Below are 57,671 nucleotides of genomic sequence, written 5' to 3'. Positions count from 1 at the left end.
TGGCGCTGGCGGCGGTCACGACACTGTCCGTCCTGCCGGCGGCCACGGTATCGGCTGCGTCCGAGCGGGCAACGATCACATTCGCTTATTGCTATGACGGAAACGGGAACACCATCCGTTATCAGCAGACAGTTTCCCACAACGGGATTACCTGCGGTCATGCGGGAGAGGCCAGAACCCGGATTTATGCAGACGGGGAGAACGCCTACTGTATCGAGCCGGGAATCTCCCTGCATACCGGGAACACATTGGAGAAGGACGCTTCTGTGGCGTGGAACAACTTAGGGAAAGAGAAACAGGACGCTGTGAACCTTGCCCTTTTGTATGGCGCACAGGGCAGCATGGGCAGTCTGTCCGGCACGGAAGATGAGAAAGTCCTTGCGACACAGATGGTCATCTGGGAGATCGTAACCGGGTGCAGGAATGCCACCGCTCCCTATGCCCGGACAGACGCCAAATTCTATAACAGTCTTTGCGTAGGCGGGGCAAACAGCGGTGTGGCAGCGGCTTATAACCAGATTGTTTCCGGCATGGTCAGCCACGGAACCATTCCCAGTTTTGCGTCCGGCAGTACAGACAGCACTCCGCAGGAACTGAAATGGGACGGAAACCAATATATGCTGAAACTGACAGACACCAATGGAGTCCTGTCGAAATTCAATTTCACATCATCCAACAGTGATGTAAAAGTCAGCACATCCGGAAACACACTGACCATCACATCCAGTAAAGCGATTGCCGGGAACGTGCAGTTGTCCGCAACCAAGAAGATCCCCACAGTGAGCAGCAGCGCAAAGCTGATTGCCTATGGCGATCCGTCTTTACAGGACGTGGTTACAGGCGTGGAGAATACAGCAGCGGTGCAGGCATATCTGAATGTGAAGATTCCTTATGGCCACGTTCAGATTGTGAAAACATCGGAGGACGGTGTGGTGGCTGGATTAAAATTCCAGATCACGGGCAACGGGATTGATCAGACCGTGACAACCGGGAAGGACGGAACGATCAAAGTGGAGAACCTTCAGCCGGGAACTTACACGGTAACAGAGCTGACAGAGAACCGATATGAACCGCAGAAAGCGAAGACTGTGGAGGTCAAAGGCGGGGAAACCGCTACCGTGGACTTTTCCAATATCCTCAAGCGTGGGGATTTGAAAGTGACCAAGACTTCTGAGGATGGTCTGGTGGAAGGCATGAAGTTCCATCTCTACGGAACCTCTCTTTCCGGTATTCCGGTGGACGAGTATGCGGTTACGGACAGCACAGGTGTTGCTACATTTTCTAATATTCTGATCTCCGGCGATACGCCCTATACGCTGGAGGAAGTGGAGACAGCAGACCGCTATGTGGTTCCGGCGGCCCAGAACGTGACCGTCAACTGGAACGAAGTGACGAATGCCACTGTCCATAACGTACTGAAAAAGTTCCGGGTAACGGTCACAAAGACAGACCGGGAGACAGGAATCCCGCAGGGAGACGCTACGCTGGCAGGCGCAGTGTACGGGATTTATGACGGGGATACACTGATTGACACTTACACCACGGACAGCAATGGCAGTTTTACTACGAAATATTATGTGTGCGGGGATAACTGGACAATCCGGGAGATCAGCCCGTCCGAAGGGTATCTGCTGGACGAGACTTCCTACCATGTGGGAGCAGAGGCAACTCTTTATACCGTGGAGCTGAACGATACTTCCAATGACGTGAATGAGCAGGTCATCAAGGGAAGGATTTCTATCATCAAGCACACGGATGACGGAAGTACGCAGATCGAAACACCGGAGGAAGGCGCAGAGTTCCAGGTGTATTTAAAGAGCGCAGGCAGCTATGACAGCGCAAAGGACAGCGAGCGGGATACGCTGGTGTGTGATGAGAACGGATATGCCGAGACGAAAGACCTGCCTTATGGCATTTATACGGTACACCAGACAAAAGGCTGGGAAGGCCGGGAGATGATCGGAGACTTTGATGTGTATATCAGCAGTGACGGAGAAGTTTACCGCTACCTCATCAACAACCGCCTGTTTGAATCCTATATCAAAGTAGTCAAGAAAGACGCAGAAACGGGAAACACCATCCCCCTTGCGGGAGCCGGGTTCCAGATCTATGACGAATCCGGGAACCTTGTGACCATGCAGTATACCTATCCGGAAGTCACAAAGCTGGATACTTTCTATACCGGAAGTGACGGTTATCTGATTACACCGGAGGTACTGCCTTATGGAAATTACACATTAGTGGAGGTACAGGCTCCTTACGGGTATGTACTGGACAGTACGCCGGTTCCATTTACAGTATCGGAGGAACAGTCCGGGCAGGACAGTGGAGTGACCGTGATCACGGTGGAAAAAGAGGATATGCCGCAGAAAGGCAAGATCCTTGTGACAAAAACCGGCGAGGAGTTCTCCTCTGTGCAGGTGTCTGGAGACGGTGTGGTGGACAAAGACGGGAACCTTGCGGAAGGCGAGAACATTTACACGCCTGTTTATGCAGTAACCGGGCAGGCCGGGGCGGTATATGAAGTGATCGCCGCCGAGGACATTGTGACACCGGACGGAACTGTGCGGGCAAACGCCGGGGATGTAGTGGATACCATTACCACAGATGAGGAAGGCAAGGCAGAGACAAAAGAACTGTATCTGGGGAAATACCAGATCGTGGAAAAGACAGCGCCGGAAGGTCTGGTGCTGAATACAGAAACCCATGAGGCGGAGCTGACATATGCCGGACAGGAAGTATCTGTAACAGAGGCGGACACCGCTTTCTATAATGAGCGGCAGAAAGTGACGGTTGATCTTACAAAGACACTGGAACAGGATGAAATCTTTGGGATCGGAAGTGCAGGAGAGATCCAGAACGTGGCCTTTGGCCTGTATGCTGCAGAGGATCTGACAGCAGCGGACGGTTCCATGATTCCGGCGGACGGTCTGATCGAGATCGTGTTCTGCAGTACAGAGGGAACCGCCGCATTTCAGACAGACCTGCCTTTTGGCAAGTATTATGTGAAAGAAGTTGCCACTGACCAGCATTATCTTCTGTCAGAAGAAACCTATCTTGTGGACTTTACCTACCAGGGGCAGGATACCGCTGTTGTCCATATTTCCGCAAATGAGGGAAATGCCATTGAGAATGAACTGATCCGGGGAAAGATCTCCGGACGGAAAGTAGACACGGACGGAGAGGCACTGGAAGGCGCAACGATTGGCCTGTTTTCCGCAGGTGCAGAAGAATTTACGGAAGATACTGCCTTAATGGTAACTACTTCTGATGAGGACGGAGCCTTTGCATTTGAGGATGTACCCTTTGGCAGATGGATCGTCCGGGAGATCGCAAGCCCGGAAGGATATGTGCTGAATGAGGCACTCCACTATGTAGCGGTTACGGAAGATGAGGAAGTGATCGAGGTGGAGCTGATCAACAAACTCATTGAGGGCAGTGTCCGTCTGACAAAAGTGGACGCAGAATATCCGGCGAACAAGCTGACGGGCGCTGTATTTGAGTTGTATGCAGATACGGACAAAGACCAGAAACTGACCGAAAAGGATGAACTTGTGGGAGAAATCCCGAAAATCTCAGAGGGCATTTACCAGACGGACGGTCTGCTCTACGGAGGATATTTTGTGAAAGAAAAGACTGCCCCGGAAGGCTTCAAGCTGGATGAGAACGCTTATTACTTTGAGATCAGTGAGGACGGAAAGATCGTAGATGTGGAAAATGAGGCAGGCGTTGGCTTTATCAACCAGCCGATTACCGGAAAACTGGAACTGACCAAGACAGACGTTGCAGACGGGAAACCTCTTCCAAATGCCGGATTCCGTATTAAGGACGAGGATGGGAATATCGTTGCCACAGGCGTAACAGATGAGAACGGGATCGCCATCTTTACCCTGCGGTATGGAAAATACACCTATCAGGAGTATAATGCGCCGGAAGGCTATGAGATTGATGAGTCCGAATACGCCTTTGAGATCAAGGAGGACGGACAGATCGTAAAGGCCACTATGACGAATGAAAAGATCCCGGAGGAACTGATCACGACACCGAAGACCGGAGATGACAGCAGGCCGGGCCTGTGGATCGGGTTATCTGTCCTGTCCGGAGCGGGCGTGACAGCCTTTGGAATTCTGACGGCAATGAAAATGAGAAAAAAGAAAGGGGAAAATAAGGCATGAACGCAAAGATGTGGATCACGGTCATTTTAGTGGCATTTATCGCAGGAGCCTTGATCTGGCTGAATCTGCGGAACCGGAAGAAATAGACAGAACGTGACAGGAGGCGGCGGTAAGCCGCCTCTTTACATACCGGACGAAAGGAGGAAAAGCCATTGATACAGAAATTTAATACCGGGATTGCCAGACGGTATGGGATAGCCGCAGCTTTGCTTGCGGAGGCAATCTGGACGGAAATAAAAGAGAATGAATTTCATGGACGCTGCCGGTATGACGGGGAAACCTGGATGTGTTGCAGCCGGAAAATGTTTCTGATCCGTATGCCCTATCTGACAAAACATATGGTCAGCACGGGCCTTGCAAGGCTGAAACGGGCAGGTGTCCTCATAAAAGGCGAGTGGAACAAAGGACAGTCTGACCGGACGGGCTGGTATACGTTTACGCCTTATGGGAGGAAGGTCATGGAAGAAAGCGAGGATGAGGACTATGCGTGAGAAAGAGCAGAAACAAAAGATAGAAAAAGTGTCTCTGTCACGGGAGGTGCGCTGATGGAAAAACGGGTAAATCAGGGATATGAAATTGTTCAGTCCATTGAGGTGGGAACATCGGAGTTTGTTTTAGGCGTCAGCCAGTATCATCCGGAACAGTTTGTGACATGGAAATGCAGTGGAAAGACGGATTATTACTGGGGGCATTATACTGACAGCCTGCTGAAAGCAACCAAAGATCTGTGTGAGAGGGCTTTGGAAGAAATCGCATATCTGGAACAGCGGGAGCAGCGCAAAGGAACAAAAAGGGAAATACAGAAAACAGAACAGGAAAGGTAGGTGTGGAAGTTGGCACAGATCAACCATAAGGCTGTCCGCGCTCTCTCAAAGCTGATGGAGGCGGGATTTGACAATGAAAAAGCAGTTTTAAATATGACAATGGATGATATTTTGTCTCTGCCAGGGATCACAGTGGCAGAAATCGGGATGATTAATGAGATCCAGAAAGCAGTAAAAGCCGGAAAGTTCATAACATTTTTGGGGGCGGGGAGATATGAGCAGTGAAAAAATGATCTGCTTTACGGACGGCGGGGGAAACCCGCTTTTTTCCCTTCCGGACAGTTCTTTTCTGCGTCTGGAGTATGACAACGGGGATTGCTCCTGCGCTTTCTGCCGCTATCACAGTGAGGAACAGGTGGAAATAGACGGGAAGTGCAGAAATATCCGCCAGTTTGCAAGGCAGATGGAAAAGAATGGGATTCATTATCGGCCCATGAGTGAGACAAAACGGAAAGGAGGCAGGGATGTATGGCAAAGAAGAAATATGATCTGATCACAGACCTTTATACAGAGACTGTAAAAGAAGTAACTGCCAGTCCGGAAAACTGGCTGTCTTTCCTGCGCTCTGCCTGCAGGAACTTCCGGCTGCCTTTTGATGACCAGATTCTAATCTATGCACAGCGCCCGGAGGCGTCCGCAGTGTTGCCTATGAAAGTCTGGAATGAGAAGTTTGGGCGGTGGGTAAAGCGGGATTCCAAAGGAATCGCAGTTTTTGACAAGGACAGCCCGAAACTGAGATTGAAATACTATTATGACGTTTCAGATACGCAGGAAGGACGTTACCGCCGTCTGCTCCGGCCAGTGCCATTGTGGGAAGTGCCGGAAGAATATCAGCCGGATGTGAGGGAAACCCTTGCCAATGCCTTTGGCGTGGACGAAACAGTGACAGGATTTGCGGAAACCATACTGGAGGCGGCAAAGATTGCGGCAGAAGATAACATTGCGGATTATCTGCCGGATCTGCTCTCAGAACGAAAGAACAGCTATCTGGAAGAGGTGGACGAGTACAACGTGGAGGTGGAGGCCCGCCAGCTTTTATCGGCCAGTGTTGCTTATATGGTCATGGTACGGTGCGGCGTGGATACCGACCTGTATCTGGATACAGAGGACTTCCGGAATATCACGGACTTTAATACGCCGGAAATGGTCAACCTGTTTGGTGTTGCGGCCAGTGATGTGGCGGAAATGGCATTCTCCGAGATTTCCGATACTGTCAATAAGCTGAGAAAGGCAGAGAGAAAGAATAGTCGCACCTTTGCCGGGAAAGAGACAGGCCGATATAATGAAAGCGAAAACAGAGAACAGATTACAGAAAGGGGCATTACACATGAGAGCGATCACATACAGCAGACAGGGCGATTATCTTCTTCCGGATTTGACCGTGCCGGACGAACCGGAAGTACACCGTGGGAAGTACGCTTTCCTCCGTCAGACTTATCTGAAAAATTACCGGTACGGGATGTATCTGAACCTGCTGACAAAAGGAGAACTGAACCGCCATCTGAACGAAGTGCAGCGAGAGGCACAGGAGCGGATGGAAGTTCTGACCGGGCAGATGAAAGCAGCCTGGGGCGTGACAGAGGAACTGAAAGCGAAAGACCAGATGGCGTGGGTACAGCAGATGAACAACATCCGGCAGGCAGCGGAAGAGATCGTGATGAAGGAGCTGATCTACAGCTAACCGGACAAGAACCACAGCCGGAAGAGGAAAGGCAGAACCCAACTGCAGAGCCACAGCCAACGGTGGCAGAACAACAGTCATTATTAGAAGAACTGGCAGGAGAGGAATCTCCTGCTTTTTCTATGCCACAGGAAATCATTGACCATACCCTGCAGTCCGGTTCTTCCTTTGAACATGGCAAATACAGAATTTACTCCTATTTTCTGCAAGAACACAGCAATAAGGAAAAAGCAGAATTTTTAAAGCAGGAATATGGCATGGGAGGATCTGTAACTGATTATTTAGGAGAAAGATTTCACCAGGATACAAATGCGAAAGGTTATACCATCCAGTGGAAGAATTATGAGACTACTTTGAAATGGACGGCGGTTGCAAAGAGGATTGATGAGCTGATCGCTGTCGGACGGTATATGACAGAGAAGGAACTGGAGTATATTCCGGAGTATGAAAAAACTACTTTGACAGGTAACATTTACGACTTTTTTTATAATCAGCCGGAAACGTTTTTACGTCCATATCCGTATGGCTCAGATTATCATAGAGCGATAAACCAAATCCGCCCGCAGCTTGATGATCCCAAACAAGTAAAAGAAATCCTTTCCATGATGGAAGAGGTTCTTGCGGGAACCGCAGATTACGATCAGCGATACCCGTCCATGCAACAGGTGTATAAAGATCTTACGGATTACCGGGACGGAGTATTCCGTTTGTTTACTCCCATACCAGCCGAAAGAGAAAACACGCAGGCTCCCCCGGAGCCTGTTCCGGCACAGAGCCGGGAGGAGGTTCTGGCAGGACGTCTCAATGCATTTTACCAGGCGTATGACTGGTATGAATACCAGGATACAATTGAGGCAGGAGAGACACAGGAGGATGTTCTGCGCCAGTTGCAGGAACAGTTGGCCGATCCCCAGTCCGTGCAGGAAATTTACAGCTATCTGATCAGTGTCCGGGAAGGGATGGACACGGAGGATGAAAATTATTCCGAAGTGTCGGAACTGATAGCCGGGATTGCGGCCTTGCCTGCCATGAAGCCGCCTTATGACCTGCAGGTGGATACGATTGTCACAATAGGCACAAAAGAATATTCCATTGACTTTATTTCCGATGAGATGGTGGTTCTGCGTGACCAGATGTATCCGCTTTTCACAGAGGAAATGCCGAGGAAGGTGTTTGACCGCCGGGTACGGGAAAATCCGGCGAATGACCATCTGAAGGCGGGCAGGAAACCGTCAGAGGAACCAGCCGAAAAAGACAAGGAGGAACCGGCTCCCGCACAGGAAATGGCGCAGGAGCAGGAGGACGGATTTACCGGAATAAAACCGGAGGACAATCCTTTTGAAAAGGAACCGGAAGAACTTCTGGAGGATCTGGCCCCGGCATGGACACAGAAGAAACCTGCCGGGAGGGTAAGAGGGTTTGATCCGCACCTGGAGATTCCCCAGGAGAGCCGCAGCCAGTATCGGATCACGGATGAGCATTTAGGGGAGGGAACTGAAAAAGAAAAGTTCCGTGCCAACATCATGGCAATCCAGCTATTGAAGAAGTGTGAGGAAGAAAACCGCTTTGCCACGCCGGAAGAACAGGAAATCCTTGCCGGATATGTTGGATGGGGCGGGCTGTCTGACGCTTTTGACGAGACGAAATTTTCCTGGTCAACGGAATATCTGGAATTAAAGACCGTTCTGACGGAGGAGGAATATGCCGCTGCGAGACAGTCCACGCTGACCGCCTTTTATACGCCGCCGGTGGTGGTCAGTGCCATGTATCAGGCTTTGGAGAACATGGGGATGAAATCCGGGAACATTCTGGAGCCAAGCTGCGGAACAGGAAATTTTATCGGACGGAAGCCGGAGAGCCTGTCCGACTGCAGGGTTTATGGTGTGGAAATTGACAGCATTTCCGCCAGGATTGCACAGCAGCTTTACCAGAAATCCACTATCGTTGCCCAGGGATTTGAGAACGCAGATCTGCCAGACAGTTTTTTTGACGTGGTCATAGGAAATGTACCTTTTGGAAGTTATAAGGTACTGGACAGGAAATATGATAAGTATAACTTTCTGATCCACGACTATTTTATCGCAAAATCTATCGATAAGACGAGGCCGAAGGGTGTGCTTGCATTGATCACGTCCAACGGGATCAGCGGCGGGACAATGGATAAGCGGGATGACCGGGTGCGGAGATATATCGCCCAGCGGTGCGACCTGTTAGGGGCGATCCGTCTGCCCAATAACGCTTTTCTTGCCAATGCCGGGACAGAGATTAACACGGATATTCTCTTTTTCCAGAAGCGGGAGACGCCGAGAGACTTAAATGTGAATCTGCCGGACTGGGTGGAAGTGGAGCGCCTCTATGAAAATGATCATGTAAATGAACAGGGCGAGAGCCGACACCGGGTGGTCAGTATCAATCCCTATTTTCAGCAGCACCCGGAAATGGTACTGGGCGAGCAGGAGATTGTGTCCGGGCCTTATGGCCCACAGTTGATCTGCAAACCTTATCCGGACAGGGATTTAAAGGAACTTCTGGAGCAGGCAGTAGAAAACCTTGAGGCGGAGATCACGGAATATGAGGTGGAGGAGCTGGTGGAGGAAGAGGATCATTCGATACCGGCTGATCCGTCTGTGGCGAACTTTTCCTATACGGTTTATGACGGGAAGATCTATTACCGGGAAAACAGCCGCATGAAACCGGTGGAACTGTCCGTGACAGCACAGAACCGTGTGAAAGGAATGATTGCCATCCGGGATTGTACCAGAGAGCTGATCGCTTATCAGACCGAAGGGTATCCGGATGAAGAAATCGAAGAACAGCAGAAAAAGCTGAACCATCTGTATGATTTGTTCCAGAGAAAATATGGCCTGCTGAACTCCAGGGCGAACAGTATGGTGTTTTCTGATGACAGCAGTTATCCCCTTCTCTGTTCTCTTGAGATTGTAGCAGAGGACGGAACGCTGGAACGGAAGGCGGATATGTTCACAAAACGAACCATAAAGCCTCACGAAACGGTAACGGAAGTGGATACCGCAAGTGAGGCCTTATCGTTGGCTCTTTCCGAAAAAGCCTGCGTGGATATGGAGTATCTGTGTTCTCTGACCGGGAAAAGCGCCCAGGAAGTGGAACAGGAATTACAGGGCGTGATCTTCCGTCTGCCGGAGTCTGAGGATCTGGAACATCCCCGGTTTGTATCCGAGGATGAATACCTTTCCGGCAACGTGCGCCAGAAACTGCGGGAGGCGAAACGGGCGGCGGAGATTTCCGAGGTGTACCGGAGCAATGTGGAGGCACTGGAAAAAGTACAGCCAAAGGATCTGACCGCTTCTGAGATCAGTGTACGACTGGGAGCCACATGGATACCGGAGTCGGATATTGCCAGCTTTATGTTTGAACTTTTGCAGACGCCGAATTATTCCCAGTGGAAGATCAAAGTCCATTTCTCCCGGCATACCGGGGAATGGAATATCGAAGGGAAGAGCATTGACCGGGGAAATCCCCGTGCCAATAATACCTATGGCACGAACCGGGTAAATGCTTATAAGATCATAGAGGATACGCTAAATCTGCGGGATACCCGTGTGTTTGATTATGTGGAGGACGAGGAAGGCAAGAGAAAGCCGGTTGTGAATAAAAAGGAAACCGCCATTGCACAGGGAAAACAGGACTTAATTAAGCAGGCATTCCAGGAATGGATCTGGAAAGATCCGGAGCGCAGACAGAGGCTGACCGCAGATTATAATGAACGGTTCAACGCTATCCGGCCACGGGAGTATGACGGGAGCCACCTGCATTTTTATGGCATGAACCCGGAGATTTCTCTGCGGAAACACCAGAAGGACGGAGTGGCCAGGATCATCTATGGCGGGAATACTCTGCTGGCCTATGTGGTAGGGGCAGGAAAAACCTATACAATGGTAGCGGCGGCTATGGAATGTAAACGGCTTGGGCTGTGTAATAAATCTATGGTCGTGGTGCCGAACCACATCATCGAGCAGTTTGCCGCTGAATGGCTGCAACTCTATCCGGCGGCCAATATTCTGGTGGCAACAAAAAAGGATTTTGAGAAGAAAAACAGGAAAAAGTTCTGTGGGAGAATCGCTACCAGCGATATAGACGCCGTGATCATCGGGCATTCCCAGTTCGAGAAGATCCCATTAAGTGTGGAGCGGCAGGAGCGTATGCTGGAGGAGGAGATTGAGGAAATCATGGAGGGAATTGCTGAGGCAAAGAAGATCCAGGGGAGCCGATTCACAATCAAGCAGATGGAGCGGACAAAGAAATCACTGGAAACACGTCTGAAAAGACTCCATGACCAGAGCCGGAAGGATGATATGATTACCTTTGAGGAACTGGGCGTTGACCGTCTGTTTGTGGATGAAGCGGATAATTATAAGAACCTCTACCTGACCACCAAGATGAGAAATGTAGGCGGGATCGCACAGACCGAGGCACAGAAATCGTCGGATATGTATATGAAGTGCCGCTATCTGGATGAGATCACGGGAGGGAAAGGCGTGATCTTTTCCACTGGAACCCCGGTCAGCAATTCTATGGTGGAACTTTACACTATGCAGCGCTATCTCCAGTATGGCACTCTAGTAGAGAAGAATTTACAGCACTTTGACGCATGGGCGTCCACCTTTGGAGAAACTGTGACCGCACTGGAGATTGCGCCGGAGGGGAACGGATACCGCCTAAAGACACGGTTTGCCCGGTTCTATAACCTGCCGGAACTTTTGCAAATGTTCCGGGAGGTGGCGGACATCCAGACAGCAGATATGCTGAATCTTCCGGTGCCGGAGGCAGAGTACCGGGTAGTAAAGGTGGAGGCTACCGATTTACAGCGGGATATGGTGGAGGAACTGGGAAACCGGGCGGAAAAGGTACGGAACCACCAAGTAAACCCAAGAGAAGATAACATGCTCAAGATTACCAATGACGGAAGGAAACTGGCTCTTGACCAGAGGCTTGCGAACCCGCTACTGCCGGATGATCCGGGAAGTAAAATCAACGCCTGTGTGGAGGAGATCTATCGTCACTGGGAGGAAGGAAAGGATAAAAAGCTGACACAGTTGGTATTCTGCGATCAGTCCACACCGAAAACAGACGGTACATTCAGTGTGTATAACGACATCCGGGATAAGCTGATTGCGAGGGGAATCCCGCCGGAGGAGATTGCCTTTATCCATGACGCCAATACGGATGTGCGGAAAAAAACACTCTTTTCCAAGGTAAGGCGTGGGGCTGTCCGTATCCTTATGGGAAGTACGTTTAAAATGGGAGCCGGAACGAATGTGCAGAATCGGATCATAGCCAGCCACGATCTGGACTGCCCCTGGCGTCCCCGTGATCTGGAGCAGAGGGCAGGAAGAACCATTCGGCAGGGCAATCAAAACTCGAAAGTGGAGATCATCCGGTATGTGACAGAGGGAACTTTTGACGCTTATCTCTATCAGACTATTGAGAACAAGCAGAAATATATCAGCCAGATCATGACATCCAAAAACCCGGCCCGGAGCGTGGAGGACATAGATGAAGTGGCTTTGTCCTATGCGGAGATCAAGGCTCTGGCCACAGGAAACCCTTATATTAAGGAAAAGATGGATCTGGATATACAGGTATCCAAGTTACAGCTTTTAAAGCAGAGCTTTCTGAACCAGAAATATGAAATGGAGGATCAAGTGGCAAAACATCTTCCGGTACGGATCAGAGAGCAGGAGACATGGATCATACAGTATGAGTCAGACCTTGCCCAGGTCAAGGCGCACACGCCGCCGGATCGGGAAACCTTTCCGGTCATGCAGATCGGGGATCATTCTTACACAGAGAAAAAGGAGGCAGGACAGGCGATCATTGACGCCTGCAAAGCCATGAAATCCCCGGAGCCTGTGCCGCTGGGGGCCTATCGTGGACTTTCGATGGAGCTGTCCTATTCCTCTTCCAGCAAGGAATTTGTCATTGCTTTACATGGGAAAGGCACTTATAAAGTACCACTGGGAACAGATATTCATGGAAATATCACAAGATTGGATAACAAGATCAATGAACTGCCGGACAACCTCTCACGCTGCCGGGAAGTTCTTGAAACCGTAAAATCTCAGTTGGAAACTGCAAAGGTGGAGGCACAAAAGGAGTTTCCGCAGGAAAAGGAACTGGCAGAAAAGGTGGCAAGACTGGGCGAACTGAACGCTCTTCTGGATATGGACAAGAAAGAACACATCGTTATGGAAGAAGAACCGGAAGAAGAGGAGATCAAACCGGAGCGGGAAAAAGCTGCCTGGGTGCGGTAAGAAATGCGGTATCGGGGAACTGATACCGTAATACATAGCCTTATTTACAAATGTGCAAACAATGAAAACGCACAATCGCCGGTGGTCAGAACTTCTGGTATAGTGGGCGGGAAAGGAGGAAAAGAAGGCTATGAAGATAGAGGATGTGGATATTTACAATCTGCCGATCTGGGCCTGCGCTGTGGTGGACGAGATTGATGAAACTTGCAGAAAGCGTTTGAAAGCGTCTCCGGAATACAGCCGGATTTTAAAAGAGAGTGATGAACTGCTGTTTAAATATCCGTTTATCTCTAAGTTGATTGACCGGGATAAGATCGAAGAACCGATAAAACTTTCCGTGAAAAAGGCAAAGGCACTGTCAAAATTCCTTGCGCTGGACGCAGACCGGGAGGATTATGAACGGATACAGCTTTATCTTATGGGCTGCCAACATACCATAAAGGTATTACAGCTACTGGAGATTTTATAGAAAATAAAGGTCTGGATTGTTGAAAAGAATAAAAATGGATATAGTAATAAGTATAGAAAATGCTGGCTGGCAGAAAGGATAGATATATTGGAAAAGACAGAATTTTGCAATCTTGTAAAACGGATTAAAGAAAATTTTATGGAAATTGATAGCGATATAATGGTAGATTTAAAAAAACAGGACGTGAGATATGCTGATATGTGTTATGAATTAGGCGAAATGGAGGAAAAATATCCATTCATTCTGGAAGTTACGGAGGGAAACGGAGCCATCAGCCTGACAGCAGAGGAGCATGAAGTTGTAAGAAAATATATGAGCATGATGTTCCAAAAAGAGACAATAGAACGCTGTCAAATATATTTCCGGGGGCATACAGATGGGTATGCGTATCTAAAAAAAATCGGGGCAGTTTGAATTTTGATGAAGAATAAAGAAGAATTTACATAGTCGGATGGTTTTCAAAGAAAGAAGATCATCCGGCTATTTTTATGCCTGGATATAAGAAATGAGTTATGGAATATCCAATCACGGGCAGGAAAGGAGATGAAATTTATGCCTTATGTTGCGCCGGAAGTAGTGCAGAGAGTGAAACAGATCGACCTTCTGACTTATCTGAAAACCTATGAACCTTATGAGCTGGTGCATTTCTCCGGGAATGTTTATACCACCAGATCCCACGACAGTTTGAAGATTTCCAACGGAAAATGGATGTGGTGGAGCCGGGGGATCGGGGGCAGGAGCGCACTGGATTATCTGATTAAAGTGAGAGGATATGATTTTGTGCAGGCGGTACAGATTATAGCGGAGCAGGCGGCGATCCAATCGCCTGTTTCCGTACCAGCCGAAAAGAAAACAGAGAAAAAGCTGATCTTGCCAAAACCTTACCGCTATCAGACGTATGCAGTTTCTTACCTGCAGAACCGTGGAATTGACGGGGAGATTGTTCGATTCTGTTTGAAAACCCAGCGACTTTATGAGAGTGAGAACTACCACAACGTGGTTTTTGTGGGAATGGATCAGAGCGGAACACCCCGTTATGCGGCTCTGCGTGGAATCGGTTCAGACTTTCTCGGAGAGGCGTCCGGGAGTGACAAAAATTATTCCTTCTGTATCCCGGCAGAGGGAAAATGCCGGGCAGTTCATCTGTTTGAGTCGGCCATTGACCTATTATCTTATGCCACGGAGCAAAAGCTGGATGGAAATAACTGGAGAGAGGAACACTTGTTATCTCTTGCGGGCGTGTATCAGCCAGCCAAAGAAATCGAGAAAAGCAAGGTGCCGGCGGCGCTGACACGCTTTCTAAGAGAACATCCGGAGGTGAATACGGTGGTATTTCATTTGGATAATGACCGGACGGGAAGAGTTGCGACACAGGCCATCCGAACAGTTCTTCCGAAGAAATATCAGACTAAAGATGAGCCGCCAAAGCAGGGAAAAGACTGTAATGACAGCCTCTGTATCCGGCTGGGAATCCGGCAGACAAAGCGGGAAAAGCGGCACAGGGAAAGAAATTTTGAACGATAGAAAGAGAGGATTTTGTGGAGAGAAACAGTCATGATAAGTGTTCCTTGTCGGTAGGTAATGATCCGCCGGAGGCGGAAACGGAGCGCAGGTGGAGTGTGATACACAATACCAGCAAGCAACGCCTTTGGATTGCCAGAACTTCTCTGGCAACCCTCCGGCAGCTTGTCAGGGAAACATCCCTGAAACCCTTTGAGAAGAAATGGAGGTAAGGATGAAGATGATCCAGTTTATTTGCGGAACAATGGTGGGCGGTATGATCGGTGTGGCTATGATGTGTCTTATGCAGATTAATCGTCTGTACAGACATGATCGGGAGGTGGACGAATGATACGCATGGAAATGACCAGAACAGAAAAAGACGCTGCAGAAAGTAGATTGAAAAAATATCAGCAGACATTGACAGGAAAGGGGGATGGACAGCATGAGCAGCACGGTAGCAGTGAAGGCGTTCGCAGAGGGCGTGACACAGCAGATTAAAGATTATCTGCCAGAAGAATATCAGAACATGCAATGTGAGATTTCAGAACAGCAGAAGAATAATGGCGTAATGTTGACAGGAATTGTTTTCAATATGCCAGGACAGCATATCGCTCCGGTTGTCTATATGGAGCCTTTTTATGACCAGGTTCGTAAGGGAGAGCCGGTGGATCGGATCATGAATCGTATCGCCGATGTATGCAGACAGTCATTGTCTGTGCGGGAGCTGCCGGAAAGTCTGGATTTTACGGACTATGATTCTGTGAAGGATTATTTAACTGTGCAGGTCATCAATACAAAAGCGAATCAGCGGATGTTATCCAAAGTTCCGCATAAGCAAATGGAAGACCTATCTGTAATCTGCCGGATTGAATTCCCTTCGCCCGCCGGGGAGGGAGTTGGGAGTGTCAAAGTAACCCATGAAATGCTGAGTCAGTGGGGAGTACGCCCGGAGGAAGTTTACCAGAAGGCGGTGGAAAATTCAGTCAAGGGAAGTCCGGCTGTACTGATGAGCATGGATGATCTGATGATGGAAATGAGTGGACTTCCCTTTGAGGCCCAAAATCTGTTTCAGTTAAAAGAAGGGGAGGAGTTCCCTAGAGAGGGCATGTACGTTCTGAGTAACCCGATGAGATTAAATGGAGCCTCTGTTCTTGCGTATCCAAATCTGCAGGAGCAGTTGGAGTCCGTATTCCCACAGGGCTGTTATCTCCTTCCCTCGTCTCTGCATGAGATGATTATCATTCCTAAAGATCTCGGTATAACACCGAAAGAAATGGGAGAGATGGTGCGTGACGTGAATCAGAAAGAAGTAGCCCGTGATGAAATCTTGTCAGACCGGGTATATGAGTTTGACAAAGAGAAACGACAGTTGCGTCAGATACCGGAATCCATGGAAAAAGCAAAGGAGATGGAGCGATGAGAAAACGAAATGTGGCGATCCTGTTCCGACTAAACCGGAAAGAGGCGGAGGCGCTGGATAAGAAAGTGAAGAAGAGCGGACTGAGTCGTGAGGCGTATCTCCGCCATCTGATCAGCGGTGTGGTTCCGAGAGACGCTCCGCCACCGGACTATTATTCCATGATGAGGGAACTCCACCGGATCGGGAATAACTTAAATCAGATTGCACAGAAAGCCCACACTCTAAATGTGCTGGATGTGCAGCGATATGACCGGGATATGCGGATGTTTGAGGATACCATAAAGAAGATTACGGAGGCAGTGATCCTGCCGGAACCGATGAAAAATGAAAACCGGAGGGGAGTGTAAGGTGGCTACCACATCCATCTGGAGTGTGAAAGGTTGGCTGGGGAAAGTCGTGATCTATGTAGAGAACCCGGAAAAGACCACCGCTCCGGAGATCGCAAAACTTCCGGGATATAAAAAAGAAGAGGCGGTACAGAGTGAGGAGAAAATGCAGAGCCTTTCTGATGTGATCGCCTATGCAGTCAACGAGGAAAAGACCAGACGGAAAGGGAAGAAGGGAGAGGAGGAGATTACCAGTGAGACGGAACCGGTTATGCAGCAGTATGTTTCCGGTATCAACTGTACGCCCGCCACCGCACGTAATGAAATGATGGCGGTTAAAAAGCGGTATGGAAAGGATGAAGGGATTATGGCATTTCATGGGTATCAGTCCTTTGCTCCGGGAGAGTGTACCCCGGCATTGGCCCATGAGATCGGTGTCCGCCTGGCACAAGAGCTGTGGGGCGAGCGTTTCCAGGTGTTGGTTGCCACTCATCTGGACAAGGCCCATCATCTTCACAACCACTTTGTGGTCAATTCTGTTTCCTATACTGATGGGAAACGGTATCACAGAACCAATCAAGACTACCGGGATATGCGGTCTGTCTCTGACCGCCTTTGCCGGGAGTATGGCCTGTCTGTGATCGAACATCCGCAGCCGGGAAAGTCCAGGCATTATGGCGAGTGGCGGGCAGAGCAGGAAGGGAAGCCCACTTACCACAGTATTGTCCGGGACGATGTGGATGAGGCAATTTTACAGGCGAGAACGGAAAAACAGTTTTTCCATATCTTAAAGGCGAAAGGTTATTCCATTAAGTTTGGGAAAGACATCACGATCCGTCCGGAAGGGCGGGAGCGAGGGCTGAAACTGGAACGGAATTTTGGAGAGGACTATTCTCTGGAGTCGATCCGGAGAAGAATACTGGAGGAAAAACCGTCTGCTATCCCGCAGGAAGAACGACTGCCGGAGAAAAAGCGGTATGTGGTGCATGTGAGGGGAAACCTGCCGAAGAGAAAAATCGGAGGACTGCGGGGACTGTACCTGCACTACTGCTTCCTTTTAGGAATCCTGCCGAAAAAGCGCCCTTCCGTGTCCTCGAAACAACTTCATTTTCTCCTGCGGGAAGATCTGGCGAAACTGGAACAGATCTCCAGAGAGACAAGGCTGCTTTGCCGATGTCACATTGACACGGACGAGCAGCTATTTTCTTATAAAGGATCTTTGCAGGAACAGATGACGCAGTTATCTAAGGAACGCCAGAGGCTACGGTATCAGTGCCGCAGTATCCGGGAGGAGGAACGTCTGGCGGAAGTAAAAGCAGAAATTTCCGGACTGACTGCCCGAATCGGGGAACTCCGAGAGGAGGTGGTGCTTTGTGACGGGATTGCCGCACGTTCCGGTTTGATCCGGCAGAAAATACAGATTGTGCGGCAGGAAAAGAAACAGGGAAAGGAGGAAGTAAGCCATGAACACATCAGGCGAAGCCGCTGATCAGGTAGTAAGGATGTCACTGGAAGTAGGTGAGGCTGCCCTAAAGCTCACAGGAGTCGGAGCGAAACAGCTTGCAGTGCTTCTGTATGCGATAATGAAAGAACAGAAAAAGACCAAAGGGCGGGCAAGGCTGGAAACCCTTGTCCGCTCCGGCAAACCGCTGACTGTGTATCCTGTGAAAGAAAACGATTTGAAACAGTTTGTCGCAAGAGCAAAACGATATGGGATCCTATACTGTGCGGTGCGGAATCCGAGAGGGAGTAAGGATGGGATGGTCGATGTGGTGGTCAAAGAGGAGGACGCTCCCCGGATTAATCGGATCGTGGAGCGGTTCAAGTTTGCTTCTGTTTCGGAAGCAGCAGAAATTAAGGATGAGATTGAAAAGAGCAGAGCGGATAAATCCAAGGGGAAGAGTCGGGAGACGTCCTCCGGAAAAACACGACCGGATACCGGAAAGACAAATCAGAAAGAGGAACATCTGCAGGAGCAGAAGGTGGTATCTGGGAAATCTCCAGAAGTTCCACGGCAGGAACATCCGGAAAAATCACAAGAGGATCGGATCATGGACGAATTGTTTGGGGAGCCAGTAAAAAAAGAGGGAAAACAGCAAAACCCCTCTTTGGCAAAGACAGAGAAATCCCGTCTGTCCGAGCCTATCTCCGTGAGGCCAGACAAAACCGCCGAGGGTACTTCTAAGCTGTATACCCCATCCGTACCGAAAAAGCCGTCTGTACGGAAAGAACTTAATGAGATAAAGGCAGCGAGGAAGAAAGAGGCGGAAGGTAAGGCACAGGAAACGGTTTCAAAAGAGAAGCCCAGCCGGACAAGGCAGACGCAGCATACACAGCCGCAGAACCGGAAAAAACAGAGAAAATCGAAAGAGAGGTAGAGAGTATGGAGAACAACTTTGATTCCATGTTGAATGTATCGGCAGTGCCACAGGACGATAAAAAGGCTGCTTTTATTGCAGAAAGCAAGAATAACCGGAGCCGCTGCTATGAGCTGTCCGAACTGATCACAAATGAAGTGGCTGCTGACAGCGGGAAATTTCAGCAGTATCTGGATGTACAGGCACGGTTTGACCGTTATACCGCTAACAATGCCCTGCTCATATTAGCCCAGAGGCCGGACGCAGAACGCCTTGGAGATTATGGTTACTGGAGAGAACAGGGAGTATTCGTGAAACGTGCAGAGCGGCAGAATCCGGTTCTGATCATGGAACCGGGAAAGGAATATGAGCGGGAGGACGGGAGTATCGGCACTTATTATAATGCGAAAAAACTGTATGATATTTCCCAGACTACCATGAGTGAGCGTCCGCAGCCGCAGACAGCAATGGATGAGAGGCTTTTGATCCGGGCGCTGATCAACAATCCTCCGGCCAGTATTGTGACAGCGGAGCCGGATCAAATGCCGGAGGATAAAGGGGCAATCTTTGAACCGGAGGAAAACTGTATCTATGTGCGGAAAGGCATGAACGCACAGGAGATCTTCCAGTGTCTGACGCCGGAACTGGCACTTGCCGGGTTTGCGGACGGAGATCCGGAGTATGATCGGAACGAGGACGCTTTCCATGCCTATTGTGCGTCCTATATGCTCTGCAAAAAGTATGGGATCGACACGCAGGCATATGATTTCAGTTATGCTCCGGCATTTCTGGAGGGAATGGAGCCGCAGGAAGTGCGGGCCGAACTGTCAAAGGCCCGTGAAGCTGCCAATACCATTTCTTCCCGTATGGCAAAAGTGTTTGAGCAGAACCGCATGAATCAGAGACAGCAGGAACAGACAGGCCAGAACCGGGAAGAAGGAAAACGCCAGGAAAACAGGCCGGACCGGGAAGGAGGCCAGGACCGGATGTATGGGCCGGACCGGGAATCCGGACAGCCACGGGGAAACTGGCAGCGCCGGGAGAGCGTGCAGGAGCGATAGGAGGTGTGAACGTTGAGTGAGGACAGAGTTACTCTGGAACTGGATAAATATGAATGCGGTGTGATCTTCCATTCGCTGAAAGACAAACGGAACCAGATGTTAAAGGAGGAACGGCCCACGGACGCAGTGGATGACGTTCTTCTAAAAGTGATCGCAAAGCTGGAGGTGCCGCCGGAGAAAACACGAAGGGGGCACAGACATCATGAAGAGCGGTAACAGGCAAAGTACATGGATCTTTGCTGCCTTCGGTATTATGCCGGTGGTCTGGTTTGCCCTGTTGACAGCGCCTTATTTGTCCGGTGGTCTTATGGGAATCCTAAAAGGTCTGCCGGAGGCCATGAATCATCCGTTTTCCATTGAAATCTGCAAGGACAGTGTAAAAACTGTCCTTCTTTTTCTGCTTGCCTATGGACTGGGGATCGGGATTTACCTGTCCACCCGGAGAAAGTATCGGAGAGGAGAGGAACATGGTTCCGCTGTGTGGGGAAATCCGCAGGAGATCAATAAGAAGTATTGTGCCAAGCGGTTTGAGGACAATAAAATCATGACTAAAAATGTTCGAATCAGTTATGACATGCGGAAACACCGGAGGAATATGCTGACTTTAGTGATCGGAGGCGCAGGAGCGGGAAAAACCCGCTTCTATGGTAAAGTAAATTTATGCCAGGCGAACACTTCTTTCGTGGTGTTGGATCCAAAAGGAGAAAATCTCCGGGATACCGGATATTTACTGGAGGCGAAAGGATATGACGTCCGTGTATTGGATTTGATCAATATGGAGAAAAGCTACTGTTACAATCCTTTTGGCTATCTGAAGGATGACAATGATGTGCAGAGGCTTGTGACGAACCTGTTTAAAGCGACCACGCCAAAGGGGAGCCAGAGCAACGATCCTTTCTGGGATACAGCGGCTTCCATGCTTCTTCTGGCGCTTATCTTCTATCTGAAATACGAGGCACCGGAAGAGGAGCAGAACTTCCCGATGGTCATGGAACTTCTGCGGGCCGGGGAAGTGCGGGAGGATAATGACGAATATCAATCTCCTCTGGACGAGCTGTTTGAACGTCTGGAAATGCGGGAGCCGGAGCATATCGCAGTGAAGTATTATAAGGATTACCACTCAGGAAGTGCGAAAACGCTGAAATCCATTCAGATCACACTGGCGGCCAGACTGGAGAAGTTCAATCTGTCGAGCCTTGCGGCACTGACCGCCACGGACGATTTAGATCTTCCTTCCCTGGGAGAGAAGAAAGTGGCACTTTTTGCGCTGATCCCGGACAATGACACCAGCTATAACTTTCTGGTGTCGATTTTATATACCCAGTTATTCCAACAGCTTTTCTATCTGGCAGACCACAAATATGGCGGCAGGCTGCCTGTCCACGTTCATTTTCTGATGGATGAGTTCGCAAACGTCAGCCTGCCCGATGACTTTGACAAGATTCTTTCTGTCATGCGATCCAGAGAGGTCAGTGTATCCATTATCCTGCAAAATCTGGCACAGTTAAAGGCATTATTTGAAAAGCAGTGGGAAAGTATCGTGGGCAACTGCGATGAATTTTTATATTTAGGAGGCAATGAACAGGGAACCCACAAGTATGTCAGTGAACTGCTGGGAAAAGCCACCATAGATACAAACACCTACGGAAAGTCCACTGGACACTCCGGGAACTATTCCACCAACTATCAGATCACAGGCCGGGAACTGATGACACCGGATGAAGTGCGTATGCTGGACAACCGCTACGCACTTCTTTTTATCCGGGGAGAACGCCCGGTTATGGACGAGAAATTTGATATTTTAAAACACCCGAACATTGCTCTGACCACGGACGGGAAGGGAAAACCCTACCTGCACGGAGAAGTGACGCAGGCAGTGGCGAGCATTACGTTGGGAGACAGTCTGGAGGGCGAGATCACGGAGGCCCCGCCAGACACAGAAGGCTATGAACTCTTATCCGATGAGGATTTAGAGGAAATATTCAGTAAGAATGAGGAGGACTCAGACAATGAAACAGAGAGATGAGAAAAAAGAAACCCGGAAACTTCCCATGAGCCGCAGAGGAAAGCGGTTCATGGTCATCTATGCGGCGCTGGTACTGATGATGACAGTGGGAGCCACAACTGCATTTGCGGCGGATGATCCTTTGACCGTAATCAATAATCTATCCGAATTTATCTTTGGACTGATCCGTGCCATTGGAATGATCCTGCTGGGATTTGGTATTGTGCAGATCGGCCTGTCATTAAAATCCCATGATCCTTCACAGAGAGCGAATGGATTTTTGACGCTGGCTGGAGGTGTGATCATCACGTTTGCAAGGGAAATCTTAACACTGATTACGGGGTAATGAAAATGAAAACGTGTGAATGCTATATCCATTCATTGAAAACAGACGGGAAAAACGTGCTTGCAAAGGCAGCTATTCTGGAACGTCTGGGGGAGAATGATTATCTGGCGGAGTACAACGGTGTGAAATGCCATGCGATATTCAACCCTATTGTGGGAAGATATTATGTGGATGATGTTTACGGTGTAATCCGAAACAAACCGCCGGAACGGGACAGCAGATAATCAGAAACCGGGCAGAGGGGCAGGCCGGAAACGGTCTGTCCTGTTTCTGCCGGAAAGGAGGAATGTGTTTTGAGTGATAACTGGGTGGTTCAGAACCTTCAGAACGCCCTGGACACATGGAACAGCAAACTGGCGGAAATCTGGCAGATCATTACCCAGTCTCCGGAAAATTTCAAAGGGGGAGACATCTGGAACGTGATCGTCAGTATCCACGGTGCGCTGCAGGCAATCGGATACGCCCTTCTGGTTTTGTTTTTCGTAGTAGGCGTAGTAAAGACTTGCGGAAGTTTTACGGAAGTGAAAAAGCCGGAACACGCACTGAAACTGTTCATCCGGTTTGCGTTGGCGAAAGGCGTGGTCACTTACGGGCTGGAACTGATGATGGCACTGTTTCAGATTGTGCAAGGCATAGTCAGCACCATCATGGACGCTGCCGGATTTGGGAGCGCACAGGAGACGGTACTGCCACAGGAGATTATTACCGCAGTGGAGGACTGCGGATTTTTTGAGAGTATTCCTTTGTGGGCGGTCACACTGATCGGAGGCCTGTTTGTCACGGTCTTGAGTTTTATTATGATCATGAGTGTGTACGGGCGGTTTTTCCGGCTGTATCTCTATACCGCAATAGCTCCGGTTCCCCTGTCTACCTTTGCCGGGGAGCCAACACAGAACGTGGGAAAGAGCTTTTTAAAATCCTATGCGGCAGTGTGTCTGGAGGGAGCCATTATCGTACTGGCCTGCATTATCTTCTCCGTGTTTGCGTCATCCCCGCCAGTGGTTGATCCGGAGGCAGCGGCAGTCACAATGGTGTGGAGCTATATAGCGGAACTGATCTTTAACATGCTGGTTCTGGTAGGCGCTGTGAAGATGGCAGACCGTGTGGTACGGGAGATGATGGGGCTGTAAGAAAGGAGGAGAGCCGATGGCAGTCAACAGAGAAAAAATATGGCGGGCAGCTAACCGTGCTTTGAAACGGGAAGAGTTCTACCAGGAAAACAGGGAGTGGGGAGAGACAGATAATTATGATCTGATGTATGTACTTGCAAAAGGAAAGCACCCGAATCCAGATCAGATTATTGCGGTTGCGGGTATGCAATGTATTTGTTATCAGTTTTATCCCTATACACGAGATGAGCCCTGTGAGCTTTGGGGCTTTAATTACGAACGGGATCTGTTTAAACTTTTGGAATCCGGCTATGAAATCGTTGGCATGAGTATGGATTGTCATTTTGATGTGTGGAGTACCATTGAAGCATGGCAGGATGAAATCGAGACAGAGAAAGGTATGCAGAAATATCTGAAATATTGCAGGCAGAACCGTATAACGAAAGAAAAGATCGAAACAGAGACAGGGCTTTCAGGTATGATGGATGTAATGACTCTCTATCATCCGGAACGGGTGCCGAAAGAACCGGAGAGATGAAATCCGGCTGTGGCTGGAGGATAAGAAAAAGACACGGAGCCCCGTGCCTTTAGTCTATCACCTCGTTGGTATCTTTGTACCGCATGTTCCCGGTACTGTCAAAGTATACGGTGTCCATAGCGATTCCGTTGTTTCTGGCCCGCTTGATCTGCCAGCTCATATCTTCTTCCAGCGCCTTATAATATCTCCGGTCACGGATAGCATTTCTTAAGGAAAACAGCCAGCTTATGACGGAGAGGGCGAGCAGTCCATAAAGGATTGCAAAAGCAAGCGTCTCATGGGCTGCGGCCCACGGGTTCAGAACCGTGGCAGTCAGAAGGAAATACAGCAATGGCAGAGTCAGCCTTAATTTTCCCGCCAGACGGAAGATCAGAGATAAAAAGAGCAGGACAACAGAGATACCGAGAGAGATAAAAACAGTGTATGGCATATCGAAGCCCCCTTTGCAGTTTTTTCTTTGAGTATAACAGGAAGAGTAGGGGGAGACAAATGTGCGATTGAGAAATTTTCAGACAAAGGAGGTCATCATTTGGAGATTAAGATCAACCGGGAAATCCGGGAATATACGGAGGCCATGTATTTTGGCCTGTCACTCCGCCAGTTTATCTGTGCGGTTCTGGCCTGCGGCGTTGCTGTGGGCCTTTATTTTTTGCTCCGTCCGCATATGGGAATGGAAACAGTCAGTTGGGTGTGCATGTTGGGAGCAGCGCCCTTTGCGGCCATTGGCTTTATCAAATACCACGGAATGACCGCAGAGAAATTTTTGTGGGTGTGGATCAAGAGCGAGATCCTCATGCCGAAATATTTGGTATTCCATCCGGAAAATTTGTATTACGAACTGGCAAAGGACGAGATCAGAAAGCAGGAAAAGGAGGCGATGGGAAAGCATGTTAAGAACACTAAAAACCGTCATGCGGCAGGACAAGGAGAAGTTTAAAATCCCGAAGAGCGTACAGCAGGCAATCCCGATCCAGACCATCTGGAAAGACGGGATCTTTCTGGTAGGGAAAAACAAGTATGCGAAGACGTATCGGTTTACGGACATCAACTTTGAGGTGGCGTCCGAGGAAGATAAGAAATCCATGTTTCTGGATTACACAAGTATTCTGAACTTTTTTGACTGCGGAGCCACGACCAAGCTGACGATCATTATCCGCAGACTGAACAAGGAGGAGCTGAAAGAGGCTGTCTTTATCCCCATGCAGGAGGACGGACTGGACAAGTACCGGAAGGAAGTCAACGACATGCTCATGGAAAAGACCGTGGGAGCCAATGGTATGATCCGGGAATTGTATGTGACGATTTCCGTGTACCGGAAGAACGTGGAGGACGCAAGGAACTATTTTCTGCGTACCGGAAACGGGCTGATCTCTCATTTCAGCAACCTGGGTTCTAAGTGCGAGGAACTGGACGCACAGGAAAAACTTCATGTGCTGCACAGTTTCTACCGAGCCGGAGAGGAAAGTCATTTCTCTTTTGATATGAAAACATCCGCAAAACTGGGCCACAGCTTTAAAGACTATATCTGTCCGGACACGATGGAGTTTGAGAAAGACTATTTCAAAGTAGGGGAACGGTATGGCCGGGTGCTGTATCTGAAAGACTATGCCTCTTATATCTCAGACACAATGGTATCGGAGTTTGCCGACATCAACCAGAACATGATGATCAGCATTGATATTATTCCGATCCCCACGGACGAGGCGGTCAATGAGGCTCAGAACCGTCTGCTGGGTGTGGAGACGAATATCACGAACTGGCAGAGGCGGCAGAACGCCAACCAGAACTTTTCCGCTACAGTTCCCTATGATATGGAATTGCAGAAGGAGGAAAGCCGGGAATTTCTGCGGGATCTGACTACAAGGGATCAGCGGATGATGGTAGCTGTCGTGACTTTAATGCACATGGCCGGAGATAAGAAACAGTTGGACGCAGATACCAGCACGATCCTGTCCGTGGCCAGAAATAAGATGTGTCAGATGGCAGTGCTGAAATTTCAGCAGATGGACGGAATGAATACTGCACTCCCGATTGGAGTGAGAAAGATTGACAGCATGAGGACGCTGACCACAGAAAGTTTAGGCAGTCTGATCCCCTTCCGGACACAGGAAGTCATGGACAAAGGCGGGATCTATTGCGGGATCAATGCGATCTCCCACAATCTGATCTTGGTAAACCGTGGACTTTTGCTCAATCCGTCCGCTTTTATCTTAGGCGTACCCGGAAGTGGCAAATCCATGTTGACAAAATTATTTGTACTGTTAATTATTCTCACAACGTCAAAAGATCAAGTGCTGATCTACGATCCGGAAGGAGAATATGAACCTCTGGTGCAGGCGCTGGGCGGCGTGAGCCTGCCGATCTGCGCCGGAAGTGATATTCATTTAAATGCTATGGATATGGTAAAAGGCTATGGCGATAAAAACCCGATTGTGGATAAATCCCAGTTTGTCCTCTCCCTGTATGAGCGGATCACGGATGACCGCTATATTATCGGGCCGAAGGAAAAGAGTATCCTTGACCGCTGCGTGGAGCGTGTTTACTCCAAAAAACGCCAGTACGAAATCCCGACCTTTTTCACGCTGCGCCGGGTACTGCAGGAGCAGGATGAGCCGGAGGCAAAAGATCTGGCTCTGATGTTGGAACTGTTCACGGACGGTACGCTGAACAACTTTTCCCATCCCACCAACATTGAAACGGAAAACCGTCTGATCAGTTTTAATACACGGGGCATGGTGGAAGATATGAAAGACCTGGGGCAGCTTGTGATCACTGACCACATGATCAACCGGGTATCCCAGAACTGGGAGAACGGTGTGAGAACCCATATCTTTCTGGATGAGTTCCACACGCTGTTACAGCATAAGTACAGCGCAAACTTTTTCGACAGCGCTTACCGGCGGTTCCGTAAGAGAAACGCATGGACGACCAGTCTGACGCAGAACGTGGAGTATGTGCTGGATTCACTGACCGCAAGGACAATGCTCTCCAACTCGGAATTTATTGTCATGCTGAATCAGTCCGCTTCTGACCGGGAGCAGTTGGCGGAGCTTCTCCATATTTCCGGGGAACAGATGAAGTATATTACAAATGCCAGAGCCGGAAATGGCCTTGCGAGGATCGGCAGCGCCCTGGTTCCGTTCTATAATCAGATGAGTAAAAATTCTGAGATCTACAAGCTGATGTCCACAAAACCAGAGGATTTTGAGAAAACGTGGGGCAGTCCGGGAGACGGTATTCCAGAGTTATAATACAATCATTTTTAGCAGTCTGTGAGGAAAGAAATTTCCCGCAGGCTGTTTGTATATGGAGGGATCATATGAAAACAATTCGATTTGAATCAAAGGAACACGAAAATTTCTTTTATTCCATGCTCAAGAGAACCGGGAACACAGACAGTTATCATCAGGCGTTTTTCTATTGCGTGGGGATTTCCGATACCACCAGAAGAAACGTGGAGCGGATTTTTGACTTTAAACAGGGGCATATCAAACCAGCGGCCCTGCATGAAGGATGGCAGACAGGCGGTTCCATCCGTCTGACAAGGCTTGCCTTCAATCTCTGGAACGGCTACACAGAGAAGGGAGACGAGCAGATGTCCACTCCGTATGAGATTTTTGACTGCGGGTATGCACCTTACTTTTTTGAGGCGATCCGGTTGAAATATCCGGATTACTGCCGGGAACTGCCTGCCATGAAACCGCAGAACGCACAGAGAGAACGATAGGAGGGGGCACAGATGGAGACAGCAAGACAGACGGCTTTGATGGAACAGCCGGAGATCGTGGAACTGTTCCGGGTATTGGAAGGAAATGGGCTTAAAAAGGAGCAGAAAGAAGTGGAATCCCTTGTAAAGTATCTGGATGGAATGGAATCCCAGTTTGGACAGGTGCTTGAGGAATTGCGGGATGTGAAGGAACAGTTATCCCAGATCCAGGACGGAGGCGTGAAAGCGTCCGTCCTGCGGATCGCTGAACAGGCACAGGGTAAAGTGCAGGAAGTTGGAGGACAGTTCCATACGGTGCGGAAAAATCTAATCCAGTCCGCAAAAAGTGCTTTGCAGACGTTTAAAGAGAAAGGAAAGGACGCTCTGCAAAAAGCAGTATCAGCCATGAAGATCCCGTCCGTTCTTGCCCGGATACAGGAAAGACTTCACGGAGCGATGGAGAGTATGAACCGGCAGGCGGATAAAATGGAAGTCTTAAGCGGGGAACTCCACGCTGCAGGCGGCCATATCAAAAACGTGGGCAGGATTTTCCGAGGGAAAGAACGGGAGAAAGTAGAACCACAGGCCACAGACAGGGGGATTACAGCAAAAATCCGCAAGTCATTTTTGACGATCAGCGGCAGGCTTTCCAGCATGGAGCAGACCACGGGCAATGTGAGGAAACGTCTGGAACAGTTCGTGCAGAAGGAGGAAAAGAAACCATCCGTGAAAGGGGAATTGAAAAAATTGAAAGAGGAGAAGAAAATGGTTCCACAGTTGCCGGTTCCGGTCAAACAGCAGGCAAGAGAATAAGGAGGAGAATTGCAGAATGAAACATCAGAAGATCAAAGGGAAATGGTATCTGGCAGGACTGGCGGTATGCGTCCTGCTTTTTGGCGTGTCGCTGTTTCAAGTGATCAGCCATTATGCGGGCGCACAGAAAGCGGAGAAAGAATTTACCGAACTGGCACAGATCGTGGAGCAGACAGAGGATACGCCGGAGGAAGAACCGGCAGGAGAGGAGCAGGAAGTCGTCTCTCCTTTAGAGCGGTATGCCGAGCTGTTTGCCATGAATAATGATATGGCCGGATGGATCCGGATTGAGGATACGCAGATTAACTATCCGGTCATGTATACGCCGGACAACCCGGACTATTATCTGAAACACAATTTTTACAAGGAGTCCAGCGCCTATGGTGTTCCCTATATCGCAGAGCATTGTGATCCGATGGAACCCAGCGACAACGTGATCATCTACGGACACCACATGAACAACGGTTCCATGTTCGCCGGACTGATGAACTATGAGGGCCGGGATTTCTATGAGCAGCATAAAATTGTCCATTTTGATACACTGACGGAAACTGCCGAATACGAAGTGATCGCAGTATTCAAGACCACGGTATATGATGATACCGGATTCAAGTTCTATCTCTTTTCTCATGCAGAGACGGAGAAAGAGTTCACGGACTATGTGGAGCAGTGCAGGGAGCTTGCCCTTTATGATACGGGAGTGACCGCCACATATGGAGACAAGCTGCTTACTCTGTCCACCTGCGAATATTCCAATACCAATGGAAGGCTTGTGGTTGTGGCTAAGAAGATCTGAAAATCCCATATCCGAAAGGAGGGCAGGCGATGGGAAGAACGATCAAAACTCGCCACGTCCAGAAGGATATTAAAGTATTGGATAAAACAGTGACAGCGGCGGAGCATATGAAAGGGGCCTATATCCGGACAAGAGACAGTGCAGAGCAGACACAGGTCAAGGAACAGGGAAATCCCGTAGGCTATGCCGAAGATCAGGTCATGGAAAAAGGGGAGAGAGCCGCCCGTGGAACGGTTCAACAGGCGGAAAAACAGGGGAAGAAAGTAATCCATGTTGTCCGGGAGCGGGGCAGGGCAGAAAAAGAGGCAGAGGCTTTTCAAGAGAAAAACGGAGATCCTTCCGCCTCTTCTTTTTCGTCCGGTACAGAAAAGACTTACCAGCCGAAAGAACAGATAAAAAACCGGACAGGAGCGCAGACCGGGCGGACAGCCGGAGGAAGAGAGACTGGAAAGAAAGGAGCGCAAATCCGGGAACTTCCAAAGCAGACGGTCAAGACGATTGACCGGGGAGAGAAAACAATCAAAACAGCTCATGCTTCTATAAAAACTTCCGGGAAAGCCGCAGTGAAAGGCACGGGCAGGACAATCAAAACAGCGCAGAGAACGGGATACACAGCAGTCCGGACTACGGAGGTTACTGCCAGAGCTGCAGGCCAGGGAGCGAGAGCAGCGGTTCTGACTACTCAGAGGACAGCGGTTGTAGCAAGACAGGCGGCGATTGCCGCAGCGCAGGCCGCAAAAGCAGCGGCGAAAGCTGTGTCAGTCGCTGTGAAAGCTGTCATTGCGTCAACGAAGGCGCTTGTCTCAGCTATCCTTGCAGGGGGCTGGATCGTGGTGTTGATCCTGCTGATCGTCATCCTGTTTGGAGCATTATTCAGCATGGTGGGAGGAAGTAATTCTAGTACCGTTACACCTGTCAGTGCAGAGGTGGAGGCATATGAGCCACTGATCCGGCAGTATGCCAGACAGTATGGAATTGAGGAATATGTAGAACTGATCAAAGCGGTTATGATGCAGGAGAGCGGCGGACAGGGAACCGATCCCATGCAGGCGTCCGAGTGCGGGTATAATACCCGTTATCCAAATACGCCAAACGGGATCACAGATCCGGAGTATTCTATTGATGTTGGTATCCAGAACCTTGCGGCCTGTCTGCGGGAGGCAGGCGTGGAAAGTCCGGTGGATATGAACAATATTAAACTGGCACTGCAGGGATATAATTATGGAAACGGGTATATCTCATGGGCGAAAGAGAATTATGGAGGATATACCTATGCCAATGCGGTGGAGTTTTCCACGATGATGGCAGAGCGGAACGGGTGGAGCGGTTACGGGGATACGGAGTATGTATCCCACGTACTGCGATACTACGTGTTTGGACGTATCCCTACGGGAACCGGGAGCCAGGCGATTGTGCAGGTGGCGCTGACGCAGGAAGGCAATGGGGGAGATATCTACTGGAGCTGGTATGGATTTTCCAACAGAGAGGAATGGTGTGCCTGCTTTGTAAGCTGGTGTGCTGATCAGTGCGGATATATCGAGGCAGGTGTGATACCAAAGTTTTCTTTATGTTCTGCAGGTATGGAATGGTTTGAGAGCCAGGGCCAGTTCATGGATGGCAGCTATGTTCCTGCCACTGGGGATCTTGTATTCTTTGACTGGGGAAATGACGGGAGTATCGACCATGTAGGGATTGTGGAAAGCGTGGTAGACGGAACCATTTATACAATAGAAGGAAACAGTGGGGATAAAGTGGCCAGACGGAGTTACCCGATAGGTTATGAGCAGATTGAAGGATATGGAGTGCCTGCCTATTGATCTAAAATGGCAAAAGAAAAACAGAGGTTAATCCTCTGCTGTTTCTTTTGCTTTACATAGGCTTTCTGCTGTCGCTTTAATAACCAACAGATCTCTGTCATCCAGAGTATCTAGAACAGAATCTAATTGCCTGCGGATAGAACTTTTGGATATAGGTTCTGTGTCAAAAATAAAATGATCCAGAGAAACATGGAAAATTTTACACAAATATAAAAGTAGAGGGACACTGGGAAGCTGGTTTTCTCTTTCAATCGCCTGAATTTGGCGGACAGAATAATCAACAGTTTCAGCTATGCTCTCTCTGGTAATACGTTTTTCAACCCGTGCTTTTTCAATTGCCTTGCCAATGGGAGCAAAATTTATTCCATAGTGGTTTTCTCTAAATAGTTTTTTATCGTCCACTTTTCACCACCTCATTTTCCATAATTCTATAAGTTATTTTACGGAAATTACATCTCCTATAAAAGAAAGTAACATCTCTTAATACAGGAGATTTAATATCTTGTTTAGAGAAAATATAATGCTTATATAGTGAAATATAAGAGATACTGTTTAAGGTTTTTGATATACGCTGGAAATAGAATTGGCTGCTTTTAAGTTGAGTATGTTACAGTGTAATGTAGAGAGAAATAAGTAATAAAAAATAAGTAAACTTGACGGATTATAGACATTTCCCTATTATAATGCCAAAGAGGTGATAATTATGGGTTATACAATTATGATTATAGATGATGAGCAAATGATACTGGATATGCTTTGCGATCAATTTGAACTAGAAAATTACCGGGTAATTACAGCGAAGAATAGTGAAGAAGCCCTACATAAACTGGCTCAACAGCCCGATATTATCTTGTTGGATATTAATATGCCCGGCATGAATGGACTTGATTTGTGTCGAGCTATCCGGGATCATGTAACCTGTCCGATTTTATTTTTGACGGCACGTATTGAAGAGGCAGACCGTGTGGCAGGGCTACAGGCCGGAGGTGATGATTATATTATGAAACCTTTCAGTTTGGCGGAACTAACAGCACGAGTAGAAGCACATCTGCGTCGTGAAAGCCGTATCCAGCAAAAAATCAGTGTACGGGTTTTTGATGACATTATGGTGGATTACGCAGCAAGAGCTATTTTGCGAAAAGATAAGATAATCGAACTCTCTAAAGTTGAGTTTGATATTGTGGAATTACTTTCTCTACATCCCGGTCAAGTCTTTAGCCGTGAAGTGATTTATGAACGAGTCCGTGGCTTTGAAGGTAATGCTGATAATGCAGTAGTAAAAGAACATATCCGCCGTATTCGGAACAAGATTGGAACACAGTATATTGAAACTGTTTGGGGGTGCGGATATAAATGGATAAAATAAAAAAATGGTTACGTTCCATGCCACTTCGCAAAGCTTTTATCTCTCTTGTACTTGTTATGGCAGTATTTGTTGCAGGACTTTCAGCATTGACTATTTTTACCAGCGTTAAAATACAAAATAAGATTTTGGCAAGTGTGACAGATTATCAAATCACATCCCCTCAGCAGAGTGAGGACGAATATAACTGGATTATTGCAGATGATGAGCAAATTGTTCCCGGAGAAAATGGACAGTTAGTGATATTATCCACTGAATATCAAATTGCCAATTTAAACAATGTTCAGCGTGTAGCTTATTATGTGGCAAAGGCAGCTATGATTATTGTACCTACTTTACTTTTTGTTCTTGGTACAATTTTCTGCGCATGGATGTTCTACTCAGTGAAAATAAAGCGGCCACTGTTTCTGCTCTTGCAAAGTGCTGACCGTATTTCTCAAAATGATTTGGATTTTTGTATGGAGTATCCGGCCACCGATGAAATGGGAGAACTTTGCAGGGCAATGAATATAATGCGTGAGGCCCTGCTAAAGAGCAACAAGGAAACATGGAGCATGATGGAGGAGAGGCGCAAATTAAGTGCATCTATTGCTCATGATTTACGGACCCCGATCACTGTTATGAAAGGTTATACAGAATATTTGTCACGTAACGTTCCGTTAGGGCGCATAAGTGAAAAGAAATTGCTGAACACAATACACAATCTTTCTCTCGCAACGGATCGGCTGGAGCAATATGTAAACGAGATACGGGAAGTGCAGGCTCTGGATATTCTTCCTGTGAAACCAATTGCCTGTTCGTTGAGAAAATTTTTTGAGGAACAGAAAGATGAATATATTATTTTAGCGCAGCGGAATCATCTCCATTTTTCTATGAATATTGAAAAAATTCCCGAATATCAGGTTATGCTGGATGTGATTTTGGCACACCGCATGATTGATAATGTAATTACCAATGCGATACGTTTTGCTCGTCATCAGATTGTTATGGAGGCTGATTGGAAGAAGAACTTGCTCACTATACGAATATATGATGATGGTGCTGGATTTTCAGAAGAAGCACTCTGCTCTGCGGCTACACCTTTTTTTAAAGAAAATACGGAAAATGATCATTTTGGATTAGGTCTTTCCATTTGTAATACACTTTGTCACAAACTTGGCGGTGAATTGCAGTTAAGTAACATGGGTGGGGCTTGCGTTCAAATGAAAATAAGTGCAGAAAAAATTTAAATTGATTGACCAAACATAGACTTTTTTTCTTTATGCTCTCCTTATCAACATAAGTAAGGAGAGTTTTTTATGCGTAAATTTCTTTTTCTTTTTTTGACTTTTTCCTGTTTGCTGACAGGATGCAGTACATCTCAGACAAAGGAACAGTCTACAGATGACACAGAAAATTTAGACGCTTATTTTGAAGAAGAACCAGCAGATAATGAAGTTGGATCTGCTGAGTTTGGTTTTCAGGACGCAATGGATGCAGTCTATGAGTATCAAGGAGAACCGTTAGAAATTCCATTTTCTATTACTGGAGCGTCTGCTGGTATGACTACAGAGATTGGAGTGCTTTTGTTTGTGGACGGCGTGGCGCAACCCTACTCAGCAGTTTATGAGAACGGTACAGTGCTAGAAGAAAATTATATGCAGGTTTTTAATCTGGATTATGAGCAGCAAGAGAATTTTGACATGGTATTTCAGCCCGTGACAGGTGCGGTTGGAGAATCAGTTCCTATTATGGCTGTTACCATTTTGAAGCCGAGTTTTGTGGCAGAAGGAACAGATAATCCACGATACGGATTTTATCATCAAGAGTCTGCTACCACTTCTCGCTATATTTCTTTTGAGACAGATCCACCTAAGCAGACTTTAAAAGTTGCGGATACAAACTATTCTGTAACGGATGTGCCACAGGACGTATTAGATACTTTGAAAGCATGGAACGCTATAGATACTTTGGACACAACGGCAACCTTGTCTCTGGGAGTGGAAGACGACAATTACATTCAGACTGACGGTAAAACGGCAACAGTTAAGGTGCAGCTTTATGGTGGCCCGGAGGCGGACTTTAATATTACTTTATTCGTTAATCATCATCCAGTTGAACTTAACGGAACAGACTACCTTTCTGTGCGTACAGTGAAAAATGAGATGGTAGAGGCTACATTTCAAATTGATACTTCAGAATTAGGAAAACTAAATACGATTTATGCTATTGCCGTTACCCCGGAAAACATTGAAATAAATAATCCTATTAAAACACAATCTGTTCTTTTGGTTAACGAGGAGGCTGAATGAGGTATGAGAAGAATAAAGATTTTACTTACTCTAATAATTAGTTTATCTCTGTTTACTGCCTGCAGTAATAATGAAACAGAAAAAAGTATGAGTAATCAGTTAAGTGATAACGCTAAAGCTTCGCAGGAGACTGATAGCGAATCATTGAATCAGAGTACAGATGACCGTAACGATTTTCTATCCCCGGAATATGATTACGATGCTAACAAACTGAATTTAACTGACTTATCTACCGGGACAGTAATTGCTTCTCACTCTTTTGAAAATGCGCAGACAGTATTGCTGACGGACAGAACCAGTCAAGGATATATTGTAATGCTGTCCAGTCCAACGGCGGCAGATGTAAAGAAAACGGACGGTATTACAATAATTTCGGGCAATGATTCTGCGGAAACATTGAGTTACTGGTTATTTGACGAGAAACTTAATCTGATAGAACAATATGAATTATCTGATGAGACTCTTGTCAATGGAATAATGGGACAAGTCTTTTCTGTCGCACCTGATGGGAAAACTCTTATATATGCGGAGGGTTCCAGCTTATATCAATATACTTTTGCTACTCAGAAGCAGGAGAAAATATCTGTTTCTATGAATGAAGAGGTTTATTATGAGGCAATTGGATACAGCGATAGTGGTAATTATCTTGCGTTTTATGGAAGTATTACGGGCCAGGAAAAGGATACGGCATATGGCAGTGTGGATTTGAAGAATGATACTGCCGCTGTTTTTACAGCCAGTGACTTTTCTGGTTCTGCTCTTACTGTGAATGGAGAGTATGCGGCTGTTTCTGACACTGTTTTGCCTGATAGTATGGGCGGTCCGGCAAAAACTGGTTCTATTCTCTTTATAGATTTAGGGCAGCAACAGGGAAAAGAGATACGAGTGGAGAGTGGCGAAGAAAGCGGTCTGGCTGCAGTATCTAAAGATGGTCAGTACATTGTAACTTGTGCTGGTGGTGACAGTCCAAGCGGTTTTGTGCGGAGTTATAAGGTCAGTGATGGTACAAAAGTGGCAGAACAGAATTATACGATGGACACAAATTGTAAACCATATGAAATTTTAGTAATTGGTCATTCTGCTTATGCCGCTTTGGGAACGGATAACGGTAATACCCTTTCACAAGCGGTAGATATTTCGTGAGGTATACTTTATGAAACTGGAACTTCAAAATATTACAAAATATTACGGAAAATACCCGGCACTTAAAAATGTTTCTGCCATTTTGACAGAGGGAGTATACGGCTTGCTGGGACCGAATGGAGCCGGGAAGACAACACTTATTAACATTTTAATTGGAATCTTATCTGCCAATGGCGGAACGATTTGTTTGGATGGAAAAAATACTGCTAAAATGGGAAGGAGCTACTTTGATAAAATTGGATATATGCCTCAGTATCCGCAATTTTATGCAAATTTTACAGTACGGGAATTTTTAACATATATGTGTCAGCTTAAGGGCGTAGATAAGGCTAATGAGAGTATTGGCTCAGCACTGAAGTTTGTCAATTTAGAAGAACATTACAGCAGAAAAATTGGATCGCTGTCTGGCGGAATGCGCCAACGGCTGGGAATCGCACAAGCAATTTTAAATAATCCGAAGTTATTGGTGTTGGATGAACCTACGGCGGGGCTTGATCCTGGGGAGCGTATTCGGTTTCGTAATCTTATTTCACGTCTGGCAAATGAACGGATAATTCTTTTGGCTACTCATATCGTTTCCGACGTAGAATACATTGCCAAAGAAATTTTGCTGCTGCAGAAAGGAACACTTGTCATGCAGGGAACACCTAGTGAACTAGAGAAGAGTATCAAAGGAAAGGTATGGGAAATATTTGCCAACGAGAAGGATATGGCCTTAATGGTAGATACTTATTGTGTAAGTAATATTAAACAACAGGGAACGTCATATTTACTCCGGGTTGTGAATAATGACAAGCCGTTTGAAAATGCGAAGCCGGTTGCTCCAAACTTAGATGATTTATTTTTGTATACATTTTTTCAGTCTAGTGAGGGACAAGTATGAATTTTTTCTATTTGGAAGCCAGAAAAAATATTCTGCGACGTTATACGATAATTGCGCTGATACTGTTTTTATGCCTAAATACAGTCAAAATCATTACAGATTACAAATCTGGAGAGATTAAACCTGTAGCGGCTAATACAAGCGGTATGCAGGCGGGATACAATGAAATTTATGAGAAAGTTAAGGGTGAAATTACAGAAAAAACGGTTAGCTTTGTAACGTCTGAATATCAAAGACTGGATAAACTAACGGCAGATGGAACATACAGCCGTAAACCGCAGGAAGGAACTTACAGTGGATATATTTTTGGAGACTATTACTTATTCCATAGTTATTTCTATCCATATATGGAGTACAGTGTTAAATATTCCTCTGAAATGGAAAAAGTTCTGACTCAGGCAGAAGAAAATCTGAAATTTTATCAAGAAAATAAAAATAAAGCAGAAACAACAAAAAATGCTTATATTCTGGATCACTATAATGGACGCAGCATTTCAGAGTTTTATTTATATGATGGATGGGAGTCATTGCTGTCCTATGATTTTTCAGATTTGCTGATACTTCTTTTGCTCGTTTTAGCAGTAGCCCCTGCCTTTACATGTGAAAAAGAAAATGGAATGATTTTAATTTTATCTTCTTGCAAGCGGGGCAGGTGGCCAATGCTTTTTTCCAAATGCGGTTCAGCAGTAATATTTTCCTGGTTAATCACAGCTTTATTTGCTTTGTTTAACTTGCTGGTATTTGGACTTTTGTGCGGGTTCGAAGGATGGAATAGTCCCCTTTATGCTATTGAAAGTTACAGAAATACTCCCTTTTCCGGATCAGTTTTGATGTTTTATGTATTGATTTGTGGAGCTAAGGCTATCGGATTCAGCGTGACAGTGCTTTTACTAATTTTTCTGTCAGCTTGTTTTAAAAAGTCAATGTATCCATGCCTGGCAGGAATGGGATTATGTATTATATTAAACTACTGTTCTGGCTGGGCGCTTTCTTCCGTATGGTGGAAACAAGTCCTTGCCTGCATTAGTCCATTTACCCTAACAAACGGAAATTTACTGTTAGAAAGACTTTTGGGCGTCAGCTTTGGAGGAATATACGTTCTTCAGATTTTTATTGTATTGATCGTTCAAATGGTAATGGCATATCTACTGATTATGGCAATTAGGAGGAAATTATGCTGCAAGTGGAAATAAAAAAAATTGTATTTCATCAAAAATGGCTCTTACTTCTTCTGCTTTCTTTAGCTTTTTATGCAGTGCTTTGTACAGTTGGAGGATATGACAGCAGTTATGTAATTGATCGGAATGAAGATACTTATCTGGCATATATCAACCGCTGGCAGGGGAAAGTTACAGAGGAGAAGTCAAAGGAGATGGAGTCAGAATATGAAGAAGTCATACAGAACAATGATGCCAAAAAGAATGTTTTCCTAACTGTTTATAATCAATATTATTATGCGAAAGAAGATACTACGCATCGTTATATCATGGATGAACGAGGCTGGAATACTCTGTTGACACATGATGGAGTAAATGCAATTTTGATTCTATGCCTTTTGGCTCTTTGTGTTCCGGTTTTTTGTGGAGAATATCAATGTGGTATGGCGCAGATCCTCCGTTCATGCCGAAACGGTCGAACTACATTAGCCGGAATAAAGCTTTTTACAATGATAACACTGGCTATTGGAACTACGATGTTGTTTCAGCTAATTCAATTCTCTGTCGTGGCGTTATCTGTTGGGGTAGATGGAGTATCTTATCCTTTGCAAAGTTTGTCCTTTTTTGAAAATTCTCCTTATTTTATTTCAATTGGTCAGGCTTATGTGATAGTAATTATTTGCAGATGTTTAGGGGCTGCATGGCTTGCGGTTTTGATTGCCCTGTTTTCCGTTTTGTTTCAGCAGACAATATTAACGACATTTTCGGGTATAGCGATTTCAGTTTTGCCTCATCTGATCGGAAGCAGCTTCCTTAAATATATCCTGCCGCTTCCTGCAGGCTTGTTGGCTGGAACCGGCTATTTGTGGGGAAAACTGACGGAAGTAGGTTATGATGAAGAATGGAATTTAATTGATATTGTGACATTCCAGGGAATTTCGCCAGTACAATTAGGAGTTTTGTTGATGTTTTTTCTATTTATTATTTGTTTATTGCTCTGGTTATGCTGTAGAAGCTATGTTGGAAGAAAGAAAATAAAACCAGTTCGCTCACTCTTCGTGTTATCTGCTTTTTTTCTTTCAATGTTTTCATTAACTGGCTGCAGTCAAAGTGATTCGAATGAATTTTCCTATAATTTATTGGGAGATACGTCACAGGGGGAAAATAGCAACTATACAGTAGAACTGGATATGGTAGAAAATACTATTACTGCTACTAATAAAGTAACGGGGAAAACTATATTGTTAACTCGTGATCCCTTTGATCAATATGGTTCTATCTCCAGCATTTATGTAGATGAAAATGCTTGCTATTATACAACTCAAGGGAATGTTGGAGACGGATTTGAGATTTATAAAATTAATTTAAAAAATTTTTCTACTCAGATGTATTTCAGAAGTGGATCTGATAATACAGCAACCTTTTGGGGACTGCTTGAGCGTGAGCAGACAGTGGATGAATTGCTTTCCGATGAAGGATCTATTACTTCTTTTGTAGTAGATGGAAATAATATTTATTACATTCAAGGAGAACGCCTTTACAAGATTTTTCGTCCGACAAGTTATGAAACAGTAGTAGTTTCTGATACGACGCAAGTGCAGAGCTTAGAGTATAAAAATGGTAGAATAATATACAAGTAAAATAATTTGAGAAAGGGAATAATGCGACATAAAGAATGGATATACTGCCCCGTGTGCAGAAACAAAACCCGGATAAAAATTCGTGAAGATACAATTGTTAGAAATTTACCTCTGTTCTGTCCGAAATGTAAACAGGAAACATTGATCAATATAATCAAAAGTAAATTATTTGTCATAACAGAGCCAGACGCTTAGACGCAGAGCCGATACATTGAGAGATATTCTTAAAATGTACTGGCTCTTTTCTATTAGTTTAGGTAGTCCGCCAAATAAAAAAACAGTGTTTTGGGTGGGCTTATTTTCCATGTCTTTAATTCTTCTGATTCCCACCAAATTCTGTTTTGAGTTTGGAGGGATTTTTTTGTGTTGGTCTGAGTCTGACACGCCGCTTCTAATATTAAGCGGCAGTTATCTATAAAGTTTTGTTTAAAAGCAGGAATAAATTGTTAAAAAAATTCTTGCTATTGTATGGAACTTCTGCGTTGTAAAAGTAGAAGTAATATTTCTTGCTAAAAGATATAAAAATTCCTATAGCCGTGAGGGTGTAATCGCCTTTGCGGTTTTTAATTTATCATACAGCAGTAAAACGGAAAATTCATCTGTTTTTGTTGGGTGTCGCTCGCCGCCATTCGATCTGGATTTCAAAAAAAATTCAGACGAATGGAGGTAACAGTGTGGGTGCTGGTAAGAAGAAAATATGGATTCATGGTCAATTCATAGAGGTAACAGATGAGGTATATGCAGCCTATATGAAAGGCGATAGAAAAATAAGATATTTTGAAAATGATCTGAAAACAGGACGGACGGTTAAAGATAAGGATGGAAACATAAAACAAATCCTTCCAAGCCGGGAAGATTCTTTGGACAGGCTTATGGAAGATAACGCACAGCAGTTTCCTGATAGCTATGAGAGTGTGGAGGATATTGTAATTCAAAAAATTGCTACGGAAAAATTACATATGGCGCTCTTAAGGTTGCCAAAGAAGGATCAAGAATTGATTTATGCACTGTTCTACGAAGAAAAAACGGAACGAGCATATGCAAAGCAAATAGGTGTTTCTCCAAGTACTGTCCATAGGAGAAAAGAAGAAATTATAAAAAAATTGAAAAAATATTTGAAATAGCGGAGCAGACCTCTCACTTAACGGCTAATAAAGTGAGAGGTCTTTTTTGGCCTTCCGTTCCTTGACAAATACATACTCATTCATCAAGTACGTTCCTGTTGTTATCGTGATGAGCGTAAGCCACGTTAGCAGGTACGCCATGATCCGGACGGGTAAAGGCAGCGAAATCCCACATATATAGAAGAATTGGTTTGCGGCTGTTTTAATTGTCCGGGGAGCGGGAAATACCCGGCTATAACTGTCAGATTGCTACTGATAAGGCGATAACAGGCAACAGGTATGATGATACTCCTGTCCGGTCATAAAGTCGAGCGTTAAGAGCGTCGCAACAAGTGAGGACAGCTTTGGGAGAACCTCAGAGGGGCACAGGCCCGTGGAGCTGATCAGCAGTCAGCCGCTTGATGATTCCCCCGCATGAAATACATGCGATAACAGCCGGGGCGTCGAGGACAAATAGGCTGAAACAGGCAATTATGGTAGCCGGATACAAAGAAATGCTTTGCGTCCGGCTGATACATACTCGCAATGAATAATGGTTTCAAAAGAGCGGGGAGATCCTTACGGAACAAAGAGAGTTCTAAGGCGTATAAGAGGAAGGAGATATGATTGTGGAAGAACAAGAAATGCGGCGTGGAGAGATTTATCACGCAGATCTGAATCCTGTTTTCGGGAGTGAGCAGGGCGGATACCGCCCCGTGCTGATCATCCAGAACAACCGGGGGAATCGGCACAGTCCAACGGTCATTGTTGCGGCTATCACGAGTAGACCAAAGACAAAACTTCCGACACATGTACCGATCAATGGGATCAACGGACTGGAGAAGAAATCTTTTGTGCTGTTGGAGCAGATCCGGACACTGGACAAGGGGCGACTGGATGATTATGTTGGCAGGCTGAACCGGGAACAGATGATAAAAGTGGATAAGGCACTGCGTACCAGCATGGAGATCAAAAAGCTGGATAAACCGATTCTGATGTGCTTATGCCCGGTGTGTGCAAAGCCATTTTACAATTCAAAGGAACACTTTATCATTCGGGCAGATCAGGATCAGACAATAAAGGAAACGTGTATGTTCTGTAATGTACGACAGGGATACGATTATTTAATAAGGAAGAAATATTATTGAATGAAGCTGATTTGATGAACATGAATCAGTTTCATTTGGATGTGTCAAGTCTGCGATAGAAAATATTGCACATTTCACTTATTCATTGATGTGCGATATAGTAGGCGCAGGACGTCTGGAAAGAAGGAATGATCATGGAAAATACATTATTTGTAACTGCAGAAACTGTGGCAAAGGATCTAGGAGTGTCAAAGCCCTTTGCTTACAAATTAGTTCGTCAGATGAACGATGAATTGAATGCGAAAGGATACCTTACTGTGGCCGGCCGGGTAAGTAGGAAGTATTATGAAGAGCGATTTTATGGATTGAAAGAAGGTTAAGTGATGGCAGCATACAAAGATACGGAGAGAAATACATGGTATGTGGCATTTTATTACCGGGACTGGCAAGGTAATAATAAGAAAAAGAAGAAAAGAGGCTTTAAGACCAAAAGGGAGGCTCTGGACTGGGAAAAAACATTCCGGCAGAAACAGGAGGCTTCTCTGGATATGTTATTTAAAGATTTTGTGGAAGTCTATGCGGAGGATATGAAACCACGGTTAAAGTATAATACATGGCTTACTAAAGAGCATATCATCAAGACAAAATTACTACCTTATTTCGGTAATAAGAAAATGAATGAAATCAAAGCAGCAGACGTGGTGCGGTGGCAGAATGAAATGATGTCATTCCGTGATGAAGATGGAAATGGATATTCAAAAGTATATCTGAAAACCTTACAGTCACAGTTGAGCGCTATATTCAACCACGGGATCAGGCTATATGAACTGAAAGAAAATCCGGTCAGAAAGGCCGGAAGTATGGGTGGAGAGAGGAGAAAAGAAATGTTGGTTTGGACGAAGGAAGAATATAAGAAATTTTCAGAGGCAATTATTGATAAACCGCAGGCATATTACGCATTTGAAGTTTTGTTCTGGACTGGCTTGAGAGTGGGAGAACTTCTTGCTTTGACACCAGCAGATATAGATTTTTCTGCTAAAACTATTTCTGTTACGAAATCTTATCAGAGAATAAAGGGAGAAGATTATATTACTGATCCTAAGACAGAGAAAAGTAACCGTACCGTATCCATTCCGGATTTTCTTTGTGAGGAACTCCAAGAATATCTGGCTATGCTGTATGGATTTAAAAATGATGACCGGATGTTCCAGATCACAAAAAGTTTTCTTCATCATGAGATGATTCGAGGATCAGAAAAGGCGGGAGTCAAGAGAATCAGAATCCATGATATTCGGCATTCTCATGTTTCTATGCTGATTGATATGGGATTTTCGGCGGTGGATATTGCCGGGAGAATGGGGCATGAAAGTATTGATATTACATTGCACTATGCTCATATGTTCCCGTCCGCACAGAAGGATATGGCTGAAAAACTGAATATGGAAAGGGTAGGGTAAAGAGTATGTATAAAAGACCAAGGCAAAAAGCACAGCCAAAGAAAAAGAAGGATGAACATAATCGGAAAAGAGATATAATCGTTAATTTTCGTATGTCTCCAGAAGAACGGGCAGAATTGGAACAGAGAATTTTGATAAGTGGGAAGAAAAAACAGGATTACATGATCCAGAGCAGTCTGGAGCAAAAACTGGAGATTGTGGCCAATAGGAAGATGTTGATGGATATTCAGCATAGAATGGATGAAATCGAGACAGAGCTAAAAAGAGTAGTATCCGCAGACGCAGTGGATATGGAAAAGCTGGCCGGACTGAAATCGCTAATTGAGTTGTTCCAGGCGGTAGAGGAATAAGTGAGTGACCGTATTGTGCAGGGTGTGGTATGGTCAAGGCATTGGCAGGGGGAAGAGTACATAGAATAGTATATAAATAATATTGTAATCTGACAGGGGTATGCTATACTATGTAAAGGAATAAGTTCTTTTTCTTGTTCATATGCAGAGAAAGAGAAACAGATGTGGTAAATAATTGACTTTCAGCATATTATAGTGTATACTTAAAATAGAAAAAGAAGATAATATAGTCGGAACGGCGACTTAAAATCCGTTTCCAGTGGTCGGGATGAAGACCTTAAACTCATTCCCATTACAGAGTAAACTGCTAAAAATCAGAAAAAGGATGGCTGCGGTCATCCTTTTTTCTTGATAAAGGAGTACAATGGCTGAAGAAAGTTTTAAAGAACGTGTCCGTTTGGAGATAATAAAGGCGGCTAAACAATATAAGACAATTTATGTTGACTATGAGTATTTGGTCTGTTCAGAGGCATTTGTACAGAATGATTACTACATAGTAGCTGCAATGGAAAATAATTTTCAACATTTGACGGGAGTACATTCAAATATTAGTTCCCAAGATTTTTTTGACAAATGCATTCAAGGTACATTAGAGAATACGGATTTTGATTTTATCAAAAGGGGACAGGATGAAAAAGCTGTAAAAGGTACTGTTAGAAGAAAAATTAAAGTCTTGCCGGATATGATGGGGCTTTTTAAAACTGGATTACAGACAGAAGAGAATTTTCAAAAGAATAAGGTTGTTTGTTCGTTTGCAACTGCTGACGGAGCTTGCACTTTGGGATTTTCGGAATCAACAAAAGCTAGGCCAAAATCTTTGATAAAAGGAAACGAGTTAAAAAATCCTAAACTTGTAGAAGTGATTTTAAGAAAAAAAGTAGGAGAAGAGCTGTTTAATGAAATTATTGTTGGAGATAAGGCATTATTAAAAAAATATCAAAATAAAATACAAGAATTAGTTTCTGATGAATTGTTCACACAAAAAGTGAAAATCGTTTTTGAAATAAATTCCAATCCAACAGCATGGAGCAATCAAGAAATACATTTTATATATAAAAGTGGAACGAGTGTAGACCTTATAATTGAGGGAACATATTGTGAGTTACAAATTGTTGGTAAAGATAATTTGGAAGAAATTATTTATGCCATATGGGAAATTTTAGCATGGAATGACGGATATTTTTATAAGCCTGTTGAATATTTGGTAGACGATATTGAACGTGATGTTGAAGAATTATTTAGAGTGCCATATTATGTGACAGATTCTAAGTGGAAAAACAGTGCTTTACTGATTGGCAGAAACCACCGAGAAATATCGGAAGATATTATTACACGATATATACAGATTAGAAATGTCGGCAGGGAACAGAAATCTTTAAATAAAACACTATTTTCTTCATATTTTTATTTGCATTCAGAAAATTACAGTGCAGTAAATATTGAACATAGATTAGTATTGTTAATGCACATATGCGACGGTTTTGCAATAGCTTTTTTGCATGGTAATCAAAAAAACAATGGAGGGAATATTAACAAGGTATTAGAATGTATAGATGTTGGTACACGTTTAACAAAGAAATACAAAATCGGAGCAGATATGTTAGGTGTACCGTCTGATAAGGCAAAAGAGGTTTTGCAAGACACTAGAACAGAACTTACGCATTATATTTATAAACCATCAAGTTTAGGTTCATTTATAAGTGATCCGAATAGTGATACTGATAATATGGTCAATTTGTATGTCTTTTATGTCTTAGATTTAGCTTTACGAGTTAGTCTATTGGAGACAATAGGAGCAACTGTTAAAGATGAAATAAAAAACTATTTACTCGATGAAAATTTAGATTGGATTAGACTGGAAAAACACATGGATGAAGAGTGTGTGATTCCACGAAATGCGATTAGGCAAATATTGGAGAAATTACAAGCTATGAAGAATGACGAAGACTAGTGTTTTCCAAAATCTAAGAATGGAGTATTGATACTGTTCTGACCAAGAGGAACTTACTGTTATCCTTAAAAATCTGAATTTTTCAGCTTCAGAAAATGAAGCTAAAAATGAGGCAAAAAATGAAGCTGAAAATTATAGACTGACTTCAATGACATTGTAAATATAATTTCAACAGAAAAGGAACCATGGCACTATTATGGTACTAAAACCTGTGGGTACTCAAAATACCTCTAAAAAATAGTATAATATGGATACGAGAACTGCGAAAAATCCGCTAGAAATACCACGATTGCACAATGACTTTGGGGAGTTTGAATAAGGGTACCCCTTCAGAAAGCCAGTAAAACCGGTACTTGCAAGCAAATTTGTTTAAGTTCCGGCAACGAATCGGCAACTTAAGGGACTTATTCAAAGAATAATGCATATCTTATTTCATATTAAAACCTTACTGATCTTCAGTTTAAAAAGCTGAAGGGCAGTAAGGTTTTTTTAGTTCTGATCATTTATTTTCATTTGTAAACAGATCACTGAGTTCCTGAGATGGTATTCTGGTCCATTTGGAGTATGTGTCCAGTGCCGGGTACCTGTATCTCCACTCATCATATTCATCCTTGCTGATTTCCCCTTTTTCCAGTTTTTCCGCCTGTTGCTGCCATGAAGAAAACATATCAAACAACGAAGAGAAGGAGGTGTTGGATTTATCGAGACAGAGGCAGAGTTCCCCGTCAATATCTTTGATCTTCAGGCCGTACATATCTTCCAGGGCAAAAAGGGTATGCATCAGGCCGACATAGGTGTCAATATCAGGCACGGTAAGGGCACGTGAATCCACATGAAAAATCTGTGCCAGCTGGTTGATCAGATCTTGTTTCGGGGATCTTGCCTCGGATTCATATTGTGCCATGCGTACATCAGATGTTCTTCCGGTAAAACCAAGTTTCTCTCCGAGCTGTTTTTGCGTCAGCCCTATTTTGGTACGGAAGAATCGGATTCGTTTTCCAGTTGCCATGGTAAAGCCTCCTTAAATTAATTTGTTTAGTAAAAGTATAACATGGGCAATATGGAAGAACAAGGATAAAATTAAACAAAAAAGTTTAAGCTTTTCTTTCTGAAAGTATTGACTTAAACAAATATGTTTAGTATTATGATTATGCAGGAACTTAAACAAAAAGAGTTAAGAAAGGAGAAAAACTATGAATGAAAAAACATTTATGACAGTGGATGATGTTGCAAAGGAGATGAGCGTATCTAAATCCTACGCCTACAAGGTAGTGAGACAGCTTAATAAGGAGCTGAATGATATGGGCTATCTGACTGTGGGAGGAAGAGTAAATACGAATTATTTCCTGAAAAAAGTATGCTACAGAGAATGATGAGAAAGGAGTGATGATATGTCAGTATACAAAGACGAAAAAAATGGTACCTGGAGATGTATTTACCGCTATACCAATTGGAAGGGCGAGAGGAAACAGACCCAGAAAAGAGGATTCCGCACAAAAAGAGAGGCTCAGGCCTGGGAACGGGAAGAACTGTTAAAACAGGGTGCCAAACTGGATATGACCTTTGAGAGCTTTTACGATATTTATTCGAATAACAAGAAAGCAAGAGTGAAGGAAAGCACCTGGGAGATCAAAGGCAATCTGGTAAGGACCAAGATTCTGCCTTATTTCGGGCAAAGAAAAATTGCTGAGATTACACCCAAGGATGTGATTGCATGGCAGAATGAACTGCTGAAATACAGAGACGAGAAAGGCAAGCCTTATTCAGGAGAATATCTGAGAACAATCCATGCACAGCTGTCCGCTATTTTCAATCATGCGGTGAACTTTTATAACCTGCCCAATAATCCTGCAAAAAGGGCCGGAGGGTTCAAAGCAGAGAAACCGAGAGAAGTGGAGATCTGGACTCAGGAGGAGTATCTGAGATTTTCCGCAACCATGATGGATAAGCCAAGATCTTTCTACGCATTTGAGATGCTGTACTGGTGCGGGTTACGATCCGGAGAGCTGCTGGCTTTGACAGCATCAGATTTTGACCTGGAGGCGAGAACCGTGAAAATCAGCAAGACCTTTCACCGCTCAAAGGGAAGAGATATTATCACATCGCCCAAAACGGTGAAAAGCAACAGAATTATTAAAATGCCACTTTTCCTGTGTGAATCCATGAAGGAATATATGGCAATGTTCTATAATCTGCAACCGGGAGAGAGAATCTTTCCTTTTACCAAATCGTATCTGGATCACGAACTTCGGAGAGGAGCAAAAGAAGCCGGATTAAAAAGGATTAAAGTCCATGCACTTCGTCACAGCCATGTGTCCTTAATGATCCATATGGGATTTACTCCATTTGAGATTGCTGAAAGGATGGGGCATGAAGCTGAGAAGATCACACTGAAATATGCACATCTGTTTCCGGATGTTCAGGATAAGATGGCTGAGAGACTTGAACAGGAGCGTATGAACATGGAAAAGGAGGATCTCTATGCAAAAATCCAAAGATAGTAAAGGAAGGTGGAGAAACCGGACAGTTGCATTCCGTGTTTCACAAAGAGAGTGGGAGATGATTGACTGCATGGTTTCGCTGTCGGGACTTCAGAAACAGGATTATATTCTCAGAAAACTGATGGACTGGGAAGTAACTATACAGGGAAGTTCCAGAATCTATAAAGCACTGAAGCTACAGATGGACAAGATCTATCAGGAATTGAAACGGCTGGAAACCGGAGAAAGCCCGGATGAAGATTTATTAACAACCCTGCAGATGGTGGCTCTGACACTGAACGGGATGAAGGAGGAATCACAGCATGCAGAGATCAGGAAGTGTTTCTGAACAAAAAGAAAATGCCCCTGCTGGTAACAAGGACATTCTCACATCAAGCCAAAACTAATGCGGGCTCTGGTAAAACCCCATAAACAGAAAACCTTCCTTCTACGGGAGGAGTCTGTCTAAATGCAAATAGTTCTATTTGCATTATAGCAAATTCCTCCTGTGAATGAAAGAAAAAATATGACAAAGGAGGAAAAGACATGAACATTTTTAAAGAAATCAAAGAGTATCTTACTGCTTTGCAGGCTGCGGAACAGTATGGAATCAAGATCAACCGGAATAAGATGGCATGCTGCCCCTTCCATGATGATCACCATCCCAGTATGAAGATTGACCAGAATTACTATTGTTTTGCCTGCGGAGCAAAAGGAGACGTTATAGATTTTACTTCCAGACTGTTTGGAATATCCCAGTTCGAGGCGGCACAGAAGCTGATCACAGATTTTGGACTGCCGATTCAGTCTGAAAAGAAGAAACATGCACTGGGAAAGTCCCGGAACAGGGCATCCTCAATGGTACAAAGTCGGTATCATTTTTCCGTAAAAAACAAGATTCTGGACTGGAAAAATCATGCGGTAAAGGTTTTGACTGACTATCTGTCGTGGATCAGATTCTGGAAGAAATTTTACTCATCGCGACAGGATCCTTTTGAGGAGGAACATTTTCTGGAGGCATTGAGTAATGAGTGGAAGATCAATGTGTATCTGGATATCCTGCTGGCCGGAAGCGGAGAAGAGATTGCACAATTCTTTATGGACAAGAGGAAGGAGGTGGCGGATATTGAGCAGAGAATGGATGAATATCAGCGAGGAGTCCTTGAAGAAATTAGAAAAGATTGTAGAGGATGAAATGCTGAGTACAGAAGAGATCCGCGGATCCCTGGAAGTAACGGAGAAAGGACGGATCCGGCAGTCTATCCAGAATTGCAAACATGTGTTGGACCATGATCCCTGCCTGAAAGGCGCCATCTGCAGAAATGAGATGACCTGTCAGATTGATATTAAGAAAAAAGTGCCATGGAAGAGAAGAGGTGTTCAGATGACAGATACGGATATGAACAATCTGTCCTTGTATCTGGAAAAGAATTACGGGCTGACCAGTGACCGGGTGATCACCAAAGCCGTGGACATTGTGGCAAATAATAACAGCTTTCATCCTATTATTGATTTCCTGGAGGGGCTTACCTGGGACGGGACGCCCAGGATCAGCCATATGCTGACACATTTTTTCGGAGCTGAGGATCAGAAGTATACCGGGGAAATCATGAAGATGCACATGATGGCAGCTATCAGCAGACTGTATGAACCGGGAACCAAATATGACATCATGCTCTGTCTGGTAGGCGGACAGGGAACGGGGAAATCCACCTTTTTCAAATATCTGGCAATTAAAGATGAGTGGTTCACGGATGATATGAAACGGCTGGATGACAAGAAGGTTTATGAATATCTGCAGGGCCACTGGATTGTGGAAATGTCGGAAATGAATGCGGTGGCCAATGCCAAGAGTATTGAGGAAACCAAATCTTTTCTGAGCAGACAGAAGGACACATACCGGATCCCGTATGAAAGACGGGCGGAGGATCGGTACCGGCAGTGTGTATTCTGCGGGACATCCAATGACCTGGCATTCCTTCCTTTTGACAGGACCGGGAACCGGCGGTTTGGTCCGGTGAAGGTCTGCCCGGAAAAAGCGGAAGTGACGGTATATAAAAATGAGAAAGAATCCAGGGAGTATATCATCCAGGCATGGGCGGAGGCAATGGTGATTTATAAGACGGAAAAGATCCTGCTGACCTTCTCTCCGGATATGGAAGACTATGTGAAATCCCTGCAGAAGGATTTTATGCCGGAGGATACACAGACCGGAATGATCCAGGCTTTTCTGGACAACTACGAAGAGGATTATGTGTGCTCTACCATCATCTACCAGGAAGTGTTTCATCAGGAAGGCATTGTGCCGAAATGGCAATCAAAAGAGATCGGAGATCTGATGGACAATGAGATCACCGGATGGGAAAAACATGGAAATCACCGGTTCTCTGGGGGACTGGGAACTCAGCGTTCATGGAAACGGATCCTTCCGAAAAAAGACCCGGATGGATTCATGAAGGTGGATGAAAATGAGGAGTTACCTTTTGAGTAAAAGTTAACTTTAAAAATGTTTTGAGCCTTGTTCACAAAAGTTTGTTCACAAGTTTGTGAACAGGGAAGTGTGAACAGGGAGAAAAAAACTTTGAAAGTTAAAAACACAGGAATGAAATAAGGCCCGGATACGGGCAGAAAGAAAAAGGCGGATACGCCAGAAACTAAGCCCTCGGCGATTGAGAGCGAAATACACCCATCGCACAAATCTGACGATTTATACTCTGTGTATTTCGCGACTGCATCGAGCTTTTCCCTTAAGAAACTGACACCGGCACTTCCTTAAGAGAATCCTCCGGAAGGCCCTGCGGGGCAGACCGGCGTGTAAACAGAGGGATAATCTGACGTACCACCGCCGGAAAGGAGATACATGACAAATGGAAAAAATAGTTTTCTTCAGGTGGTTAAACTGCCTAATGTCAGAGGCAGGGTGCGTTATATCTCGGATCCGAAACGACAGGAAAATTTATATGCCACCTTTACAAATGTGGAGTCAAAATATTGGACTTACCTTTCAAAAGAAAATCAGGAGGATTTCAGAAAAAGCGGTACAGAGGGGAAATGTATTGAGGCGAGAGAGCTGATCATCATGCTGCCGCCAAGCCTGGTCCAATATGATCCGGATATGCTGCTGAAATATTTTTCCACAAAGTTTGTGGAGAGATTTGATGTGGCGGTGGCAAGCGCTATGCACCATAATAAGGCAAAAACCAATCTTCATATTCATCTGATCTTTTCCGAAAGACAAGAATTAGATGTTCCGGAAAGAAAGATTGCTGCAAGGAATCTGTTCTATGATGAAAACGGAAAACACGTCCGGACGAAGAAAGAGATCCTGGATGAACGTGGAGAGATCCGTCCGGGATGCAGGATCGTTAAGAAGGGAGAAGTTTATGAAACCAATCTTTTCAAACCGAAAAACCAGGAATTCAAGTCCAAGAAGTTTACGGAAGAAATGAAATATTACTATACGGATCTTATCAATGAACTGGTAAAAGATCCGGCAGAGAAGTTGAAGGTGTTTGATAAGAACAGTCCTTATCTGCCGACCAGAAAGATTGGAAAGAACAATCCAAAGGCAGAGGAAATCCGAATTGATAATTATCTCCGGCAGGAATGGAATCATATGGTGGACCGGGCAGTGACGGAAGGAGTGACAGAGGAAGAATTGCGCCAGGTGAAGAAAAAGAGATCACTGTGCCTGCTCAAGAATCGATCATTAAGGAAGGCTGGAAACCGGATCAGTTCCGAAGTATCCTGTAGAAAGCCATCGGGAAACTGAGAGGATTCATTCAGTTTATGAAAGAGATCCGGAACGGAGAATTTGACGCAAGAGGAAACCCACTGATCCGCCATGATCTGAGATTTGATGTGACACCGGCGCCACTACCGGAGTCGGCAAAAGGAGAAAGACCATCTTCAGCTCTGCAGGAAGCGGAAGTAATGAGACTGGATTGTATTTTGCAGAAGATGAAGAAAGCAGAACAGAAGATCTACGCCATTGAAAAAGCAAAGCTCAGGCTGGAGAAAGATCTGAAAGAAGTGCAGAAAAAGTGGTTTCATGGGAAAGAGAAGAAAGAACTGGAGCAGAAGATCACCGGAAAACGACAGGAACTCAAGAAAGCACAAGAGACTTTAAGCGAGATTCCCAAAATGCAGGGATATGAAAATGCACTGGAAGTGAAAAAAGCCTATAAAGCTGCAGTTACTGAACTGGAAGGTGTGCGGAAACTTCAGAGTGAATGGGATCAGAAGGGAATCCCGGAAAAGAAGTACTGGGTGATCAAAGCCAACGTTCCAGAGCAGACAAAGCAGAAAAGTATTCATGAACGTCTGGAAGAAAAGAAACGAGACGTGGAGCAGAAACAGAAAAAAGAACGGAAAAGGAGTCATGGAAGAGATTGCCTGTAGAATTAGGTTTTGATGCGGATAGAGGAGGAATTAGGAGTGTACATCGAAAAGATATTTGAAAGAGCAACCATACGGGGAATAGCGGATTATCTTTTGTTTGGGAGTGGACCAGAAGAAGATAACAGGAGTTATGAGGAACGGTTAGAGGAACCGTATCTTAGATTTGAAAAGGCAGTAGCAAAATATGATAAGAATCCCACATCGGAGCTGCTGGATCTTTCCAATGAAGTGACCAGTGAAACTGCCAGTGTGTATATGGAGATAGGGATTCAGGTGGGGGTGTTATTGATGATGGACGTTATAAAAAATGTAAACCAGTAGCAAAATAAAGAAGTAAATTATAAGTGCAAGATCCTCTTCCGGAATTTCCGGGAGGGGATTTGTAATTTGAAAATTGATTTGAGAAACGATTTATATACTATTTTTTAAACTCGTCATATGTACTTTAATCTCGTCAAAAATAAAAAAATGACGATATTGAAATTGATTATGACGATGTTTTGTGATAAGATGAAACTAAGTTAAGTTTGAGATTTTGTAAGGAGATTTCATGAGAACTTTTGATTATAAGAAAAGATATGAACGTTTATTACAACCCGATATTGTTGCTTTAGTGGCGCAGATTCATGAGTATAAAGGGGAGCAGACGTTGTTTGTGGAGGCAAAAGCAGATACGCTTACCCAGTTGCTGGAAGTTGCAAAAATTCAGAGTACGGAGGCGTCCAATAAAATCGAAGGTATCTATACTTCGGATGATCGTTTGAAAAAAATTGTTCGTGATAAGACGATGCCTAAAACAAGAAGTGAGAAAGAAATTGCGGGTTATCGGGATGTGTTAAATACGATACATCAAAATTATGATTATATACCCGTAAAATCATCCATCTTCCTTCAGCTGCATCGAGATTTGTATAAATTCGCAGGAAATGCAGGTGGCAGTTTTAAGTCATCCGATAATGTGATTGCACAGGAGGATGAACAGGGAAATAAATCGATACGATTTCAGCCGGTTCCGGCATGGGAAACGCCGGCATATATTGACGCAATCTGTGATGCCTTTCAGGATGCCTGCAAGGATTCCCAGTGTGATCCATTGATTCTGATCCCTATGTTTATATTGGATTTCTTGTGTATTCATCCGTTTAATGATGGAAATGGACGTATGAGTCGTTTGCTGACGCTGCTTTTGTTATACCGGGCAGGATATATTGTAGGAATGTATATCAGTATTGAAAAGCTGATTGAACAGACAAAAGAAACTTATTATGAAACTCTACAGGAGAGTTCTTATAACTGGCATGAAGAGGAAAATGATGATGCACCATTTGTCCGGTATATGCTGGGAGTCATTGTTGCAGCTTACCGTGATTTTTCATCCAGAGTACAGCTGCTAGCTACCAGCGGGATGTCGAAACCTGAGCGTATTCGTGAGATTGTGCGTGGGTCTATAGGAAAGATGACAAGAGCGCAGATTATGGAGAAATGTCCTGATATCAGCCGTGTGACGGTGGAACGTGCTTTGACAGACATGGTGAAAAAAGGTGAAATATTAAAAATCGGAGGCGGTCGTTATACTGCCTATGTATGGAACAGGGAGAATGAATCGTATGATAACAGGTGAATTGAAAAATAAAATTGATGGCTTATGGGAAATATTCTGGACTGGAGGCCTTACTAATCCGCTGGATGTGATTGAACAGATGACATATCTGATGTTTATCCGCGATCTGGACGATGCAGATAATCTTCATATCAAAGAAAGCGCAATGCTGGGACTTCCATATGAGAGTATTTTTGCAGAGGAAGTCCTGATTGGAGATCGCCGGATTGCCGGCAATCAGTTGAAATGGAGCGTATTCCATGATTTCCCGGCTCAGAAAATGTACAGTACCATGCAGGAATGGGTGTTCCCATTTATTAAAAATCTTCATGGAAATAAAGAAAGCGCCTATGCCAAATATATGGGTGACGCAATCTTTAAAATACCGACACCACTGATGCTGGATAAAATTGTGACTGCCATGGATGAAATATACGATCAGATGGCACAGCTGAAAAACGCAGATACAAGAGGAGATGTTTATGAGTACCTCTTGTCGAAATTGGCGACAGCAGGAGTAAACGGGCAGTTCCGAACACCAAGGCATATCATTAAAATGATGGTGGAGCTGATGGATCCGCAACCGGATGAAATCATCTGCGATCCTGCTTGCGGAACGTCTGGTTTCCTAGTGGCTGCCAGTGAATACCTGAAAGAAAACAAAAAGGAAGAAGTATTTTTTGATCGAAAAAATAAAGAGCATTATATGAATCATATGTTCCATGGATTTGATATGGACCGGACCATGCTGCGTATTGGAGCTATGAATATGATGACTCATGGAGTGGACAATCCTTATATTGAATACAGAGACAGCCTTTCTGATCAGAATACGGACAGGGATATGTACAGCCTGATTCTGGCAAATCCGCCGTTTAAGGGAAGCCTTGATTATGATATCGTATCTCAGGATCTACTGAAAGTTGCGAAGACGAAGAAAACGGAACTTCTGTTTTTAGTACTGTTTTTGAAAATGCTGAAAACAGGTGGAAGATGTGCCTGCATTGTACCGGACGGAGTCCTGTTTGGTTCTTCCAAAGCTCATAAGTCGATTCGCAAAGAACTGGTGGAAGGAAATTGTCTGGAAGCGGTTATCTCTATGCCTTCCGGTGTGTTTAAACCTTATGCAGGAGTCTCCACTGCTATCCTGATCTTTACGAAAACAGGACATGGCGGAACGGATAAAGTATGGTTCTATGACATGAAGGCAGATGGATTCAGCCTGGATGATAAACGTAATCCAATCAATGAAAATGATATACCGGATATCATAGAGAGATTCCGAAATCGAGATCAGGAGACACAGAGAAAACGGACGGAACAGTCTTTCTTTGTGGAAAAACAGGATATCGTTGACAATGAGTATGATCTTTCCATTAATAAGTATAAAGAAGTGGAATATGTGCCGGTAGAGTATCCGTCTACACAGGAGATTATGGCGAATCTACATGAGCTGGAAATGGAAATTACCAAGAATCTTGCGGAGTTGGATGAGATGTTGGAGTAAGATAAGGAAGAATAAATTGGAATTTGTAGGGATGAATTATGAGAGTTAAGCTAAGTGACGTAACTAAATACTTAAAGGGTACTCAAATAAATGGAGATGACCTTATCGAAAATGGTGAATATATATACTTAAATGGTGGCATCAATCCATCTGGAAGATGGAACGCCGCAAATGTTAAGGGAAACACTGTTACTATTTCTGAAGGAGGAAATTCATCAGGATATGTAAACTATGTGACAGAACCATTTTGGTGTGGGGCACATTGTTATTATCTTTTTGATGGACCCAAGAATACAAGATATTTGTATTATGCACTAAAGAGTCAGCAAGAAAGATTGTTTGATATTCGATCAGGTGCTTGCATGCCCAATATAAAGAAGGCTGATTTGGGTAAGTTTGAATTCGAGTTTGATACGGATGAACAAAAACAAAGTAAGATTGTATCGGTATTATCAAAAATAGAAGTTGTGATAGGTGAACGCAAAAGAGAACTTGAGCTATTGGACGAACTCATTAAAGCCCGATTTGTTGAGATGTTTGGGGATCCAATAGAGAACCCGTACGATTGGCCGGTTGATAATCTTACAAATTTGGGTGAGTGTAAAAATGGAATGAACTTTCACACGGACGATTCTGGAGTCGAAATTCACTGCTTAGGTGTTGGTGATTTTAAAGATTTATCGCTTATAGAAGATACTTCAAAACTTCCTACGATTTCATTAAATGAAATGCCGTCTGATGATTATTTGCTTACAAATGGCGATATTGTTTTTGTTCGCTCTAATGGAAATAAGGCATTGGTAGGCCGAAGTGTTGTAGTGTACCCAGATAACATTCCCACGACTTTTAGTGGATTTTGCATTCGTTTTCGTATAAAAAATCCTGATATATTATCCAGCTATTTACTAAGGGTTCTGAAGACTGATTCGATGAGAAAAGAGATGGCAGGGCGAGGGGCAAATATTCAAAATCTAAATCAGAAGATTTTGGCAACATTAAGAGTTCCAATACCTGCGTTAGTCTTACAAGAGGAATTTGAGGTTTTTGTTAAAAAAGTCGACAAATCAAAACTGATAATACAAAAAGCATTGAATGAAACACAGTTGCTTTTTGAAAGCTTGTTGCAGGAATATTTTAAATAGAATTATGTTATTGAGGGTGAAAAAATAAGATGACTGATAATGTTTCTTTAATTGCGTCTGTTGCGACATTAATTTTATTTGTTTTCTATTTTGTGGGACGTATAATTACAATTTTAAGTGTTAGACCTGTGTGGAAGGATAAAGTCATTTTGCGTAAAATGGATTATTCACAGTACGAAATAGTTGATGAAATAACGCAAAAGGAAGAAAATAATGGAATTATCTATGGAATATTACTTTCTCGTGAGGGCATACGAGATTTAAAGATATATTCAGTGGTTCCATCAAAACAAGGATTATTAACAGAACAAGGAGAATTGTTATATTCAAGAAAATTTTTAAATATTGATCAGGCAGTTGCATTTAAAGATGATACGGGAGATCTATTTCCGACTTTGTTAATAGAATATAATACAATTGACTATATGAAAGTAAAAATTGAATGGCGAGATAATTTAAAGAATGGGGTGTTCAGTGAATTGATACAACCGAGACACACTATTCGAAGTTTTTTTTACTATCTTTTAAGGTAACATTAATAGTAAGCAGTTTAATAAAAAAATTTGGGTGATTATATGGAAAATGAAAATACAATGGCATGGTGCGGAAGCAAGGCATTTGAATATGAAGGCTTAGGAAGTTTTGACAAATCAGACACAATATATCATTACACTTCGCCGCAAGGTTTACTGGGGATACTTGAAAATAAGCAGGTTGTATTTTGGTTTTCCCGGTATGACTGTATGAATGATTAGGTAATTGCGAAACTCCTTCGTAAACTTGAAGCAAAACAAGGAAAATTCGTACAGGGAAGGAGTTTTGGAATGAAAAGTGGATAACCGGATATTTTAGGCGCACTTTAATAAGCTATCTGCTTTA

The 57,671-nt window shown here is 44.8% G+C and carries 58 protein-coding genes (1 of these 58 running past the window's edge); 55 read left to right on the top strand and 3 right to left on the bottom strand.

The features are described from left to right. From FGQ85_RS09140 to FGQ85_RS09035, 23 genes are all read left to right on the top strand, one after another. Positions 1–4,175 carry the 3' portion of a SpaA isopeptide-forming pilin-related protein gene (locus FGQ85_RS09140; RefSeq protein WP_243128529.1) on the top strand. 40 nt of this gene lie to the left of the window's left edge, so only the last 4,175 of its 4,215 coding nucleotides appear in the window; the start codon falls outside the window, past its left edge; the stop codon is at positions 4,173–4,175. Positions 4,176–4,327: 152 nt separating this feature from the next. Further along, positions 4,328–4,666 carry a hypothetical protein gene (locus FGQ85_RS09135; RefSeq protein ID WP_138373299.1) on the top strand — a complete coding sequence of 113 codons (339 nt, stop codon included), beginning with the start codon at positions 4,328–4,330 and terminating at the stop codon, positions 4,664–4,666. Positions 4,667–4,720: 54 nt separating this feature from the next. Continuing rightward, on the top strand, positions 4,721–4,999 hold the full coding sequence (locus FGQ85_RS09130; protein WP_138373298.1) for a hypothetical protein: 279 nt from the start codon (positions 4,721–4,723) through the stop codon (positions 4,997–4,999). Next, on the top strand, positions 5,000–5,224 hold the full coding sequence (locus tag FGQ85_RS09125; RefSeq protein WP_138373297.1) for a hypothetical protein: 225 nt from the start codon (positions 5,000–5,002) through the stop codon (positions 5,222–5,224). It abuts the gene before it with no gap. Further along, complete coding sequence (locus FGQ85_RS09120) at positions 5,214–5,492, top strand: hypothetical protein (protein ID WP_138373296.1); 279 nt, start codon at positions 5,214–5,216, stop codon at positions 5,490–5,492. The genes FGQ85_RS09125 and FGQ85_RS09120 overlap by 11 nt, the downstream gene beginning before the upstream one ends. Before the next feature lie 789 nt (positions 5,493–6,281). Then, complete coding sequence (locus tag FGQ85_RS09115) at positions 6,282–6,680, top strand: TnpV protein (protein WP_347563079.1); 399 nt, start codon at positions 6,282–6,284, stop codon at positions 6,678–6,680. Positions 6,681–6,802: 122 nt separating this feature from the next. Beyond that, entirely contained in the window at positions 6,803–12,970 is a 6,168-nt protein-coding gene (locus tag FGQ85_RS09110; protein ID WP_347563080.1) for an N-6 DNA methylase, read from the top strand. A gap of 130 nt (positions 12,971–13,100) precedes the next feature. Next, complete coding sequence (locus FGQ85_RS09105; protein WP_138373294.1) at positions 13,101–13,439, top strand: hypothetical protein; 339 nt, start codon at positions 13,101–13,103, stop codon at positions 13,437–13,439. Positions 13,440–13,637: 198 nt separating this feature from the next. After that, positions 13,638–13,853 (top strand): hypothetical protein, encoded by a 216-nt coding sequence (locus FGQ85_RS09100; RefSeq protein WP_138373293.1) that lies wholly within the window; start codon positions 13,638–13,640, stop codon positions 13,851–13,853. Positions 13,854–13,991: 138 nt separating this feature from the next. After that, positions 13,992–14,963, top strand: a complete 972-nt coding sequence (locus tag FGQ85_RS09095) for a DUF3991 and TOPRIM domain-containing protein (RefSeq protein WP_138373292.1) — start codon at positions 13,992–13,994, stop codon at positions 14,961–14,963. Between the two features lie 217 nt (positions 14,964–15,180). Then, positions 15,181–15,291: a DUF3789 domain-containing protein gene (locus tag FGQ85_RS09090; protein WP_243128528.1), complete on the top strand. Its 111-nt coding sequence runs from the start codon at positions 15,181–15,183 to the stop codon at positions 15,289–15,291. After that, positions 15,288–15,440 carry a hypothetical protein gene (locus FGQ85_RS18360; RefSeq protein ID WP_171027925.1) on the top strand — a complete coding sequence of 51 codons (153 nt, stop codon included), beginning with the start codon at positions 15,288–15,290 and terminating at the stop codon, positions 15,438–15,440. The genes FGQ85_RS09090 and FGQ85_RS18360 overlap by 4 nt, the downstream gene beginning before the upstream one ends. After that, the gene (locus FGQ85_RS09085) at positions 15,385–16,362 is read left to right on the top strand and encodes a DUF5688 family protein (protein WP_138373290.1); all 978 of its coding nucleotides are present in this window, start codon (positions 15,385–15,387) and stop codon (positions 16,360–16,362) included. Before FGQ85_RS18360 ends, FGQ85_RS09085 begins: the two co-directional genes overlap by 56 nt. Beyond that, entirely contained in the window at positions 16,359–16,709 is a 351-nt protein-coding gene (mobC, locus tag FGQ85_RS09080; protein ID WP_087168616.1) for a plasmid mobilization relaxosome protein MobC, read from the top strand. Before FGQ85_RS09085 ends, mobC begins: the two co-directional genes overlap by 4 nt. Before the next feature lies 1 nt (position 16,710). Beyond that, a complete protein-coding gene (locus FGQ85_RS09075) occupies positions 16,711–18,177 on the top strand; it encodes a relaxase/mobilization nuclease domain-containing protein (protein ID WP_138373289.1) in 1,467 nt (488 codons plus the stop codon). Beyond that, the gene (locus FGQ85_RS09070) at positions 18,152–19,066 is read left to right on the top strand and encodes a PcfB family protein (protein ID WP_138373288.1); all 915 of its coding nucleotides are present in this window, start codon (positions 18,152–18,154) and stop codon (positions 19,064–19,066) included. Before FGQ85_RS09075 ends, FGQ85_RS09070 begins: the two co-directional genes overlap by 26 nt. A gap of 5 nt (positions 19,067–19,071) precedes the next feature. Continuing rightward, on the top strand, positions 19,072–20,106 hold the full coding sequence (locus FGQ85_RS09065; RefSeq protein WP_243128527.1) for a hypothetical protein: 1,035 nt from the start codon (positions 19,072–19,074) through the stop codon (positions 20,104–20,106). A 12-nt stretch (positions 20,107–20,118) separates the two neighbouring features. Further along, a complete protein-coding gene (locus tag FGQ85_RS09060; protein ID WP_138373287.1) occupies positions 20,119–20,322 on the top strand; it encodes a hypothetical protein in 204 nt (67 codons plus the stop codon). Next, entirely contained in the window at positions 20,309–22,132 is a 1,824-nt protein-coding gene (locus tag FGQ85_RS09055) for a VirD4-like conjugal transfer protein, CD1115 family (RefSeq protein ID WP_138373286.1), read from the top strand. The genes FGQ85_RS09060 and FGQ85_RS09055 overlap by 14 nt, the downstream gene beginning before the upstream one ends. Beyond that, positions 22,116–22,457 carry a glutamyl-tRNA amidotransferase gene (locus FGQ85_RS09050; RefSeq protein ID WP_087161981.1) on the top strand — a complete coding sequence of 114 codons (342 nt, stop codon included), beginning with the start codon at positions 22,116–22,118 and terminating at the stop codon, positions 22,455–22,457. The genes FGQ85_RS09055 and FGQ85_RS09050 overlap by 17 nt, the downstream gene beginning before the upstream one ends. Positions 22,458–22,462: 5 nt before the next feature. Then, positions 22,463–22,681, top strand: coding sequence for a hypothetical protein (locus tag FGQ85_RS09045; protein ID WP_138373285.1), 219 nt, complete (start codon positions 22,463–22,465; stop codon positions 22,679–22,681). Positions 22,682–22,750: 69 nt separating this feature from the next. Then, complete coding sequence (locus tag FGQ85_RS09040; protein ID WP_087161980.1) at positions 22,751–23,587, top strand: hypothetical protein; 837 nt, start codon at positions 22,751–22,753, stop codon at positions 23,585–23,587. A gap of 16 nt (positions 23,588–23,603) precedes the next feature. Next, complete coding sequence (locus FGQ85_RS09035) at positions 23,604–24,104, top strand: hypothetical protein (protein ID WP_138373284.1); 501 nt, start codon at positions 23,604–23,606, stop codon at positions 24,102–24,104. A gap of 49 nt (positions 24,105–24,153) precedes the next feature. On the opposite strand, the gene FGQ85_RS09030 is transcribed toward FGQ85_RS09035, so the two are convergent. After that, positions 24,154–24,534, bottom strand: a complete 381-nt coding sequence (locus FGQ85_RS09030; RefSeq protein WP_138373283.1) for a hypothetical protein — start codon at positions 24,532–24,534, stop codon at positions 24,154–24,156. A 99-nt stretch (positions 24,535–24,633) separates the two neighbouring features. Between FGQ85_RS09030 and FGQ85_RS09025 the strand changes: the two genes are divergently transcribed. The 6 genes from FGQ85_RS09025 to FGQ85_RS09000 all read left to right on the top strand — a co-directional run bounded on the left by FGQ85_RS09025 (position 24,634) and on the right by FGQ85_RS09000 (position 31,236). Then, positions 24,634–25,041, top strand: coding sequence for a PrgI family protein (locus FGQ85_RS09025; RefSeq protein ID WP_138373282.1), 408 nt, complete (start codon positions 24,634–24,636; stop codon positions 25,039–25,041). After that, the gene (locus tag FGQ85_RS09020) at positions 24,992–27,355 is read left to right on the top strand and encodes a VirB4-like conjugal transfer ATPase, CD1110 family (RefSeq protein ID WP_138373281.1); all 2,364 of its coding nucleotides are present in this window, start codon (positions 24,992–24,994) and stop codon (positions 27,353–27,355) included. The genes FGQ85_RS09025 and FGQ85_RS09020 overlap by 50 nt, the downstream gene beginning before the upstream one ends. A 68-nt stretch (positions 27,356–27,423) precedes the next feature. Next, positions 27,424–27,831 (top strand): DUF6075 family protein, encoded by a 408-nt coding sequence (locus tag FGQ85_RS09015; protein ID WP_138373280.1) that lies wholly within the window; start codon positions 27,424–27,426, stop codon positions 27,829–27,831. A gap of 12 nt (positions 27,832–27,843) precedes the next feature. Continuing rightward, the gene (locus FGQ85_RS09010; RefSeq protein WP_138373279.1) at positions 27,844–28,623 is read left to right on the top strand and encodes a DUF6674 family protein; all 780 of its coding nucleotides are present in this window, start codon (positions 27,844–27,846) and stop codon (positions 28,621–28,623) included. Between the two features lie 16 nt (positions 28,624–28,639). Next, positions 28,640–29,419 carry a class B sortase gene (srtB, locus tag FGQ85_RS09005; RefSeq protein ID WP_138373278.1) on the top strand — a complete coding sequence of 260 codons (780 nt, stop codon included), beginning with the start codon at positions 28,640–28,642 and terminating at the stop codon, positions 29,417–29,419. A 29-nt stretch (positions 29,420–29,448) separates the two neighbouring features. Then, positions 29,449–31,236 (top strand): lysozyme family protein, encoded by a 1,788-nt coding sequence (locus FGQ85_RS09000; RefSeq protein WP_138373277.1) that lies wholly within the window; start codon positions 29,449–29,451, stop codon positions 31,234–31,236. A gap of 27 nt (positions 31,237–31,263) precedes the next feature. Here FGQ85_RS09000 and FGQ85_RS08995 read toward each other — a convergent pair whose 3' ends face one another. Beyond that, the gene (locus tag FGQ85_RS08995; RefSeq protein ID WP_138373276.1) at positions 31,264–31,638 is read right to left on the bottom strand and encodes a helix-turn-helix transcriptional regulator; all 375 of its coding nucleotides are present in this window, start codon (positions 31,636–31,638) and stop codon (positions 31,264–31,266) included. A 301-nt stretch (positions 31,639–31,939) separates the two neighbouring features. Between FGQ85_RS08995 and FGQ85_RS08990 the strand changes: the two genes are divergently transcribed. The 14 genes from FGQ85_RS08990 to FGQ85_RS18355 all read left to right on the top strand — a co-directional run bounded on the left by FGQ85_RS08990 (position 31,940) and on the right by FGQ85_RS18355 (position 45,662). Further along, complete coding sequence (locus tag FGQ85_RS08990) at positions 31,940–32,602, top strand: response regulator transcription factor (protein WP_087168603.1); 663 nt, start codon at positions 31,940–31,942, stop codon at positions 32,600–32,602. Continuing rightward, the gene (locus FGQ85_RS08985; protein ID WP_138373275.1) at positions 32,590–33,828 is read left to right on the top strand and encodes a HAMP domain-containing sensor histidine kinase; all 1,239 of its coding nucleotides are present in this window, start codon (positions 32,590–32,592) and stop codon (positions 33,826–33,828) included. The genes FGQ85_RS08990 and FGQ85_RS08985 overlap by 13 nt, the downstream gene beginning before the upstream one ends. Before the next feature lie 69 nt (positions 33,829–33,897). Continuing rightward, positions 33,898–34,890: a hypothetical protein gene (locus tag FGQ85_RS08980; RefSeq protein ID WP_138373274.1), complete on the top strand. Its 993-nt coding sequence runs from the start codon at positions 33,898–33,900 to the stop codon at positions 34,888–34,890. 3 nt (positions 34,891–34,893) lie between these two features. Beyond that, on the top strand, positions 34,894–36,033 hold the full coding sequence (locus FGQ85_RS08975; RefSeq protein WP_138373273.1) for a hypothetical protein: 1,140 nt from the start codon (positions 34,894–34,896) through the stop codon (positions 36,031–36,033). A 10-nt stretch (positions 36,034–36,043) separates the two neighbouring features. Next, positions 36,044–36,916 (top strand): ABC transporter ATP-binding protein, encoded by an 873-nt coding sequence (locus tag FGQ85_RS08970; RefSeq protein ID WP_138373272.1) that lies wholly within the window; start codon positions 36,044–36,046, stop codon positions 36,914–36,916. Further along, entirely contained in the window at positions 36,913–38,109 is a 1,197-nt protein-coding gene (locus FGQ85_RS08965; protein WP_087168598.1) for a hypothetical protein, read from the top strand. Before FGQ85_RS08970 ends, FGQ85_RS08965 begins: the two co-directional genes overlap by 4 nt. Next, positions 38,091–39,713, top strand: a complete 1,623-nt coding sequence (locus FGQ85_RS08960) for a hypothetical protein (protein ID WP_138373271.1) — start codon at positions 38,091–38,093, stop codon at positions 39,711–39,713. The genes FGQ85_RS08965 and FGQ85_RS08960 overlap by 19 nt, the downstream gene beginning before the upstream one ends. A gap of 21 nt (positions 39,714–39,734) precedes the next feature. After that, a complete protein-coding gene (locus tag FGQ85_RS08955) occupies positions 39,735–39,908 on the top strand; it encodes a cysteine-rich KTR domain-containing protein (protein ID WP_087168596.1) in 174 nt (57 codons plus the stop codon). Positions 39,909–40,387: 479 nt separating this feature from the next. Next, positions 40,388–40,837: a sigma-70 family RNA polymerase sigma factor gene (locus tag FGQ85_RS08950; RefSeq protein WP_138373270.1), complete on the top strand. Its 450-nt coding sequence runs from the start codon at positions 40,388–40,390 to the stop codon at positions 40,835–40,837. Between the two features lie 608 nt (positions 40,838–41,445). Then, positions 41,446–41,964: a type II toxin-antitoxin system PemK/MazF family toxin gene (locus FGQ85_RS08945; protein WP_243128526.1), complete on the top strand. Its 519-nt coding sequence runs from the start codon at positions 41,446–41,448 to the stop codon at positions 41,962–41,964. Between the two features lie 134 nt (positions 41,965–42,098). Then, positions 42,099–42,284 carry a DNA-binding protein gene (locus FGQ85_RS08940; RefSeq protein ID WP_138373268.1) on the top strand — a complete coding sequence of 62 codons (186 nt, stop codon included), beginning with the start codon at positions 42,099–42,101 and terminating at the stop codon, positions 42,282–42,284. 3 nt (positions 42,285–42,287) lie between these two features. Continuing rightward, the gene (locus FGQ85_RS08935) at positions 42,288–43,361 is read left to right on the top strand and encodes a site-specific integrase (RefSeq protein ID WP_138373267.1); all 1,074 of its coding nucleotides are present in this window, start codon (positions 42,288–42,290) and stop codon (positions 43,359–43,361) included. A gap of 116 nt (positions 43,362–43,477) precedes the next feature. After that, positions 43,478–43,711, top strand: coding sequence for a hypothetical protein (locus FGQ85_RS08930; RefSeq protein ID WP_138373266.1), 234 nt, complete (start codon positions 43,478–43,480; stop codon positions 43,709–43,711). Positions 43,712–44,075: 364 nt separating this feature from the next. Then, the gene (locus FGQ85_RS18355) at positions 44,076–45,662 is read left to right on the top strand and encodes a PBECR4 domain-containing protein (protein WP_171027923.1); all 1,587 of its coding nucleotides are present in this window, start codon (positions 44,076–44,078) and stop codon (positions 45,660–45,662) included. A gap of 499 nt (positions 45,663–46,161) precedes the next feature. Here FGQ85_RS18355 and FGQ85_RS08920 read toward each other — a convergent pair whose 3' ends face one another. After that, positions 46,162–46,671 carry a helix-turn-helix transcriptional regulator gene (locus FGQ85_RS08920; RefSeq protein ID WP_138373265.1) on the bottom strand — a complete coding sequence of 170 codons (510 nt, stop codon included), beginning with the start codon at positions 46,669–46,671 and terminating at the stop codon, positions 46,162–46,164. A 184-nt stretch (positions 46,672–46,855) separates the two neighbouring features. Here FGQ85_RS08920 and FGQ85_RS08915 point away from each other — a divergent pair, with 184 nt between their 5' ends. From FGQ85_RS08915 to FGQ85_RS08855, 12 genes are all read left to right on the top strand, one after another. Then, positions 46,856–47,035, top strand: coding sequence for a DNA-binding protein (locus tag FGQ85_RS08915; RefSeq protein WP_138373264.1), 180 nt, complete (start codon positions 46,856–46,858; stop codon positions 47,033–47,035). An 18-nt stretch (positions 47,036–47,053) separates the two neighbouring features. Then, a complete protein-coding gene (locus tag FGQ85_RS08910; RefSeq protein ID WP_138373263.1) occupies positions 47,054–48,163 on the top strand; it encodes a site-specific integrase in 1,110 nt (369 codons plus the stop codon). Next, positions 48,144–48,491 (top strand): mobilization protein, encoded by a 348-nt coding sequence (locus FGQ85_RS08905; protein WP_138373262.1) that lies wholly within the window; start codon positions 48,144–48,146, stop codon positions 48,489–48,491. The genes FGQ85_RS08910 and FGQ85_RS08905 overlap by 20 nt, the downstream gene beginning before the upstream one ends. A 197-nt stretch (positions 48,492–48,688) precedes the next feature. Further along, positions 48,689–49,336 (top strand): CHC2 zinc finger domain-containing protein, encoded by a 648-nt coding sequence (locus FGQ85_RS08900; protein ID WP_138373261.1) that lies wholly within the window; start codon positions 48,689–48,691, stop codon positions 49,334–49,336. 1 nt (position 49,337) lies between these two features. Beyond that, a complete protein-coding gene (locus FGQ85_RS08895; protein ID WP_138373306.1) occupies positions 49,338–50,633 on the top strand; it encodes a virulence-associated E family protein in 1,296 nt (431 codons plus the stop codon). 369 nt (positions 50,634–51,002) lie between these two features. Beyond that, positions 51,003–51,914 carry a MobA/MobL family protein gene (locus FGQ85_RS08890; RefSeq protein ID WP_138373260.1) on the top strand — a complete coding sequence of 304 codons (912 nt, stop codon included), beginning with the start codon at positions 51,003–51,005 and terminating at the stop codon, positions 51,912–51,914. A gap of 17 nt (positions 51,915–51,931) precedes the next feature. Then, positions 51,932–52,543 carry a hypothetical protein gene (locus tag FGQ85_RS18820; RefSeq protein ID WP_243128525.1) on the top strand — a complete coding sequence of 204 codons (612 nt, stop codon included), beginning with the start codon at positions 51,932–51,934 and terminating at the stop codon, positions 52,541–52,543. 36 nt (positions 52,544–52,579) lie between these two features. After that, a complete protein-coding gene (locus FGQ85_RS08875) occupies positions 52,580–52,864 on the top strand; it encodes a hypothetical protein (protein WP_138373259.1) in 285 nt (94 codons plus the stop codon). Positions 52,865–53,093: 229 nt separating this feature from the next. Beyond that, positions 53,094–54,164, top strand: a complete 1,071-nt coding sequence (locus FGQ85_RS08870; RefSeq protein WP_138373258.1) for a Fic family protein — start codon at positions 53,094–53,096, stop codon at positions 54,162–54,164. Continuing rightward, positions 54,151–55,650, top strand: coding sequence for a class I SAM-dependent DNA methyltransferase (locus tag FGQ85_RS08865; protein WP_138373257.1), 1,500 nt, complete (start codon positions 54,151–54,153; stop codon positions 55,648–55,650). Before FGQ85_RS08870 ends, FGQ85_RS08865 begins: the two co-directional genes overlap by 14 nt. A gap of 38 nt (positions 55,651–55,688) precedes the next feature. After that, complete coding sequence (locus FGQ85_RS08860) at positions 55,689–56,792, top strand: restriction endonuclease subunit S (protein ID WP_138373256.1); 1,104 nt, start codon at positions 55,689–55,691, stop codon at positions 56,790–56,792. A 29-nt stretch (positions 56,793–56,821) separates the two neighbouring features. Continuing rightward, positions 56,822–57,325 carry a hypothetical protein gene (locus FGQ85_RS08855; protein WP_138373255.1) on the top strand — a complete coding sequence of 168 codons (504 nt, stop codon included), beginning with the start codon at positions 56,822–56,824 and terminating at the stop codon, positions 57,323–57,325. Positions 57,326–57,671 lie beyond the last annotated feature (346 nt).

It is taken from the genome of Pseudoflavonifractor sp. BSD2780061688st1 E11 (genome assembly GCF_005844125.1).
GTDB lineage: Bacteria > Bacillota > Clostridia > Lachnospirales > Lachnospiraceae > Sellimonas > Sellimonas catena.
The sequence above is the reverse complement of the archived record's forward strand: the minus strand, read 5'-3'. Positions and strand labels throughout refer to the sequence as shown.

What these genes read in the sequence shown, in the direction of transcription:
- FGQ85_RS09130 (WP_138373298.1), top strand. Translation starts at nt 4,721, where the DNA reads ATGGAAAAACGGGTAAATCAGGGATATGAAATTGTTCAGTCCATTGAG.
- FGQ85_RS09120 (WP_138373296.1), top strand. Translation starts at nt 5,214, where the DNA reads ATGAGCAGTGAAAAAATGATCTGCTTTACGGACGGCGGGGGAAACCCG.
- FGQ85_RS09115 (WP_347563079.1), top strand. Translation starts at nt 6,282, where the DNA reads ATGAAAGCGAAAACAGAGAACAGATTACAGAAAGGGGCATTACACATG.
- FGQ85_RS09110 (WP_347563080.1), top strand. Translation starts at nt 6,803, where the DNA reads ATGCCACAGGAAATCATTGACCATACCCTGCAGTCCGGTTCTTCCTTT.
- FGQ85_RS09105 (WP_138373294.1), top strand. Translation starts at nt 13,101, where the DNA reads ATGAAGATAGAGGATGTGGATATTTACAATCTGCCGATCTGGGCCTGC.
- FGQ85_RS09100 (WP_138373293.1), top strand. Translation starts at nt 13,638, where the DNA reads ATGTGTTATGAATTAGGCGAAATGGAGGAAAAATATCCATTCATTCTG.
- FGQ85_RS09095 (WP_138373292.1), top strand. Translation starts at nt 13,992, where the DNA reads ATGCCTTATGTTGCGCCGGAAGTAGTGCAGAGAGTGAAACAGATCGAC.
- FGQ85_RS09090 (WP_243128528.1), top strand. Translation starts at nt 15,181, where the DNA reads ATGATCCAGTTTATTTGCGGAACAATGGTGGGCGGTATGATCGGTGTG.
- FGQ85_RS18360 (WP_171027925.1), top strand. Translation starts at nt 15,288, where the DNA reads ATGATACGCATGGAAATGACCAGAACAGAAAAAGACGCTGCAGAAAGT.
- FGQ85_RS09085 (WP_138373290.1), top strand. Translation starts at nt 15,385, where the DNA reads ATGAGCAGCACGGTAGCAGTGAAGGCGTTCGCAGAGGGCGTGACACAG.
- mobC (WP_087168616.1), top strand. Translation starts at nt 16,359, where the DNA reads ATGAGAAAACGAAATGTGGCGATCCTGTTCCGACTAAACCGGAAAGAG.
- FGQ85_RS09070 (WP_138373288.1), top strand. Translation starts at nt 18,152, where the DNA reads ATGAACACATCAGGCGAAGCCGCTGATCAGGTAGTAAGGATGTCACTG.
- FGQ85_RS09065 (WP_243128527.1), top strand. Translation starts at nt 19,072, where the DNA reads ATGGAGAACAACTTTGATTCCATGTTGAATGTATCGGCAGTGCCACAG.
- FGQ85_RS09055 (WP_138373286.1), top strand. Translation starts at nt 20,309, where the DNA reads ATGAAGAGCGGTAACAGGCAAAGTACATGGATCTTTGCTGCCTTCGGT.
- FGQ85_RS09050 (WP_087161981.1), top strand. Translation starts at nt 22,116, where the DNA reads ATGAAACAGAGAGATGAGAAAAAAGAAACCCGGAAACTTCCCATGAGC.
- FGQ85_RS09045 (WP_138373285.1), top strand. Translation starts at nt 22,463, where the DNA reads ATGAAAACGTGTGAATGCTATATCCATTCATTGAAAACAGACGGGAAA.
- FGQ85_RS09035 (WP_138373284.1), top strand. Translation starts at nt 23,604, where the DNA reads ATGGCAGTCAACAGAGAAAAAATATGGCGGGCAGCTAACCGTGCTTTG.
- FGQ85_RS09030 (WP_138373283.1), bottom strand. Translation starts at nt 24,534, where the DNA reads ATGCCATACACTGTTTTTATCTCTCTCGGTATCTCTGTTGTCCTGCTC.
- FGQ85_RS09020 (WP_138373281.1), top strand. Translation starts at nt 24,992, where the DNA reads ATGTTAAGAACACTAAAAACCGTCATGCGGCAGGACAAGGAGAAGTTT.
- FGQ85_RS09015 (WP_138373280.1), top strand. Translation starts at nt 27,424, where the DNA reads ATGAAAACAATTCGATTTGAATCAAAGGAACACGAAAATTTCTTTTAT.
- FGQ85_RS09010 (WP_138373279.1), top strand. Translation starts at nt 27,844, where the DNA reads ATGGAGACAGCAAGACAGACGGCTTTGATGGAACAGCCGGAGATCGTG.
- srtB (WP_138373278.1), top strand. Translation starts at nt 28,640, where the DNA reads ATGAAACATCAGAAGATCAAAGGGAAATGGTATCTGGCAGGACTGGCG.
- FGQ85_RS09000 (WP_138373277.1), top strand. Translation starts at nt 29,449, where the DNA reads ATGGGAAGAACGATCAAAACTCGCCACGTCCAGAAGGATATTAAAGTA.
- FGQ85_RS08990 (WP_087168603.1), top strand. Translation starts at nt 31,940, where the DNA reads ATGGGTTATACAATTATGATTATAGATGATGAGCAAATGATACTGGAT.
- FGQ85_RS08985 (WP_138373275.1), top strand. Translation starts at nt 32,590, where the DNA reads ATGGATAAAATAAAAAAATGGTTACGTTCCATGCCACTTCGCAAAGCT.
- FGQ85_RS08980 (WP_138373274.1), top strand. Translation starts at nt 33,898, where the DNA reads ATGCGTAAATTTCTTTTTCTTTTTTTGACTTTTTCCTGTTTGCTGACA.
- FGQ85_RS08975 (WP_138373273.1), top strand. Translation starts at nt 34,894, where the DNA reads ATGAGAAGAATAAAGATTTTACTTACTCTAATAATTAGTTTATCTCTG.
- FGQ85_RS08970 (WP_138373272.1), top strand. Translation starts at nt 36,044, where the DNA reads ATGAAACTGGAACTTCAAAATATTACAAAATATTACGGAAAATACCCG.
- FGQ85_RS08965 (WP_087168598.1), top strand. Translation starts at nt 36,913, where the DNA reads ATGAATTTTTTCTATTTGGAAGCCAGAAAAAATATTCTGCGACGTTAT.
- FGQ85_RS08960 (WP_138373271.1), top strand. Translation starts at nt 38,091, where the DNA reads ATGCTGCAAGTGGAAATAAAAAAAATTGTATTTCATCAAAAATGGCTC.
- FGQ85_RS08955 (WP_087168596.1), top strand. Translation starts at nt 39,735, where the DNA reads ATGCGACATAAAGAATGGATATACTGCCCCGTGTGCAGAAACAAAACC.
- FGQ85_RS08940 (WP_138373268.1), top strand. Translation starts at nt 42,099, where the DNA reads ATGGAAAATACATTATTTGTAACTGCAGAAACTGTGGCAAAGGATCTA.
- FGQ85_RS08935 (WP_138373267.1), top strand. Translation starts at nt 42,288, where the DNA reads ATGGCAGCATACAAAGATACGGAGAGAAATACATGGTATGTGGCATTT.
- FGQ85_RS18355 (WP_171027923.1), top strand. Translation starts at nt 44,076, where the DNA reads ATGGCTGAAGAAAGTTTTAAAGAACGTGTCCGTTTGGAGATAATAAAG.
- FGQ85_RS08920 (WP_138373265.1), bottom strand. Translation starts at nt 46,671, where the DNA reads ATGGCAACTGGAAAACGAATCCGATTCTTCCGTACCAAAATAGGGCTG.
- FGQ85_RS08915 (WP_138373264.1), top strand. Translation starts at nt 46,856, where the DNA reads ATGAATGAAAAAACATTTATGACAGTGGATGATGTTGCAAAGGAGATG.
- FGQ85_RS08910 (WP_138373263.1), top strand. Translation starts at nt 47,054, where the DNA reads ATGTCAGTATACAAAGACGAAAAAAATGGTACCTGGAGATGTATTTAC.
- FGQ85_RS08905 (WP_138373262.1), top strand. Translation starts at nt 48,144, where the DNA reads ATGCAAAAATCCAAAGATAGTAAAGGAAGGTGGAGAAACCGGACAGTT.
- FGQ85_RS08900 (WP_138373261.1), top strand. Translation starts at nt 48,689, where the DNA reads ATGAACATTTTTAAAGAAATCAAAGAGTATCTTACTGCTTTGCAGGCT.
- FGQ85_RS08895 (WP_138373306.1), top strand. Translation starts at nt 49,338, where the DNA reads ATGCTGAGTACAGAAGAGATCCGCGGATCCCTGGAAGTAACGGAGAAA.
- FGQ85_RS08890 (WP_138373260.1), top strand. Translation starts at nt 51,003, where the DNA reads ATGACAAATGGAAAAAATAGTTTTCTTCAGGTGGTTAAACTGCCTAAT.
- FGQ85_RS18820 (WP_243128525.1), top strand. Translation starts at nt 51,932, where the DNA reads ATGAAAGAGATCCGGAACGGAGAATTTGACGCAAGAGGAAACCCACTG.
- FGQ85_RS08870 (WP_138373258.1), top strand. Translation starts at nt 53,094, where the DNA reads ATGAGAACTTTTGATTATAAGAAAAGATATGAACGTTTATTACAACCC.
- FGQ85_RS08865 (WP_138373257.1), top strand. Translation starts at nt 54,151, where the DNA reads ATGATAACAGGTGAATTGAAAAATAAAATTGATGGCTTATGGGAAATA.
- FGQ85_RS08860 (WP_138373256.1), top strand. Translation starts at nt 55,689, where the DNA reads ATGAGAGTTAAGCTAAGTGACGTAACTAAATACTTAAAGGGTACTCAA.
- FGQ85_RS08855 (WP_138373255.1), top strand. Translation starts at nt 56,822, where the DNA reads ATGACTGATAATGTTTCTTTAATTGCGTCTGTTGCGACATTAATTTTA.